Origin of the sequence: Clostridium luticellarii (assembly GCF_002995845.1) — a bacterium.
Classification (GTDB): Bacteria; Bacillota; Clostridia; order Clostridiales; family Clostridiaceae; genus Clostridium_B; species Clostridium_B luticellarii.
Map to the genome: position 1 here is coordinate 1 of NZ_PVXP01000021.1, position 50,517 is coordinate 50,517.

Sequence of the window (50,517 nt, forward strand, 5' to 3'; positions counted from 1 at the left end):
AAGAGATAAAAGAATGCAGGAAATATATAAATAATAACTGGGAAGGTATTGTTAACTATTATAACTATGACAAAGTTACAGGCTGCAGTGCAGAAGGTCATGTAAGCCATATCCTATCGGATAGACTGAGTAGCAGGCCGCTTGGATGGAGCATAAGAGGAGTAGATCAAATAGCACGACTTAGAGCTTATACTGCAAACGGAGGGAAAGTTTATAATCTTTTTAAAGAAACATCAGATAAAAAGAAAAGGGAAAAGTGTTTTTATTTATCCAAGAAGTCTACGGTATCTTCTATTAAAAATAGCTGTCTGGAAAAATTTAATAATATAGAAATATTGAATATTGGTAAAAAGACGCGTTTGGGTATTATCCTCAAGGCCCTTAGGGGAGCGTAGGTTAAAATGTGTTACAGGGAAAGTCTGTATTTTTTTAACCTACAGTAAATTGACACGATCCCCTTTGATAATATATTTGCATAATAAGTTATATATATATATAATGATTTTTGAAGTTTAAACCTGAGGCACATACCTTCTTTGTATGAGTTCAGAAGTTTTTTTGAATTTCAGGGTAAATTGATCCTGAAAAATGGATTAATGGATTATATGAAATAATTTTGGAGGGAAATAATTAGATGAGTAGTGAAAATCCGAAGGATGAGGTTTATGATGTAAATTCTCTAACTTCTCTGGAAAAATTGGAACCGGTTAGAATAAGGCCGGGAATGTATATAGGTTCCACCGGCAGCAGGGGCCTTCACCACTGCATATGGGAGATACTCGATAATTCTATAGATGAGATTTCAAATGGCTTTGGAAACAAAGCATCTGTAATATTGAATGAGGATGGAAGTGTGTCTGTAACAGACAATGGAAGGGGTATTCCTACAGAAATTCATCCTATAAAAAAAATAAATGGAGTGGAAATGGTGTTTACACAGCTTCATACAGGGGGAAAATTCAACAACCGGGTCTATAAGACTTCAGGAGGTCTCCATGGAGTAGGAGCGGCAGTAGTTAATGCACTGTCCAAATGGATGGAAGTGGAGATTAAGCGAAACGGGCATATATATGCCCAGAGATTTGAATATGCTTATGACAAGTTCTTGAAAAAGGATATGCCGGGAACTCCCGTAACTTCTCTTGAAGTAATAGGGGATACTGATGGAACTGGAACCAAAGTTACTTTTATGCCTGATGAAAAGGTATTTTCCACAGTGGATTTTAATCTGGATACAATAGAAGAAAGACTTAGAGAGCTGGCTTTTCAAAATAAAGGTATAACCTTAAAACTGGTGTGCAAATGGCCGGGAAGTGAAATGGAGAAAGAATATCACTCTGAAAGGGGACTTCTGGATTTTATAGAATATTTAAATGAAAGCAGAACTCCTCTTAACAAGGACCCCATACTATTTGAAGGTGAGAAGAAAATAGGAGAACTCAATATGAAAGGGGAAGTGTGTGTTCAATTTACTGATTCCACCTCCTATCATATAGCGAGCTATGTAAATAATATTCCGACTACGGAGTCGGGAACACATGAAAGCGGATTCAAAGCGGGAATGACCAGAGCATTTAAGGAATGGTCAAAAAAACTGAATTTGGCAAAGGAAAAAGATAAGGAATTTGAGGGAGACGATTTGAGGGAGGGAATGACCGCCATAGTAAAAATAAAAATAAGCAATCCTATATTTGAAGGTCAGACCAAGACCAAACTGGGAAATACAGAAGCTTATACCATGATGAATGATCTTTCCTACACTAAATTTTGTGAATGGATAGAAGATAATAGAGATATGGCTTCCATTATAATAAATAACGCCCTCAATGCTGCGTCCAGAAGGGAAAAAATAAAAAAGATAAATGAGGCAGAGAAAAAGAAGGTTGGAAGAGGAACTGCACCTCTTGCAGGTAAAATTGCAGTGTGTACTTTAAAAGATTCTTCCAAATGTGAATTTATAGTTGTGGAGGGAGATTCTGCAGGAGGTTCTGCAAAACAGGCCAGGGACAGGCGATTTCAGAGCATAATGCCTTCCAAGGGGAAAATAATGAATACTGAAAAGCAAAAACTTGAAAATGTACTTGGAAGTGAAGAACTAAAAATATTCAATACGGCCATCGGTACAGGAATACTTAAAAACTATGCTGAGAAGGATTTGAAATATGGCAAAATTATAATATTGAGTGATGCCGATGTAGATGGCTACCACATAAGGGCGTTGTGGATGACCTATATATATAGGTATATGAGACAGCTTATTTTAAATGGGCACCTTTACATAGCACTTCCCCCTCTTTACAAGGTGTATAAACAGAGAAGGGGAAAAGATGTGACAAAATATGCCTACAGTGACGGGCAGCTTTCAAAAGCAAAAAAGGAAGTGGGGGCAGGTGCCCTTGTCCAGAGGTATAAGGGACTTGGTGAAATGAACCCGGACCAGCTCTGGGAGACCACACTAAATCCTGAAACCAGAACTCTCCAGCAGATAACCATAGAGGATGCAGTAAAGGCGGAGAAAATGATATCACTGCTCATGGGAGATGTGGTGGCCCCGAGAAAAAATTATATGTATAAATACGCAGAATTTTAGACAATGTACAATTGAAGAAGGAGGGTTTTACTTGGCAACTAAATCAGTAATTCCAAAGGACAACAATATAATAAAAATTCCAATAGAAGAAGCCATGCCGGATAATTATCTTCCCTATGCAGTGGAAGTGGCGAAGGATAGGGCACTTCCCGATGTGAGGGATGGGCTAAAGCCCGTACATAGAAGAATAATATATGGAAGCTACATGCTGAAGGCATTTCCGGATAAACCCTATTATAAATCCGCCAGGATAGTAGGTGATATACTTGGAAAGTATCATCCCCACGGTGACACCTCTGTATATGATGCCATGGTTATACTGGCACAGAATTTCACCACCAGAATGCCACTTATAGACGGTCATGGAAACTGGGGCAGTCAGGATGGTGACAGCGCTGCCGCCATGCGTTACACAGAAGCCAGGCTTACGCCCATTTCCCTGGAAATGATGAAAGACATAGAAAAAAATGTGGTGAACATGGTAGACAATTATTCTGGTTCTGAAAAAGAACCGGAGGTTCTTCCCGCCAGGTATCCCAACCTGCTTGTAAACGGAGCCTTTGGAATAGCAGTGGGGCTTGCCACCAATATTCCTCCACACAATTTAAGAGAAGTGATTGGAGCTGTAGGAGCATATATTGACAATCCGGATATAACCACTGAACAGCTTATGAGCTATATCAAGGGACCTGACCTGCCCACCGGCGGAATACTGATAGGGAAGAAGTCCCTTCTTTCGGCCTATGAGACGGGTACAGGAAGGGTCAGTCTGAGAGCCAGGACTTCTATAGAAACACTGGACAATGGTAAACTGGCCATAGTTATAACGGAATTTCCATATAGAAGGAGCAAGGCCAAATTGCTTCAGACCATTTCTGAAATGACTGCGGACAAAAGACATTCCAGAGTACTTGAGCCCATATCGGATATAAGAGATGAGTCTGACAGAAGAGGCATAAGGGCCGTGATAGAATTTAAAAAGTCTGCAGATATGAAGCTGGTTAAAAAGGTTCTGAAATACCTGTTTAAAAAGACGGATCTGCAGTGCAATGTGTCCTTTAATATGGTAGCTCTGGCAGGTGGGAAACCTGAAACCATGTCCTTGAAGACCATATTGAAATACTATCTGGATTATCAAAAGGAAATTGTAAAAAAGAGGACCAAAACTGAACTGGATGAGGCAAATTCCAGATTTCATATTGTAGAGGGATTTATAAAAGCCATAGGTATAATGGATGAAATTATAAAAACCATCAGAAGTTCAAAATCAAAAAAGGATGCTGCCTCCAACCTTATGGATGAGTATGGTTTTACAGATTTACAGGCAAAAGCCATACTGGAGCTCATGCTCTATAGACTTACAGGGCTTGAAATAGAAGCTTTTGAAAAAGAACATAAAAAACTGTCGAAAATCATAAAAAGACTTACTAAAATATTGAATAGTGAATCAGAGATGTTAAAGCTGATAAAAAAAGAACTTGTGGAAATTGCCGAAAAATATGGAGATGATAGAAGAACCAGTGTTGTAGAAGAAGATGAAAAGGCCAGGATAGATGAAGAAGAACTTGTGGTTGAAGAAGAAATAGTTGTAACCATGTCCAATGAGTCCTTCATAAAAAGAGTCCCGGCAAAAAGCTTCAGCAGATATAATGGAAAGGTTGAAGACATAAAATATAGAGAGGGTGACTTTAATAAATATCTCATAGATGCCAATACCAGGGATACATTTATGTTTTTTACGGATAAGGGAAATGTGTACAATATAAAGGGCAAGGATATTCCGGAGTTTAAATGGAAAGAAAAAGGTGAAAGGCTTGACAGCTTGATAAAAAACCTTGATTTGACAAAAGAAAACATAATTTCAGTATACAATATAAGTGATTTTACATCAAAACAGGACTTTGTGTTTTTTACCAGTACCGGAGGAATAAAGAGGACAAAAATTGAATCCTTTATTACAAATTATACCAGGCTCATGGCCTTGAAGCTGAAAAAAGGGGAAGAGCTCATAGACGTTAAAACTATAGAGAGAGGTTCACAGATAGGATATGTAAGAGTCAAAACCCAAATAGGACTTGATTTTGGATTGAAAGTACCTGAAATAAATGCCGGGGACAGAAATATAGTCACTTCCAGGCTCTTCACGCTGCCGGAAGAGGATAAAATATCGAAAATAGTTTTGTCGGCTCCGGGTGAATACAAAAAGTTTTATGTAAATGTAAATAAAACTGGAATATTGAAGATATCAAATGCCGGAAGAGCATATAAAAATGTACTTACAAACACAAAATGCAGCGTACTTTTCTTTACTGACGACGGAAGAGTTTTCTCTATGCCTTCATTCATGCTTCAAAACATGGGTAAGTCCGGAATGAAAATTTCAAAGCTTATGGGAAATGTGGATGTGAACAGTATACTGAAAATAATTTCCATAGAAAATTTCAATTCAGGGTATATATACTTTTTTACCAGGCATGGAATGGTAAAGAAAACTCTTTTGAGCGAATTTGAAGGTATTGATCTGTGGAACAAGGCATATAAATTTAAAGACGGGAAAGATCTTCTCATAAATGTGGAATACTGTAAAATTCAAAATCCCCAGGTGCTCTTGATGAGTGACTGCGGTATGGCAATAAAATTCACGGGGAATTCCGTAGGTGCCATGGGAAGATTGGCTTCCGGAGTAATAGGGATAAATTTGAAAGAAGGTCAGGAAGTCATATATTCACGACTTATAGACAGCGAAGATAAGAAAAAATCCACCTTGAAACTTATTTCATCCGGGGGAAATGAAAAGAAAATTAAATTGTCGAATATATCTCTTCAAAACAGGGCAGGCAGAGGTAAAAATGTGATTTCGACAGCTTCGGATGATAAAATTGTGCAGGTCAGGTGAAATGTATAAAAATAAAGTTGTTAGATAATTTAGAAGTGTATTGTAATATTGCGATTATTGTATTATAATGTATACATATCAATAAAAGGCAGAGAAAAGAGAGCCGCTTTTAAAAAGTCAAAGTATTTGGCTTCTGTTAAGTAGGCTCTTTTTAAAAACTAGAATCAGGTTTTTTTGTGTAATCGGTTTCTAAATGCCTTTGAAATTACTGCTCTATATTATTATTTATTAAAGATGTTAATTTAAATTAACATAATTATTAAGTTAGGGGGAATAATAATATGTCACATGTATTAGCAGAATTTGTTGGAACTGCATTGCTTGTCTACTTAGGAGACAGCATATGCGCGAACTGTACTCTTAATAAGAGTAAAGGACAAAACGCAGGATGGATAGTAATAGCCGCAGGATGGGGTATTGCAGTAGGAGTTCCTGCATATTTGTTCTCAAATTTCAGTAATCAGTTCAATCCGGCACTTACCATAGGTCTTGCAGTTATAGGTAAGTTTCCGGCAGATCAGGTCTTGGGTTATATCATAGCTCAGATGCTGGGTGGTATAGTGGGAGGAGTTCTTGTATGGCTTACCTATTTACCACATTGGGCAATTACGGAGGATAAGGCAGCAAAACTGGGTATATTCTGTACAGCACCAGCTATAAGGAATTATCCGGCAAACTTCCTGACTGAGTTTTTGGCCACAGCTACTTTGGTATTTTCATTGGCTGCGATGGGCACAGTTAAAACCGCAGATGGTATGGGTGCTATTTTTGTTGTAAGTGCCATCATCTTCGTTCTGGGTTGTGCACTGGGTGGTCCTACTGGATATGCAATGAATCCGGCCAGGGATTTGTCACCGAGAATTGCACATGCCATACTTCCGATAGCAGGTAAAGGAGATTCAGACTGGGCATATGCTTGGGTTCCGGTTTTTGGGCCTATAGCAGGAGGAATAGCTGGAGCATTACTGTTTGCAGCACTGTTTTAACTGTTTAAATTGATTAAAAAGGAAGTCTTTATAAATGCTTAAATTCAAGGAAGAACTTATAGGGAATCCTATTATAGCAGCTGTGAGAAATGATGAGGATTTGAAATTGGCTGCCTTAAGCCGGGCTGTGATAGTTTTTGTGCTATATGGAGATATAATGAGTATCACGCAGATATGCAGCAGATTAAGAGACAACAACAAGCTGGCTTTTGTCCATGTGGATTTAATAGATGGATTAAAAGGTGATCTGGCAGGGATTAGGTACATAAAACAATTTGCAAAGCCTGACGGAATAATAAGCACCAAATCATCCAGCATCAAATATGGAAATCAGCTGGACCTAGTGACAATACAGAGAGTATTTATATTAGACTCGCTATCTCTTAAGACGGGAATAAAAAATATACATGAGAATAATCCAGATGCATTGGAGGTTTTACCTGGAATAGCAAGTAGAATAATAGGGGATTTCGAGAAAAAAATGAAAATACCTATTATAGCAGGAGGACTTATAAAAGAGAAGAAAGATGTAATGAATTGCCTGTCTACGGGAGCTATAGCTATATCTACCACCACCCGTAAGTTGTGGGATTTATAAAAAAGAAGATATTTTATGGAATTTCAGGGTTTGCAGGATTATTTCTGGCTTTAAGGTTTTAATCAGCGTAGCCTTGAAATTCCATAGTTTATATTGTGCAAAATTAGATTTACTAAAATTATGAAGGAGGATGTAAAATGGCAAAATATATTATGGCATTGGATCAAGGGACAACTAGTTCCAGATGCATACTGTTTAATAAACAGGGACTGCCAGTGAGTGTAGCTCAAAAAGAATTCAAGCAGATTTACCCTGAAAATGGATGGGTAGAACATGATCCCACAGAGATATGGGCAACTCAATTTGGAGTGGCAACAGAAGCTCTTCTGAGGGGAAATATAAGTGCCGAAGATATTGAAGCTATAGGTATAACCAACCAGAGAGAGACCACTATAGTATGGGATAAAAGGACAGGACTTCCAATTTATAATGCCATAGTATGGCAGTGCAGGAGAACTGCCGGTATATGTGATGAAATAAAAGCCAAAGGTCTGGACAAGATGATAAAGGAAAAGACCGGATTGATTTTAGATGCATATTTTTCAGGCACAAAGATCAAATGGATTTTGGACAATATACCTGGTGCGAGAAAAGAAGCGGAAAGAGGAAATCTGGCTTTTGGGAATGTGGATACCTGGCTTATATGGAATTTGACTAAAGGCAAGGTCCATGTAACTGATTACACCAATGCGTCCAGGACAATGCTTTTTAACATACATGAATTGAAATGGGATAAAGATCTTCTGGAAATGCTGGATATACCTGAATCAATGCTGCCGGAAGTAAAACCATCCAGTTTTGTTTATGGTGAGACTGACAAGAGTTTGTTTGGAGTGAACATCCCTATAGCAGGAGATGCGGGAGATCAGCAGTCTGCTTTATTTGGACAGACTTGTTTCCAGCCGGGAACTGCAAAGAATACTTATGGTACAGGATGTTTTCTTCTTATGAATACAGGAGAGAAGGCAGTGGAGTCCAAAAATGGTCTTCTGACCACTATAGCAATTGGAATAGACGGCAAGGTTGAATATGCCCTTGAAGGAAGTATATTTGTAGGCGGAGCAGCAGTACAGTGGATCAGGGATGAACTCAGAATGATAAAGAAATCTCCTGAATCAGAGAGATATTGTACAGCTGTTGAAGATACTGGAGGAGTGTATCTGGTACCTGCATTCGTGGGATTGGGAGCACCTTACTGGGATGCTTATGCCAGAGGAACCATGGTTGGAATTACCAGGGCAACTAAAAAGGAACATTTTATAAGGGCCGTAGTTGAGTCCCTTGCATATCAGACCTATGATGTGCTGAAAGCTATGGAGGAAGATTCGGAAATTGCTCTTAAGGCATTAAAAGTGGATGGTGGAGCTTGTGCCAATGATTTTCTTATGAAGTTTCAGTCTGACATATTGAATGTAAAAGTTGACAGGCCTCAGGTTATAGAAACCACTGCCCTGGGTGCAGCTTATCTGGCCGGCATTGCAGTGGGATATTGGAGCGGCAGAGAAGAAGTGGCTAAAAATTGGGCCATATCAAAAACTTTTGAACCGGACATGTCTGAAGAAAAGAGAACTGAGCTTTTAGATGGATGGCATGAAGCTGTGAAGAGATCCATGGGATGGGCAAAACGATCCTAAGTTCTATTTAATATAGCATTTGTGAAAATTCATCAAAGAACCTAAGGCGGGCTTTTTATCGTCTTAGGTTCTTTGAATTGGAACATTTAAAATTTTACAGATTTGCTATAAGAAGTATTAAATTGGATGGTTCTTAAAAAATTTTATGGTATAATTTATTAGAGGGGCGTAGACTGCCTGTCTCACGCAAAATGGAATGAAAAAAATTTATTGAAAAGTGAGGTGGAAGTCGAGCATCTACTCGACTGATATATTATGAAAAAAGCTATAGTATTACTTGCAAAAGGATTTGAAGAGGTAGAAGCGCTGACTTGTGTGGATGTGCTGAGAAGAGGGGGAGTACACTGTATAACCTGTTCCATAAATCTTGACAAGGATGTAATGGGATGCCATGAAATACATGTAAAAGCCAACAGCCTTTTAAAAACTACAGATGTAGATAAATATGATGCCATCATAATACCGGGAGGTATGCCTGGTGCTGCAAATCTCAGAGATGACAGTGCTGTTATAGATCTGGTGAAAAAGTTCAACAGTGAAAATAAAATAGTGGCGGCCATATGTGCCGGCCCAATAGTATTGAAAAGAGCAGAGATAATTGAGGGAAAAGAGGTAACCTGCTATCCTGGCTTTGAATCAGATTTGCAGCCTGTTAATTTCAGCAGGGAAATTGTAGTTCAGGATGGAAATATCATAACCAGCAGGGGTCCTGCTACAGCTATATACTTTGCATTTGAAATTTTACAGAATCTTGTGGATAAAGATGTAGTGGAAAATTTAAAGAAAGATATGCTTTTAAATCTGGTGAACTGCTAGATTGCATATCTAAATGAACGGTTTTTTAAGCTGAGTAATTACTTCCCTGAAAGAGAGGACAAAAATTGAGAAAATATGTGCTTGACAATGGAATGAAACTGTTATATGAATACAGACCGGGCAGAATAACTTCGATGTGTATTGGATTCAATGCGGGAGCTCTGGAAGAAGGTGCGGAATTTGATTTTGGAACCGCCCATGCCCTGGAGCATGTCATATGCAAAGGTACCAGACACAGAGATGAAAATGAGATAAATGCCGAATTTGACAGTATTTTCGGATTTGAAAATGCCATGACGAATTATCCATATACCATATATTATGGCACTTGTTTTTCATCAGATCTAAAAAGAGCAGTGGAGCTCTACAGTGATGTGATTCTAAATCCGGTTTTTCCGGGAGCTGGTTTCAGGGAAGAAATGAATATAATACTTCAAGAGCATAGAGACTGGGAGGATGACGCGTATCAGCACTGTGAAGACACTCTTTTCAGAAATTCCTTTAAAAATAGAAGAATTAAGGAGCTTATAATAGGAAATGAAAGCAGCCTGGAAGCAATTACCCTGGAGAAGATAAAAAAATTTTATAATACATTTTATTTCCCGCAAAACTGTACCCTGTGTTTTTGTTCTTCTCTGGATTTTGACTGTATAGTTTCAATTATTGATGAATATTTTGGAAACTGGATAAAGGATCCTGTAAAAAACTATACAGTAAAGGTGCCCTCTTATGAAAAAAACAAACCCGGAATATTTGTAGAAAAAATGCCGGGCATAACGGGTGCCAGAATTCAGTACATATTTGATATACATGCTTTAAACCTGCGGCAGTTTAAAGCCTTTACCTTATTCAACAGTTTTTTTGGACAGGGAACCAGCAGCATGATGTTTGACAGGATAAGGACTGAAAAGGGTATTGCCTATGATTTGGGCAGCAGTATACAGGATGAAAGAGGTGTAAAACTTTTTTCAATAAAGATGAGCACGTCTTCTCAAAATATAGACAAAGCCCTTCACATAACGGATAATATAATAGATGAATTAAAAAATTCTACCGGATATTTTACCGGGGAAAAAATAAAGAGCATAGGTACGGGGCTAGAGCTTAAAAAAGAGATCCGGAGAGAAAGATCTGTTGAATACTGTAAAGAAACTGTGGAATGGGAACTTATGCATGGGAGATTTAATGATCACTGCAATGCATATGAAGTGGAACAGCTGGACGAGATTGAAGAAGAGGATATAATCGAGGTAATAAACAAGGTTATGAAAGAGCCCTCCATACAGATTTTAAGGGCGCCTTGAAAATTGATCAAAATATAAATATCAAATATCAATTTTGGTTGATTTTCGGTGCGGTCGAAAATCTTCATTATCTGATATTTAATATTTGAACTTTAATATTTGAATTATGTAAATTGCGAACTGTGAATTGTCAATTGATAAAGGCTGGTGTTGTTTTTTTGAGTGCTAAGTGGATGCTGAGAAGATGCAGAAATAATATAGAAGCTATTTCTAAAAAGGCGGGAATAAGTGAAGTTGCAGCACAGATTCTCGCAAATCGGGGGATAACCAGTGCAGAGGATATAGATGATTTCATAAATCCATCAATACATAAACTGCTGGATCCCGGAATTATGAAAGACATGGAAAGAGGTACGGATATAATATGCGAGGCCATAAAGGAAAACAAAAATATGGCCATATATGGTGACTACGATGTGGATGGTGTAATAAGTACTTATATACTGTATTGTGGACTTTTGAGGTGCGGTGCCAGAGTAAAATATCATATTCCTGACAGGGTTGCGGAAGGATACGGTATAAATATTCACAGCCTGGAGCAGTTGAAAGATGAAGGCATTGAAGTTATAATAACCTGTGACAACGGCATTTCGGCCATAGATCAGATTGAGAGGGCAAAAGAACTTGGAATGACTGTAGTGGTTACGGATCACCATGATATACCTTTTGATGATTCAAAACAAGGTGAAAAAAAATTTCTGATACCTGATGCAGATGCGGTCATTGATCCAAAACAAAAAGAATGTCCATATCCGTTTAAACAGCTCTGTGGTGCAGGAGTGGCCTTTAAATTTGTTCAGATGCTTTATAGAAAATTCAATATAGGGGAAGAAGAAGCCTATGCATTCATAGAATATGCAGCTGTAGGCACCATATGCGATGTGGTGGATCTGCTGGGTGAAAACAGGATAATAGCCAGGAATGGACTTGAAATGATAAACCACACCGAAAATATTGGAATAAAAGCACTTATAAAAGAAACACTTCTGGAGGGAAAGGTTATAAATTCCTACCATGTAGGTTTTATTATAGGACCCTGTATAAATGCCACGGGGCGGTTGGACAGCGCTTCTGTTGCACTTGAGCTTTTACTCTGCAGGGACCCTGTAAGAGCGGAGAAACTTGCAAAAAAACTTCATGAACTGAACATACAAAGACAGCATATGACCATGGACGGTTTAAATGAAGTGATAGAAGAAGTGGAAAATTCATCTCTGAAAAATGACAGGGTACTTGTAGTGTATAAAGATGACATACATGAAAGTATAGCAGGTATTGTTGCAGGAAGACTCAAGGAAAAATACAATATTCCTTCCATAGTGATAACTAAAGGGACAGATAAGGCCAAGGGCTCGGGAAGATCCATAGAAGGCTATAATATGTTTGAGGAGCTTTTAAAATGCAGGGAACTGATGGACAAATTCGGAGGTCACCCTCTGGCGGCAGGTTTATCCATAGATGTTGAAAACATAGACAAATTGAGAAAAAAGTTAAATAAAAACTGCAGTCTAACTGATGAAGACATAATACCTAAAATCAGGATAGACAGGAGGCTTCCCCTGGAGCATATCTCTTTTAGCATGTTGAAGGAAATTGAAAAACTGCAGCCTTTTGGGAAGGGAAATTCCGCACCTGTTTTTGGTGAAAAAAATGTAAATGTATTTAAAGTGTATTTTTTAGGAAAGGATAAAAATGTACTGAAATTGTTCTGCCGGCTTAAAAATACCTTGAAGAAAATTGATGCAGTGGATTTTAAGGGGGGTAAAAAATTCAGAAAGTTGATACTGGAAAATTACGGTCCTCAGAGAGGAAACAAGATTTTCAGCAATGACTTTAACAGTATAAAAATGGATTTTGTGTTTTCACCTTCTGTCAATGAATTTAATGGAAACAAAAATATTCAAATTGTAGTGGAGGATTTCAGGCTGACTTCTTGATTTTGACTGGAAGTGAACGGGAAGGTTAAGCTTTTCACAATATTCTTATCGCCAAATATTATATTTTGTAAGAGGAGGAAATATACTTTGAAGAAAATAATTCTCACAGGTGGAGGTTCCGCCGGGCATGTTACGCCTAATCTGGCTTTGATTCCCAAACTAAGGGATCTGGGATATGAAATACAGTACATAGGAAGTGAAAATGGCATTGAGAGAAAAATAATAGAAGACGAAAAGATAAAATACCATGCCATTTCAAGTGGAAAATTGAGAAGGTATTTTGATATAAAAAATTTTACAGATCCTTTCAAGGTGATCAGGGGTATATTTCAGGCTGTACTTATAATCAGAAGGGAAAAACCAAACATAGTGTTTTCAAAGGGAGGATTTGTATCGGTACCTGTGGTCATTGCTGCTCATTTCAACAGAGTTCCGGTCATTATCCATGAATCGGACATGACACCGGGACTTGCAAATAAGATATCCCTGCCTTATTGTACCAGAATATGTGTTACATTTCCCGAATCATTGAAAAGTATGAAAGGACATAATGCAGTGCTTACGGGAACACCAATAAGACAGGAGCTTTTGGATGGAAGCAGGATAATTGGCAGGAGAATATGCGGATTTACCAATGAAAAGCCAATTCTTCTTGTAATAGGTGGAAGCCTTGGATCCAGATTTATAAATAACGTGGTGAGAAATTCTTTAAATGAGCTTTTAAAAGTATTTAACATAGTTCATATATGCGGAAGAGGAAATATGGACAAAGCTCTTGAGGTGAGGAAGGGGTATGTTCAGTTTGAATATCTGAATAAGGAACTCTCACATGTGATGAATGCAGCGGATATAGTGGTATCAAGGGCAGGTGCCAATGTCATATTCGAATTGCTTGCACTTAAAAAGCCTAATCTCCTGATTCCTCTTTCCAGGGCATCCAGCAGGGGTGATCAGATTTTAAATGCAGCTTCTTTTGAAAAAAGCGGCTACAGCATGGTACTGCAGGAGGAAAAAATGACGCAGAAGGTTTTTCTGGATAAAATTGAAGAGTTGTACAAGTCAAGGGAGAAATATATAAATAACATGATGGCAAGTCCTGCCCGTCATGGGACAACCAAGATTGTGCATTTAATAGAAAAGTACAGAAATTAGCAGATAACTCCTTTAGAATTTATTCTATATGAATTTCAATTCTACACTTTAATGTAAAGAAGTACTTTGTGAAAAAAATATTATTATTTTTATTTTTTTAGGAGGAAAAATGCTTTGTGTGTAGAAATATAGATTAAGGGATATAAAATATGTGGTGATAATTATATCAAATTGAAAGGTGGAGGTAGTATATGAAAAATATAGCTGTAATATATTGGAGCAATGGCGGGAATGTAGAGGTTTTGGCAGATAATATTGTAAAGGGAGCGGAAAGTGAAGGCGCAAAAGTAACCGTAAAACATGTGCAGGATGCAAAAGTTGAAGATGTAACTTCCGCAGATGCCGTGGCTTTCGGAAGTCCGTCTCTTGACAACAATAAGATAGAGCAGGATCACATGGCTCCATTTATTAAAGAATTCAAACTCCTGCCTATACAGGGGAAGAAAGCAGTATTATTTGGGTCCTATGGCTGGGATGAAGGAGCATTTTTGAAGGAATGGAAAAAGGTTGTAGAAGATTATGGATTCAATGTGGTGGGAGAATTGGCAGTTAAAGAAGCTCCTGATGATGAACAACTGCAAAAGGCCGGTGAATTAGGTAAATTACTTGCAAAATAAAATGAAATGCTTTGCATTCTATTTTCTCATTGTGAACTGCGAATTGTCAAATGGAACTGTATTTTAAAAAAATTTCATCTGTAGTATAGCTTTTGCCATACCCAATTATGTAAAAAATGGATAATAATAATTTTGAAAAATTTTTTTAAAAATAAGCTTTACATATTTAAAATTTTGCAGTTTTGTTGTATAGTAAAACTATAGATTAAATAAAAGCACAATTAAATATCTTGTGCTTTTTAATTAAATTTATTGCTTTTAGTGCATTGCTGTACTAATTATGGTATAATTACTGTATCAGTTTAAAAAATTAAAAAGCACAACTATTTATACTTAAAATTTATAATACTAATTATAATACTAAAAAGGAGAGGAATTTTTATGAGCAAAACGAAAACTATGGATGGGAATACTGCAGCAGCTTATATTTCCTATGCATTTACTGATGTAGCAGCTATTTATCCAATAACTCCATCATCTCCAATGGCAGAACACGTGGATGAATGGGTAGCTCAAGGTAAGAAGAATATTTTTGGACAACAAGTAAAAGTTATGGAAATGCAGTCAGAGGCAGGTGCGTCTGGTGCAGTACATGGTTCACTACAGGCAGGAGCCCTGACTACGACTTATACTGCATCACAAGGTTTACTTCTTATGATACCTAATATGTATAAGATTGCAGGAGAACTTTTACCGGGAGTGTTCCAGGTATCAGCCAGAGCAGTAGCAGCTAATTCACTTAATATATTTGGTGATCATCAGGATGTAATGGCAACAAGACAGACAGGTTTTGCACTGCTTGCAGAGAGCTCGGTACAGCAGGTTATGGATCTTGCTGCAGTAGCACATCTGTCAGCAATAAAAGGCAGAGTCCCATTTGTAAATTTCTTTGACGGATTTAGAACTTCCCATGAAATCCAAAAAATTGAATTGCTGGATTATGATGATCTGGCAAAATTGGTTGATGTGGATGCATTAAATGCTTTCAGAAGAAGAGCTTTGAATCCAGATCATCCGGTAACTCGTGGTACAGCACAGAATCCGGATATATATTTCCAGGAAAGAGAAGTATCAAATAAGTACTATGAGGCACTTCCTGAAATAGTTGAAAATTACATGGCAGAAATAAGCAAGCTTACTGGAAGAGAATATCACCTGTTCAACTATTATGGCGCAAAAGATGCAGAGAGAATTATAATAGCTATGGGTTCAGTCTGTGAAACTATAGAAGAAGTAATAGACTATTTGACTGCTAAAGGTGAAAAAGTTGGACTGCTTACAGTACACTTGTACAGGCCATTCTCAATAGAACATTTCTTTAAATATATACCAGAGACTGTTAAAAAAATTGCGGTTTTGGATAGAACAAAAGAGCCAGGCTCAATTGGTGAACCTCTCTACTTAGATGTTAAAAATGCATTCTATGGAAAGGAAAAACAGCCGGTTATAGTTGGAGGAAGATATGGACTTGGTTCAAAAGATGTGCTTCCATCACATATTCTTCCTGTATTTGAAAACTTAAAGGCAGATAATCCGAAGAATGGATTTACTATAAGCATAGTTGATGATGTTACAAATACATCCTTAAATGTAGGAGAAGATATAAACACGACTCCAGCAGGAACTACAGCTTGTAAGTTCTGGGGACTTGGATCCGATGGTACTGTAGGAGCAAACAAGAGTGCTATAAAGATCATAGGTGATCATACTGATATGTATGCCCAGGGATATTTTGCATATGACTCCAAAAAATCCGGAGGAATAACAGTTTCCCACCTGAGATTTGGTAAATCACCAATAAAATCACCATATCTTATAGATAAAGCTGATTTCATCGCAGTACACAATCAGTCCTATGTTCATAAATACAATGTACTTGAAGGACTTAAAAAAGGCGGCAGATTCCTGTTAAATACAATTTGGACTCCAGAAGAACTTGAGAAGGAATTGCCAGCTTCAATTAAGAAATATATAGCAGACAATGATATTGAATTCTATACATTGAATGCTGTTAAAATAGCTCAGGGAATAGGTCTTGGCGGAAGAATAAACATGATCTGTCAGGCTGCCTTCTTCAAAATTGCAAATATCATACCGGTAGAAGATGCAGTTAAATATTTGAAAGAAGCAGTTGTAACTTCTTATGGTAAAAAAGGACAAAAAGTTGTAGACATGAACAATGCAGCTATAGACGAAGGTGTTAAATCAGTAGTCAAAATAGATGTACCAGCTTCCTGGAAAAATGCATCGGAAGAAGCTGCTGCAACAAAAGAAGTTCCTGAATTCATTAAAAATATAGTTGAACCTATGAACAGACAGGATGGAGACAAACTTCCTGTAAGTACTTTTGTAGGAATGGAAGACGGTACATTCCCTGCAGGAACTGCAGCTTATGAAAAGAGAGGAATAGCTATATCTGTTCCTGAATGGCAAGTGGACAAGTGTATACAGTGTAACCAATGTTCATTTGTATGTCCACATGCAGCTATAAGACCTATACTCACTACTGAAGAAGAAGCTTCCAAAGCACCTAAGGGATTTGAGTTTAAAGATGCTACTGGAGCAAAAGGACTTAAATTTACCATAGCTGTTTCACCATATGACTGCCAGGGCTGTGGAAACTGTGCAGATGTATGTCCTGCAAAGGAAAAAGCTCTTGTTATGAAGCCGCTGGATACTCAATTGTATAAGGCAGATGCATGGGATTATGCTGTATCAGTATCTCATAAGGACAATCCAATGGATAAATTCAATGTAAAGGGAAGCCAGTTTGAGCAGCCATTACTTGAGTTCTCAGGAGCCTGTGCAGGATGCGGAGAAACTCCGTATGTTAAACTTGTAACTCAATTATTTGGTGACACAATGATGATAGCTAATGCTACAGGATGTTCATCAATTTGGGGAGCTTCTGCGCCAACAACTCCATATACAACCAATTACAGAGGACATGGTCCGTCCTGGGCTAACTCATTATTTGAGGACAATGCTGAATATGGACTTGGTATGGTATTAGGAGTAAAACAGACAAGAGAAAGAATTAAGGCAAGCATAGAAGCAGCACTGAAAGGTAGTTTAAGTGCAGAACTCAAAGCTGCTTTTGAAGATTGGATTGAAAATATTGACAATGGACAGGGTACAAGAGAAAGAGCTGATAAGATAATAGCTTTACTTGAGAATGAAAAAGGAAATAATCCTGTACTGAACGACATATATGAAAACAAAGATTTCTTGATCAAGAGATCCAACTGGGTAATAGGCGGAGATGGATGGGCTTATGATATAGGATACGGCGGATTAGACCATGTACTTGCATCTGGAGAAGATGTAAATGTACTTGTACTTGATACAGAAGTTTATTCAAATACAGGTGGACAGTCTTCAAAATCAACTCCTGCTGCAGCTGTAGCTAAATTTGCAGCAAGTGGTAAGAGAACAAAGAAGAAGGATCTTGGAATGATGGCCATGACCTACGGATATGTTTATGTAGCTCAGATTTCCATGGGTGCCAACAGGGCTCAGGCTCTTAAAGCAATAAAAGAAGCAGAAGCTTATAAAGGACCATCTCTTGTAATAGCTTATGCCCCATGTATCAATCATGGATTGAAAGCTGGCATGGGCAAGAGCCAGAGAGAAGCCAAAAAAGCTGTTGATTGCGGATACTGGTCACTTTACAGATATAATCCTGAATTGAAGGCACAGGGCAAGAATGGATTCAGCCTGGATTCAAAAGAACCTACTGAAGACTTCAGAACATTCCTGTTAGGTGAAGTTAGATATGCATCACTTGCTAAACAATTCCCTGATCAGGCGGAAGCACTGTTTGAAAAGACTAAAAAAGATGCATTTGAGAGACTCGAAGGATACAAGAAATTGGCAAATGCATAATATCAATAATTAAAAATACCGGACACTTTGTGTCCGGTATTTTTTAATGCAGATTTAATTTTTAACTTTTTACTAAAAAAGCTTTTATTATATTGTGATTAAGGGTAAAATTAGAACATAACAATAAAAAGGAGGTGAATATCCCGGTAGGAATATGACTAGAAAATTATAGCTGTACCAGGAAGAGAATTTTAACATTTGGTTATAATATTGATAGGATATCCACCTTAAGGGTTACACCGGGTATATATTATGAATGAAAAGAACTCAAACGGACAGGACTGTGGCTGCAGCAGTGAAGTGGAAAAATGCGGTTGTGGTGAAAATGTAGAAAGTAATGGTTGTGACTGTGGCTGCGATTGTGGAGATCAGGAAGCATTGATAGTTGATCTGGAAGATGAAAATGGAAACATAGTTCCATGTGAAGTAGTTGATGGATTTGAATTTAAGGAAAGTGAATATGCCATAGTTCAAAACCCTCAGAACCAATCCGTATATCTGTTTAAGGTAGAAGGTGACGGGGAAGAAAAGGAACTTGTCATTCCCGAAGAAGGGGAATTTGAGGAAGTTTCAGCTTATTATGAACAATTAGCCCAGGAACAGGGAGAATAAATACTGAATAGAAATATCAAAGTTCAAAGTTTAAATATCGATTTTGGTGGATTTTCGGCCTTAGCCGAAAATCTTCGTTAATTGATATTTGTTCTTTGAACTTTATACTTTAATTGTTAATTGTCTCCTGTCAACTGTCCATTGTTAATTGTCCATTGACTTCACTTCCAGTTCAGAACTTTGATATTGTATGGATTGTTCTTCCTATAATTTATAAGGCATGGATTTCCCACAATTTTAAATAAGGGCAGATCCGAAAGAGAATCGGAGAACATATAGGAATTTTTGAAATCCACTTCCATCCCGTCTTTTTTCAGGGATTCCAGAAGCCTTCTCACCTTTTCCTCACCTTTGCAGTTTTTACCTATAATTTTATTATAGTGTTTTCCATTTTCCACTGAAAATATAGTGCCTATCACTTTATCCACTTCTTCTATTTTATAGAGCTCTCTAAGGTAAAATTCTGCAGAAGCGGAAATCAGGTATATTTTATAACCTTCTTTTTTCAATTTTTTTATGGTATCCAGAGCATCTTTATAGAATATTTTGCACAGCCTTTTTTCGTAGAATTCTGCTGTAAGCAGCTTCATGTTTTCTTCACTTATGCCTTTTATAAAGGAAATAAAATTTTCTTTGGCTTTTTTTGCAGTAAATAGTCCCAGTACAAACAGAAAAGCTGAAAAAATGCTAAAAGGGGCATATAGTATTAATTTTGGATCTTTTTTTACCATGAATATGTAAAATTCCATTAGGGTTTCCCGTCTGGTCAGGGTAAAGTCCACATCGAATACAGCCAGTTTTGTCAAACAGATCACCTCATTTGGTCTTTAAGCTGTAGATTTTCTTCCTTTCTATGATATCATATGGGTGGCATGATTGGAAAGATAAAAGGTAGGAAATTATTCGGGATAATGATAAAATGTAGTAAAATATAAATCAAAAGAGGGAGTTTACAATGAGTGAATGTGTTAGCAAGTTTTTTTTATACGACGATAAAGTAAAAGAAAGAGAAAAATTTGACGATAATATACTTAGAGAGGGAAAATCACTGTATGAAGTAATACGTATAATAGATGGCAGACCTTTATTTTTAAAAGCCCATCTGGACAGACTAGACAATTCATTCAGGATAACAGATTTGAAACTCTGGCTTACGAGGGAAGAAATTACATTGAGTATAATTAAACTTATACAGGTGAATCAAATTCACGATGGAAATGTAAGACTTATATTCAATTTTGGTGAAAATAATAGATTTTTAGCGTATTTTGTAGAACATCATTACCCATCTCCTGAAGATTACCAGGAGGGAGTGCGTACTGACTTCTTTCATATTGAGAGGGAAAATCCAAATGCCAAAGTGGTGAATCGGGAATTTAGAGCACGGGTGGATAGAAAAATAGAGGACAGCGGCATATTTGAGGCGGTGCTCGTAAACAGGCTGGGAAACATAACTGAAGGAAGCAGGTCCAATATATTTATGATAAAAGATGAAAAGGTTATGACGGCACCTCTTGAAACAGTGCTGCCTGGAACTACCAGAAATATTATAATGCAGATTTGCACTGGATTGGGTTTGCAGGTACTGGAGCAGAATGTAAACTACAGGGACATAGATAAATTTGATGCCGTTTTCATATCTGGCACTTCTCCAAAAGTGCTGCCCGTAAAGGCAGTGGGAGATATTCAATTTGACTCTGCCAGCAATAGGATACTACTTAGGATAATGAATGCATATAACAGGGAAGTGAAAAATGACATAGAAAATTTTAAAACAGAAGAATATGTAAAATAGTAAAAAATTTTTACAGTTAAGCTTTTATTGTGGGGGAGATTATTATGAAAAAGATATACGAGGGAATTTCACTGGAGGAATGCCTTAAATCTGCAAGCCGCGAGATGAACACACCTGTGGATAAATTGGGATACAACATATTGAAGGAAAAAAAATCATTTTTCAAGAAGAAGAAAATAGTAGTGGAAATTTTTGAAAGTAATGTAAAAGAAGAAGTGACACCTTCTGAAAAAAAAGAAGTGGTGTCTTCCGGGGAGAAGGCCCAGAATTTTGGCATAGATAAAAATAACGGCGGCATCAAGGTGGTTCATGGCGAAATAATTGTAAAGAATCCTAAAGAAGACGGAAAACCTGCAATGATCTATAAGAGCAAGGGAATGACTATTTTAGTGGATGGAGTGGAAGTTGAAGATAGATGTGAGGTTTTTGAACATAGTGATATAAAGGTTAATTTTTATGAAAATGAACCAAAGAGGGAATTGAATATATATGTATCTGATGACAGGATGAGTGCCTATCTGGAAGTAAGATATACTCCTAAAAATAAATATGTGTTGAAAGATGAAGAAGAAAGTCAGAAATTAAGCTTTAAAGCTGAAATAAGTGAGAGAGTGTTTCCGCCTAAGTATACCGCAGAGGAAATCAAAGAAGAATTATCCAATAATAATGTGGTTTATGGTATAATAGAAGAAAATTTAGGGAAATCCGTAGAAAATAATAAAAAAGTGCTCATAGCAAGAGGAAAAGAACCCATGGATGGAAAAGATGATCTAATAGAGTCGAAATTTAAGACTTTTTCTGATCTAGAAGAGGATCAGCTGGGCAATGTGGATTTTAAAAGTATAGGATCTGTAAATGCAGTAAAAAAAGGGGATATAATTGCAGTAAGGCATGTGGGAACCAAAGGTGAAAAAGGCCTTGATGTAAACGGCAGGGTATTGAAATGCAAAAATGGAAAGCAGTTAAAGCTTAAAGCAGGAGTAGGCTGTATACTCAGAGATGCAGATACGGTGGAAGCAGCTATTGATGGAAAGCCCGGTGTAGATGGAAATACCTATTATGTACACCAGGTTCATGAGATAAATGGTGATGTGGATTTGAGCACTGGAAATGTGAGATTTATAGGAGATGTAGTAGTGCATGGAGATATAAAAGAGGGAATGAAAGTGGTATGCGGGAATGATCTCACCGTGGACAGAGAAGTGGAGAGGGCAAATTTAACTGCCGTTGGTAATATAATTATAGGCGGCAGTGTAGTTGCGTCAAAAATATGCGGCGGTGGAGAAAATGTAAAAAAGCTCAATGCAGTGGAGCATCTGAAAAAATTCAGTGAGAATCTGACTAAACTGACCGAAGTGGTGAAGGAGATAAAAACCTACAATTTACTTGGAGCAAATAAAAAAGACGGTGAAATAATAAAGATATTGCTGGAAAATAAATTTAAAATTCTTTTAAGATTGAGTATAAATGTGATTGCAGATTTAAATATGGACAGCGATAATAATGAAGAGGATGAAATAGTCCAATATATAAAGACGAAATTCATGGGAATAGGACCCATAAGTATAAAAAATTATTTAGAACTAAATGAACTCATATATAAAGTCGATAATAAAGTGGAGTACTTTGAAAAAACGCTTGAACTTCCTGTGAATGTAAGCATAGCTTATTGCCAGGATTCAGACATACAGAGCTCAGGCGGTGTGATGATTACAGGAAAGGGAGAATACATATCGGACATTAAAGCCAGTAATTCTATTAAGTTTATAATGGAGGGAAGTGTGGCGAGAGGAGGAACTTTGAAAGCCGGAGAAGAGATCAAATGCAAGGTGGTGGGAAGTACGGCGGGTGTGTCCACCAAGCTTCAGGTGGGAAGCGAAGGCAATATATGGGCTGATATAGCTTACCACAATACCATATTCAAGGTTGGAAACAGGGAAAGCGTACTGGATTCTCCAAGTAAAAATGTGCATGCTTATTTAAAAGACGGCCTCATAGTAGTAGATAAATTTGTATTGTAATTATAGATTATTTTAAATAATTAAGGAGGATTTTTAAATGGATGACAAGGAAATAAAAGTGTTGATATTCAGTATAGGTGAAGAATATTATGCTACGGATATTATGGAGATAGAGAGAATTTTAGGATATGAGGAGACTACCAAACTGCCTGATTCACCTGATTTTGTGGAAGGAGTCATAAATTATGAGGGTAATATACTTCCTATTATATCCCTTACTAAAAGATTTGGACTTGATTCCCAGCAGAAGAGTGATCAGGCTAAAATTATAGTTACAAAACAGGATGGAAATAAAATAGGGATAGTAGTTGATGTGGTATCTGAAGTAAGAGATATAAATTCCGATAATATAGAGGTACCTCCTGAAATAATATCTGGAATATCCAAGAGATATATCAAGGGACTTATAAAAATAGATGAAAAGATAATAATATTTTTGAATTTGGCAAAGATATTGACAGAAGAGGAGAAGGAACTCATATAATTTAAATTGAGAGGTTGCATACTTATGGAGATAAAAGAAATAAAGGTAGGAATAGCAGATATGAATACCGCCAGTTCTCCGGATAAAATTATAACTATAGGATTGGGTTCCTGTGTGGGAATAGCTCTTTATAACAGAAGGATAAACGCAGGTGGATTGGCACACATAATGCTGCCGGACAGTACTCAGTTCAGCAGTAAAAAAAATCCGATGAAATTTGCTGATTTAGCCGTTCCCATGTTGATAGAAAAATTGGAAAGATTAGGTATAAACAAAAGTGAGCTGAAGGCAAAGATAGCTGGAGGAGCGTCCATGTTTAATTTTTCAGATAAAAGTATGATTATGGACATAGGAAGAAGAAATGGTGATGCGGTGAAAAATATACTGCAGAAGTACTCCATTCCCATATTGGCGGAAGATCTGGGAGGTAATAAAGGGAGGACCATGATATTCGATACTTCCAATGGAGTAGTTAGAATAAAAACAGTGGGAATAGGTATGAAGGAAATTTAGAGATTAATGGAGTGATAGTGCTTTGTATAAAATTAGAGTTTTAGTGGTAGATGATTCTGCACTCATGAGGAAAATAATTTCGGACATGATAAATGATGACCCTTCTATGGAAGCTGTAGGTACAGCTAGAAATGGTGAAGATCTTTTAGACAAGCTTTCTGTAAAATTCAGGGGGAATATGCCTGATATGATTACACTGGATGTGGAAATGCCTAAAATGGACGGCATAACCGCCCTTAAAGAATTGAAAAAGAGAGGAATAGATATACCGGTAATAGTTTTAAGCAGTATTTCTAAAGAAGGTACAAAGCTTACCATGGAATGTCTTGAGGCAGGAGCATTTGATTTTTTGCCCAAACCTTCCGGCACCATATCTTTAGATATAAATAAAGTGAAAATGGAGTTGGTACAGAAAATAAAGGCAGCTTATGGAAGTATAAACAGGATAAAGAAAAGCTCAGGTACGGCAGATAGAGAGAAAAGCAGAGAAGAGACTGCCGCTTACGTCAGGCCTGTTTTGAAAAATACAGAAAGCATGAGAGTGGAGAGAAAAAAACATATAGATGCAGTGGTGATAGGGGCGTCTACAGGTGGACCAAAGGCACTGTATTCAGTTATAACAAAGTTTCCCGAGGATATTGGAGTGCCGGTATTTGTAGTGCAGCATATGCCTGTAGGATTTACCAGGGCTTTTGCAGAAAGGCTTGATTCCAATTCACATTTAAAGGTTCTGGAGGCGGGCAGTAGTATAGATGTGAAAAAAAATACTGTTTATGTAGCTCCTGCAGGATTTCATATGGAAGTCTGGAAGGATAAAAAGATACATTTAAATGAAGAACCTGCTATCTGGGGTGTAAGGCCTGCTGTGGATAAATTGTTTTTATCTGCCTCCCGGGTGTACGGGGAAAATATAGTAAGTGCAGTTTTGACCGGCATGGGAAGAGATGGGGCAAATGGAACCGTGGAGATAAAAAAAGGCGGTGGAATTACCATAGCTGAAGATGAATCCACCTGTACCATTTATGGTATGCCAAAAGCGGCTTATGCCACCGGCAAAGTGGATATAGTGCTGCCCATAGATAAAATAGCAGATGAAATATTGAAAATAATAAGACTGGGCAGGAGGTAGAACTATGGTTATGGATATGGATTATTTTGAAAAGTGGGTTCTCAGGGAATTCAATATAAATCTGTCTGCCTACAAGCCAAATCAGCTGCACCGGCGGATAAACAGCCTTATGTCCAGAGTTGGCGTAAAAAGCATAGAGGAATATATAGCACTTCTAAAAGCGGACGTCCTGCAGAGAAAAAAGTTTCTGGACTTTATAACCATAAACGTATCTGAATTCTTTAGAAATCCGGAAATATTTGCAGAGCTTAAAGCCAGGCTGCAGGAGGAACTTCTGTGCAGGAACAATTCTTTGAAAATATGGAGTGCGGCCTGCTCAATTGGAGCTGAGCCCTATTCGGTGGCCATATATCTAAATGAATTAAGTCCCCTGGGCAGACACAGGATAATCGCAACAGATATAGACAATACCATAATTGAAAGAGCAAGGAGAGGCGAATATGCTCTATCGGAAATAAAAAATGTAAAAAATGAATATTTAAATAAGTATTTTACACTAAAAGACGATAAATATATCATAACCGATAAAATCAAGAATATGGTCACTTTTAAAAAGCATGACCTTATCCTTGAAAGGTATGAAGATAATTTTGATTTGATAATATGTAGAAACGTGGTTATATATTTCAATCAGGATATAAAGGACAATATATACAAAAAATTCAGCAAATCTTTGAAAAAGGGAGGTTTGTTATTTGTAGGAGCCACTGAAAGCATATATAATTATAAAGATTATGATTTTGAAAAGGCATCTACCTTTATGTACAGAAAGCTATAAGGAGGGAAATAAATGGATACGTCGCAGTATATGGATATGTTTCTGGAGGAAGCAATGGACAATTTGCAGACGCTGAATGATTCGCTGCTTCAACTTGAACAGGAACCGGATAATATAGACAAGGTGAATGAAATCTTTAGAGTTGCACATACCATAAAGGGAATGGCGGCAACCATGGGTTTTAACGAAGTGGCAGAACTCACACATAAAATGGAGGATGTATTATCTGAATTTAGAGATGGAGAGCTTAAAGTCACCCAGGATGTAGTCACAGTTTTGTTCAAGTGCCTGGATACCCTTGAACACATGATAAAGAATATAGAAGATGGAGTAGATGAAAAAGTGCCTATTGAAGGCATTATACAGGAACTGGAAAAGATCTCGGGTAACCCTCAGCAAGTATCCGCCGGACAAAAAAATGCAGAAACCAAAGGCAGCAGTGAAAATACCACAGTGGAAGCTAAAGACAATAGTGAAGATAATGCAGTGAAAACCAGTGAGGCAGATGTCTCTTCTGTGGCATTGAATGAGTATGATATAAATGTGGTAAAGCAGGCAGGAGACAAGGGCTTTAAAGCTTATGAGATAAAAATTGATTTGAGTGAAAACACACTTTTGAAGTCCGCCAGAGCATTTCTAATATTCAAAAACCTGGAGGAAATAGGAGAGATAATAAAATCTATTCCCGGTGTAGAGGACATAGAAAATGAAGATTTTGAATTTGAGATACAGCTTGTATTATTGACCAAAGATGATGAGGATAAAGTTTATAATACTGTCAGCAATATATCTGAAGTTGAAAAAGTAGATGTAAAAGCTGTAGATATAAAATCCGTGAAGGAGAAGAAAATCCAGGAAAATACATCTAAAGAAGATGAAATAAAAGCCAGATCCAAAAGTCAGGCTGCAGCTAAAGACACTATAAAGCCCAAGCCTGCTGTCTCAGGAACCAGGAAAAAAGAAAATAAAAATGCTGCTAAAAAACAAAACCACAAGAAAGTTCACCAATCTGTAAGGGTGGATCTGGAAAGACTCGACAAGTTCATGAACATGGTATCTGAGCTGGTCATAAATAGGACAAGGCTTGAACAGATAAGCAGCAATTATAAACTGACTGAGCTCAATGAAACTTTAGAGCAGGTTGCAAGAACCACTTCCGATCTTCAGGATCTGGTGATGAAAATCAGGATGCTGCCGCTGGATACGGTATTTAACAGATTCCCCAGAATGATAAGGGATTTGTCTGTAGAGCTGGACAAGGAAATGAAACTTATTATTCAAGGGGCGGATACAGAACTTGACAGGACAGTAATAGATGAAATAGGAGAACCTCTGATTCACTTGATCAGAAATGCCGCAGATCACGGTGTGGAGCCTAAAGAAGAGAGAATTGCAAAAGGAAAGGATCCTGTAGGTAAAATAAAACTCATTGCATATCAGGAAGGAACCAAGGCAGTAATAAAAGTTGAGGACGATGGAAGCGGAATACCTGTGGACAAGGTAAAGGAAAAGGCAGAAAGCATTGGCATAAATACGGAAGGCATGTCGGACAATGATATAAAAAATCTCATATTCATGCAGGGATTCAGCACCAATAAAGAAGTTACCGATATCTCAGGAAGAGGAGTGGGCATGGATGTGGTGAAGACCAAAATATCCTCTCTGGGAGGCACTGTTGATCTCATAAGTGAAAAAGACAAGGGATCTTCCTTTATAATAAGGCTTCCTCTTACCCTTCAGATAATTCAGGTGCTGCTTGTAGGAGCAGGGAATGAGACCATGGCCATATCCCTTGGATATGTGGACAGAGTTATAGATTACAGCGATGATATGGTTAAAATTACAAATAATAGGGAAGTTATAATATATAATGGAAGTGTAATACCTCTTGTAAGGTTGTATGACAAACTTGGAATTGCGAAATCCGACAGCAGAAAAAAATACATTGTCATAGTCAAAGTAGGGGAGAAGACTGTAGGACTCATGGTGGATTCACTTTTGGGGCAGAGGGAAATTGTCATAAAGCCTCTTGGAAAAACACTGCAGAACCTGAAAGAATACATGGGAGCAACAATACTTGGCGATGGACTTGTAACGCTTATACTGGATGTTGCTTTCATAGTGTAGGGAGGAACATTATGGATTACAAAGAACTTACACCCATACAGCTGGATGCACTTAAGGAAGTGGGCAACATAGGTACAGGAAATGCAGCCACGGCCCTTTCACAGCTTTTAAATACAAAAGTTGACATGACAGTGCCTTCTATAAACATAGTGCCTTTTCAGGACATTTTTGACAGTATAGGAGGAGATGAGATAGTTGTAGGGGTAATAGTTAGAATACTGGGGGATGCACCCGGAAACATACTGTTTATATTTGAAAAAAATACTGCTCTTGATCTTGTGCATATGCTTCTGGGACAGAAAAAAGAATACATGGACGATATGGGAAATTCGGTTGTATGTGAAGTGGGAAACATAATAGCCAGTTCTTATATGAGTTCAATGGCAAAATTTACAGGATTATATGTTATACCTTCGGTACCTGCAGTTACCTGTGACATGCTGGGTGCGATACTTTCCACCACATTTATAGAATCAGGACAATTCGATGATTATGTCATTGATATAGAAACACTGCTTATGCAGGACAACACTGAGGTAAGCGGGCATTTTTACTATGTTCCTGTGCCCGGATCTCTTGAAAAAATTTTAAATGCCTTAGGAATAGGCAATATATAGTAGTATATAATTTGGAGGGAAAAAAATGGCTAAAATATTAATTGTGGATGACGCTGCTTTTATGAGAATGATGATAAAGGACATATTAGAAAAAAATGGCTTTGAAATAGTGGGAGAAGCAAACAATGGAATAAAGGCTGTGGAATTGTATAAGAAGGAAAGCCCTGATGTGGTGACTATGGACATAACGATGCCGGATATGGATGGTATTGAAGCTGTAAAGCAGATAAAGGCCATGGATCCGGCTGCCAAGGTGATAATGTGTTCTGCAATGGGACAGCAGACCATGGTCATGGATGCAATAAAGGCCGGGGCAAGGGATTTTATTGTAAAGCCATTTCAGCCTGACAGGGTGCTGGAGGCTATAAACAAGGTTGTAAACTCATAGATGAATTGTAGTGAAATGTAAAATTGCAGTTAAAATTTTATAACCAATATAAAGGTAATGTGATTTATAACGAAATAATTGTGTAGTATTAAATTTTAAATTAAAGATTGAATTTTTACTGGAATATATGGAAATCGTACTTTAATATGCCAAGCTTATAAGTACATAATTTTGTGTACCCGCTTGTGTACATGGAGGTGTAAACATGCAGGTTGTCGTATTTAAATTGAATAATGAGCAATTTGCTGTGGAAACAGCTAAAGTTCAAAGTATAAATGATGCCATGGAGATAACGAGAGTTCCCAAGGCACCGGCCTATATAAAAGGACTTATAAATTTAAGGGGAAATGTAATATCGCTTTTAGACATAAATCTTTTGATGGATATCCCAAAGAGTGATAAAGGCGGAAGCAGTATAATCATACTTGAAATGGAAGATGAATTAGTAGGCATAACCGTGGATCAGGTAGATGAAGTTTTGGATTTAGAGGAAAATATTATTGAAAAGGTAAATGATGAAAGAAAAAAAGCCTATATAGAGGGAATAATAAATCTTGAAGACAGAATAGTTACATTGATCGATATAGACAAACTTCTTTTAAATTAGAATTTTCACAAGAAATGAGGGGAGAGAATGGCAGAAGTATTATCACAAAATGAGATAGATGACCTTTTAGCTGCCTTGTCTGCGGGAGAGCTTACTCCTGATGAGCTGCCTAAGGAGGAAGAAAAACAAAAAGTAAAGCCCTATGATTTTAGAAGCCCCCAGAAATTTTCTAAAGATCATATAAGGACTTTGGAACTTATTCATGACAATTATGCCAGGATAATTTCAAATTATTTGACTGCTCAGGTGAGAAGCACCGTGAAGGTGAAACTGGAGTCGGTTCAGCAGATAACCTATGAGGAATTTATCCATTCTGTGCCAAACCCTACTGTATTGACTATATTCAAGATGCCGCCTTTAAGCGGCTCAATATTGTTTGAAATAAATCCTCAATTTGTATTTGAAATTATAGACCTGCTTTTAGGCGGAAGCGGAGTGGGAAAGTATAAGGCCAGAGAATTTACAGATATAGATAAAAATATTATAAAAGTGGTCAATTCAGGGCTCATATCGAATTTGAAACTGGCCTGGGAAGATGTAATGCCTGTGGAAACAGAGGTAGAGGGAATTGAGACAAATCCGGCTCTAAACCAGACCCTTGCACCCAATGATCCTGTGGCACTTATAACTTTTTCCGTGGAAATGGGGAAGAAAAGCACTTTCATAAACATATGCATTCCATATCTGTCCATAGAAAAAGTGCTGGACAAGCTGGTAGTGCAGTACTGGTTCCAGGACAGCAATGAGGAAATAGTAAATGAATCCAAGGAAAAGCTGAGAAAGAGACTCAATGTAGTGGAAGTCCAGCTTTCTGCCATACTTGGAACTGCCAGTCTTACGGTGAAAGAATTTCTGAATCTGAATATAGGGGATGTAGTTGCTTTGGATGAAAGCACCAAAAGTCCCGTAAAGATGACGGTAGAAAACAAGGTATATTGTTATGGAAAGCCTGGTGTAATGGGGAAAAGCATGGGCGTTGAGATACTAGATATTATAAGTAAGGATGTGGAAAATTATGAGTAACGGGAACGGGAATGGGTTTCTTTCGCAGGAAGAAATAGATGCACTTTTAAATGGTGGAGAAGATAAAAAAGAAAAAACGGATCCATCGTCAGAAATGAACTCCCAGGGTGCAGCTGAATTGTCAGATGTACAAAAAGATTTACTTGGGGAGATAGGAAATATATCCATGGGATCTGCGTCCACAGCACTTTCTACAATAATAAACCAGCAGGTGAATATAACTACTCCCGTAGTTACTGTAACTACGTTGAAAAAATTGAAGGATGAATTTGAAGTTCCCAATATTGCCCTGGAGGTTCAGTATACCAGAGGTATAGTGGGAGAAAATCTTCTTGTGATGAAGGTGATGGACGCAGCTGTTATAGCAGATCTTATGATGGGAGGAAGCGGCCAGCTGAAAGAAGAAAAATCCGAACTCAGTGAAATAGAAGTAAGTGCGGTGTCGGAAGCCATGAACCAGATGATAGGTTCTGCAGCTACATCCATGGCCACCATGTTTATGAGGGAAGTAAATATATCCCCTCCCAAGTCAAAAATATGGACGGATCTTACAGAGCCTCTGTCCGAAGGAATAAGTGACGAGGAACCTGTGGTTAAAGTGTCATTTTCACTTAAAATAGGCAAACTGGTGGACAGTCATATAATGCAGCTCTTTCCTATGGAAACTGCAAAGAAGATAGTCTCCATAATGATGGGTCAGGAAAATGCTGAGGAAGAGGCTGCCGCCGCTGAATCTTCATCTAAAAGCAGTGAGGAAAAAAAGGATGCTCCGGCTCCACAGTCAGAAACACAATCTCCGGCTGCACAACCGGAAACACAACCTTCAGCTGCAGCTTCTGATGCGGCTTCACAGCAGAATAATTCCCGGGAAGGCAGTATAAATGAAAAACCTATAGAAACGAGTTCAGCAGGTGCGGTGAACAAAAAAGTACCGGTGAAAGAGGCGGCCTTTCAGCCCCTTGGCAAATCAAAGGCCACGGAGATCGTGCCTAAAAACATAGATCTGATATTGGATGTGCCCCTTGAAATATCAGTGGTGCTTGGAAGGACGAGAAAGAACATAAAGGATATACTGAACCTGGGAACAGGCTCCCTGGTGGAGCTGGATAAACTGGCGGAGGAACCTGTGGAGATACTGGTCAATGGAAAGAAGATAGCTTACGGTGAAGTTGTAGTAGTGGATGAAAATTTTGGAGTCAGGATAACGGGTATTGTGAGCAATGAGGAGAGGATCCAATCCTTGAGATAGATTTTTTTATAGTTGAGAGTTGAGAGTTGAGAGTTGATAGTTTTGGTTGCTTTTCGGGCTGGGCTGAAAAGCTTCATTTACTGTTAACTCTTAAATAATATACTTTTGATTTTGTTTTAATTGATAATATAATCAGATTTATAATATGCGATAAAGTAGCTATTTTAAGGGACTTTGAGCCGAAAATAACTCTTTATCTTTTGCTTAAAGTATAAACCTTAAATATGTATACCCGATAATATTAATAACAGTAAGGAACATTTGGATATGTTGATTTAAGGAGTGTGTTTATATGAAGATTAATGGGATCATTTCGAACCAGGCATTTAATATTTACGGAATAAACAAAAAGGAACATGGGACAATTAAAAACATGGATAAAAAGGATTCCATTGAAATTTCTTCTGCAGGAAAAAGCTTGAGCTCTTATTCTCCTGAGAACAAATTCATAAATTCTGAGGAAAAAGTAGAAAGTATAAGAAAGGCTGTAGAAAACGGAACCTATAATGTAGATAAAAAATTGGTGGCATCCAGAATTTTAGATGCCATGAAGGGAAAAATACTATAGTTTTCCCCATAGTTCTATGGAGGTGAGATATGCAGTGTCACTGCAGTTGATGGATATAATGGAAAACGAGTATTCAGTTTTAAAGGAGCTTCTTAAGGCCCTGGAGGATCAAAACCAGTACCTTTTAAAAAGAAAAGTATTTAAACTGGACAAAATAGTGAAAGTACTGGAGGAAAAAAGCAGGACCGTGGCTTTCTGGGAAGTGGAAAGAAGAAAAATTACAGATAAAAGGCCCATGAGGGAAGTTGTAGCAGAATCCAAAGATGAAAATATGAAAAAAACCTATGAAAATATAGTGGAATTACTCGGGAAAGTGCAGCTGCAAAAGGATACAAATGAGGCCCTTATAAAGCAGTGGCTTGTATTTACCAACCAGATGCTGAGGGCACTCAATCCGACAAGAAGGACAGTTACCTACAATGCGTTGGGAAAGAGCAGATAGTTAAAATCAATAGTTGAGAGTTTAGAATTGAAAGTTGAGAGTTAATGAAGAAATTTTTTAACTGTATTAAAAATTTCCGCCATTACTATATACTGTACACTCTCAACTCTCAACTGAAAAAAAGGAGTTGATTAAATGCCGGGACTATTTTCAATATTCAATACAGCAAAGAGCGGGCTTTTTTCACAGCAGACGGCGATAAATGTAACATCACACAATATAGCAAATGCAAGTACGGACGGGTATTCCAGGCAAAGGGCTGATCTTGTCACCACCTCGCCCTACACCATGCCAAGCATGGACAATTCAGCCGGTGCAGGACAGCTGGGAACAGGAGTGACCGTAGCTTCCATAGATAGAATAAGGGATATTTTTCTGGATTACCAGGTAAGGGTGCAGATGGGAGTAAGCGGCCAGTATACAGCTAAGGACAAATATCTGACTCAGGTGGAAAATGCCCTGAACGAGCCCACGGATACCGGAATTTCCTCCCTTGTACAGCAGTTTTTCAGTTCATGGCAGGATCTGTCGAGTTCCACGGAAAATGCAAGTACCGTTGCACAGCAGGCTTATCAGCTGACTAACAGTATAAACAGTACTTATTCACAGCTTACAAGCATCAAGAACAATACAAACACCGAGATAAAAGACCTGGTGGTGGACATAAACGGCATGCTGTCCCAGATATCAAAATTGAACCAGCAGATAAAGGATGTCAAGATATCCGGACAGAACCCCAACGATCTCATGGACAGCAGGGATCTGCTCCTGGATCAGCTGAGCAGTGAGTTTGGTATAACCATAAACCAGAGATCTCTGGACGGCATTGATGTCACCACGTCAAATGACGGCGCCATTAAGGAAGATAACGGTACAGCACCGCTTGGAACTGACGGCAGCCCGCTCAATATAGTCCAGTCCGATAATCCGGACAGTTATGACGTTGCCGGTTTTTCTTATATAACCAGCATAACCCCTGCAGAAGGCAATACAACCGGAGACGGTGATTATACCGTTGTTTATTACAGGAAAGGGGATACCCTTACAGATGACAATAAAGTCACCCTTACGGTTACTATGACAGCAGATGAGGCGAAGCAGCTGGATGAGAGCAGAGTGCTCTGGGCTGATAAAGATGGGATGGCTTATAGCGTTAAAAATGATGGCAGCGGTGAAATTACCAATAGTGATGGAACGGGAGATTTAACAGATGGATCAACTGTTAATTTCGCTCAACTGGCACTTTTCAAGCCGCCTACGGGTGAGCTGAAGGGCTATATGGCTGTACAGCAGAATGTGGATGATTACCAGGATACACTGAATAAATTTGCAAAGGCACTGGCCCTTTCCGTAAATGCCATAATAAGTCAGAGCAGCAGCTGGGTTGCAGACGGAGACAATGCTGATTCCCATGAAGGAGGCATAAACAATTTCTTTGTAAATGCAGATCCCGGGACTTCAGGTTCCTATACTGCAGAAGACGAAAACAGCATAAATGCGGAGAACATAACGGTAAATGTGGCAATATTGAATGATCCTTCAAAAATAAAAACTGCCACCAAATACGATTCAAAGGGAAATTCCCTCAATGACAGCACCGATGGAAACAGGGCCGCAGCAATAGCACAGCTGGCAAACAGTCTTATGAATATACAAAGTGTGACTTCAACTTCAACTAGAGATGAATTGGTTGAAGACATATTTTCCACAAATGACAAGTTGAACAATGTGTATTCTGTGGGAAGCGTGACGGGAGGTTCCACTATTGACAACTACTTTGATGATCTGGTGAACAAGGTTGGAATGCATGAGCAGGAGGCAAAAAATCAGGTGAGCAATGAAGCCACCCAGCTTGCCAACTATACTCAGTCAAGGGAATCTGTATCAGGGGTTTCCATGGATGAGGAGATGACAAATCTCATACAATTCCAGCACTGCTACCAGGCAAATGCAAAGATGATATCGACAATTGATGAACTTCTGGATGTAGTGGTGAATGGACTTAAAAAATAAATTCAATAGTTGAGAGTGAAGAGTTGAGAGTGGATAGTTGATGAAGAAATTTTTTAATAAAATTAAAAAATTTTCACCACCACTATTAACTATACACTATATACTTTGCACTATGTACTTTACACTTAATAAAAGGTGGTGTTATTTTTGAGAGTAACAAATAAATTATTGTCAAATAATTTTCTGACGGATATGCAGAGAAATCTTGCAAATTTGAGTAAAATTCAGACTCAGATGTCTTCCATGAAGAATTTTTCAAAGCCTTCGGATGATCCAATAAATGTGCAGAGGGCAATGCAGCTTCAGACTTCTATAGATTACAATGCCCAGTATGCCGTGAATATAAAAGCCGCCCAGGGATGGATGCAGACTACGGACACAGCTCTTGTCCAGCTCAACACGGTGCTTACAAATATAAGAAACAATCTGGAAAAGGGAGGCAATGCAGCTTATACCCAGGATGAAAGGGATAAGGTTAATGATGAAGTAAATCAGCAGGTATCACAGATTGCACAGCTTTTAAACACTAATTTCAAGGGAGAGTATGTATTCGGAGGTACTGCAGGTCTTTCAAAACCCGTAAGCACTTCAACTTATGATATAACCCGGAGTACAGATACCTATAAGGGCTGTGTCAGAATAGATTATTCAGATAAAGATGGGAATACGGTAGATTATCTCCCTGATGTGATTTCAGATGGATTTGATATAAATAATTGGACATCACAATCTGTTTCTGCTCTAAAAACCAAGGGCACAGTAAGCTTTACTATTGAAGGGACAACATATAATTTGGATTTGTCTGGTTTGCCTGATACACCAAAAGCAAATGATGTAATCGACAAATTAAATAGTGATGCAACTCTTAAAGGTAAAATTAACATAGTTAAGGTTGATGATAATACTGTAAAATTCACAGCAGTGAATAATAGTGATGTTGTAGAAACTAATTTAACAGAAGGCAAAACTGTGACTTTTAATGGTGAATCTTTTACTATAGATCCTATGGATTCAAGCGTGGATGATGTGGTGAAGGATTTGAATACTCAGATACAGAGTTCCACTTCAACATTGAGAGACAAAATAAATGTAGTCAAGACCAATGATGGAAATATAAAATTTCTGGCTGTAGACAGCAATGATGACATAAATCTATCTACTGATATAACCGATATGAATATACCTACTGGAGGACAGCAGCTTTCCAGCATGGATCTGGAAAACATAGGAGCTTCCAAGAATATAGAGGTATCCCAGGGAGTTGTGCTGGATTACAACACCACGGCGGTGGATGTGATGAAATACGGTTCGGGGGAAAATGATGATATAAGACTTTTGATGGACAGGATAGAACATCATATGGCGGGACAGGTTGAGAAAACAGATGCCAGCGGAAATGTCCTGAAGGATTCAGATGGAAATATAATTTATGAGGATAATCAGACAGAAGCTAAAGAAAAGCTTACGAATCAGGATCTTATAGATATAGATGCAGCTTCGAAGCAGGTGCTCAAGGTGGATTCCCAGATAGGTGCCAAGGAAAAGAGAATGGATGGATTGTCGGATCAAAACTCTTCTGCTAAAGTGGATATGACTGACATACTTTCAAAAACAGAGGATATAGACATATCGGAAAAAACCATAGAATATTCTACCATGATAACAATCTATCAGGCATGTCTCCAGACCGGAGCCAGTATAATGCAGCCTACGCTTATGGATTATATCAGTTAAAAGTTAATAGTTAATAGTTAAAAGTTCAGGAAGAAATTTTTTAATAAAATTAAAAAATTTCCACCATTACTATATACTGTACACTATACACTCTTAACTAAATAAAGGATGATAATATGGAATTAAAGACAAAGTATCACGGTGTAAGACATTATGATGAAAAAGACATAATAACCTTTAAAAAGGGTATTCCAGGGCTGGAGAATTTAAAGAAATACATCATATTTCCTGCAGAAGAAAATGAGATGTTTTATATACTCCAGTCCATAGAGGATTTAGCCATAGGACTTATTCTCGTTTCACCGTTTAATGTATTGAGGGATTATGAATTCAAATTGGATGAGAACAAGGGGAAAGACCTGGGCATAAGCAGTCATGAGGATATATTAATCATGAATACAGTGACTCTCAGTTCAAAAATAGAAAGTATAACCGCAAATCTGAAAGCCCCGCTGGTTATAAATATAAATAAAAAAATTGGGGAACAAATAATACTGGATAACTCGGATTATCCCATAAAATACCCACTTTTTGAGGAGGGAGCTTGATTGCTGGTTATAAGCAGAAAAAAAGGAGAATCCTTTTTAATTGGTGACGATATAGAAGTAACTGTTTCAAGGATTGAAGACGGTACGGTGAAACTTTCCATAGCCGCTCCGAAAAATATTACTATACTTAGAAAAGAACTTTATGATGAAGTGAAGAAGGAAAATAAAAATGCAGCAGCTTCAGATATGAATCTGCTTAAAAAATTAAAAAAATAAATTCAGGTGCAAAATAAATAAAGAGGTGTTTAGCATGGAAGTTACAGGTATGGGTCAAGGAGGACAGATGCCTTTGGAATTAAGCACAGGTACATCAGGGACGACTGCCGGAGTTTCCGGAAATAAAGCCGGTATAGAAACTGAGGGCCCGGAGTTTTTGAAGGGCCAGGCAGCAGTACAGAAGACCGGTCAGAAAAATGTAACTGTAAAAAGTGCAAAAGATGCGGCAGATGAGGCGAATAAATTAATGGCTGAATCCCGGACTCATCTAAAGTTTGAAATCTACGGTAAATTCAATGATATCGTAGTTCAGGTGCTTGACGATAATACAAACGAGGTAATAAAAGAAGTGCCTCCAAAGAAGATAATAGACATGGTGGAGAAATTTTGTGAGCTGTCGGGATTTTTTATGGATGAAAAAGCTTAGTTCAATGCACAAATCGCAATGCACGATTCATAATTAATGAAGAAATTTTTTAATTATATTAAAAAATTTCATACAAAATTGTGAACTGTGAATTATAAATTGTGAATTGAAAAAGGGGGTGTTGTTATGGAATTCAAGTTAAACAAGATAGACCCTGAAGTGAGGCGCAGAGTAAAGGAAACTACCAGTGCCGATAAAGTCCATAATAAGAGAAAGATATTTATAGACAGCAATAACAAGGACAAGGGAAAAAAAGAGCAGGGAAATTTTGAAAGAGAGCTCAGCAAATATAAAGAGGGAAAAAGCAGAAAGAAAATAGTAGTACAGGCTACCAGGGTGAAAGAAGTAAAAGTCGATGCCTTTAGAGAGGAAAAAAATTCAACTTCAAAAGTGGACAACATGGGAAGTATTATAGATGTTAAAAAATGAATAGTTTTAAGAGTTAATAGTTAAGAGTTAATAGTGAATAGTCAATGAAGAAATTTTTTAACGGAGTTAAAAAATTTCCATTTATACTATATACTTTTCACTCTGCACTATTAATTAAAGAAGGAGGGAATTAGCATGTATACTGCTAATGCTTACAATACCTATAAAACCAACAGTGTGAATTTTGCTTCCAAGGACCAGCTGCTTCTGATGCTGGTGGACGGAGGAGTCAAATTTGCAAAGATAGGAAGACAGGCAATACTTGATAAAGATGCTAAGAAAGCACACGAGAATATAATAAAAGCTGAAAATATATTCTATGAGCTTATGGCAACGCTGGATGTTTCAAAAGCGGGAAACTGGGGACAGTCCCTCATGGCCGTGTATGACTTCATAGTGAGAAGACTTACGGATGCCAATATAAAAAAAGATGCGGCAATAATGGATGAGGTAATTCCAATCATAGAAAATGTAAAGGACACATGGGAGCAGGCTTACAAGGTTTCAAAGAAAGTGAAGAGTGAATAGTTAAGAGTATATAGTGATGGAAGATTTTCGTCAGCGGCCGAAAATCCTCAATAACTTTACACTATCAATTCTCAACTCTTAACTCAATAAAGGAGGTATGAAAATGGCAGACAGTACAAGCAGCAGCATGCCTGTGGGTGCAACAGGTGCAGGCGGCGGAAACGTGCTGAGAATTACAGGACTGAATACAGGTCTTGACATAGATGCAATGGTAAAGAAGATGCTGACGGCAGATCAGACAAAAGTAGATCAGGCAAAGCAGCAGCAGCAGCTCATACAGTGGAGACAGGAAGCCTATCAGAGCATAATAAAGGATGTAAAAGATTTACAAAGCACCTACTTTGATTTAACAAAAAGCACAAGTTATCTACTGTCTTCAAATGCATACAACAATATGGTGGCAGCGAGTTCTGATGCTACTACAGTAAGTGCAAAGGCAGGGACCAATGCGACAGCTGGAAATTATAAGATATCAGTGAGTCAGATTGCAGAAAATGCAGGTATAAGCAGTCTCAATTCTATAGGCAGTCAAGTTAAGCTGAACACTGTAGAGGGTTGGAGCGGAAAAACAATAACTTTTAATGACGGAACTGCTATTTTGGATTTGTCAGGGTTTACAGGAACGACAGGGGCTGAATTAACTTCATATATTAACAACCAGATAAGTCAAAATTCAGATTTGAACGGAAAGTTGTCCACTTCATATGTAAAAGATCAAAATGGCAGTGAGTATATAAAATTTACACCTTTATCTGATACTGAGATTAAAATAATAGATGACGGCGGTATAAGTGATTTAAATAATTTGGTTGGCAAGGGTATAGTATCAACTTCCGCAGATACAAAACTCACTTCACTTGGATCAGGACTTGATGGAAAAATTGTAATGAATTTAAAGTATAATGGAAAGGAAGTATCTGTTTCTTTAGATAATAGTTCTACAGGCAAAAACGGATCTGCTACAGTGAATGATCTGATTACAGCTGTTAAAAATGCCACGGGAGGAGCTGTAACAGGCAGTTTTGATGATATGACAGGCAAGTTTACCTTGCAGACTGCGTCTACGGGAAGTACGTCAAGTCTGCAGATCGAAACGGATATGTCAAATCCTACGGAAGACAATCCATCACAGGGAACAACTACGGCTGAGTTATTGAGTGTTCTTGGGCTGGATACATCAATGAAAAATGGAAGTGATGCTGTTGTTACAATTACAGAACCAGGTTCAAGCTCCGGTACGACTTTAACCCAATCTTCCAATAACTTTACTGTAAATGGTGTTACCTACAGTATAACAGGGACAATTGCAGCAGATAGTCCTGTAAATATATCGGTAACTCAGGATACATCAAAAGCACATGATCTCATTACAAACTTTATCGACAAGTACAATAATCTAATTGGAGAAATACAGGACAAGCTCAGTGAGAAAAAAGATTATGACTATTCGCCTCTTACAGATGCGCAGAAAGAGGAAATGAGTGATACAGATATAACCAACTGGGAGAACAAGGCCAAGGAAGGCATACTCAGAAATGATGATAATCTCCAGCAGCTTCTGGATAATCTCACTAGTGCATTTACAACTCCTGTAACTGACAGCAGCGGCAAAAGCATATCTTCTTTATATTTTGGAAGTTTAGGTTCCAGTTCTATAGGAATTGACATTTCAGACGATTATACACAGGGATCCAAGCTTGTTATTGATGAAGACAAGCTTACGGATGCACTTACAAACCATGCACAAGATGTAATAAAATTGTTTACCACTTCATCTGACAGTACAGTTGCTTCAGATAAGTTCAATCAGTCGGGAATATTTCAAAGGATAGACAGTATTATAGACGACAATGTTGGCGTAATAGGGAGCACATATAACAGCGGCGTACTTACAAAGTATGCCAATCTACAGGATGATTACAGTGTAACCGGCGGAAGTGGAACAGGTACTCTGCCGGATCAGATATATCAGCAGCAGCTTCTTATAAATACATTGACTGACAGGATGAGCAACGACCAGACAAAATACTACAACCAGTTTACACAGCTGGAAGTGGCCATGGAACAGCTCAATGCACAGCAGTCTACACTTTCACTGTACCTGGGATAAATGTTAGTTGAGAGTTGAAAGTGAAGAGTTGAGAGTGAAATTTTTTAATAAAGTTAAAAAATTTCTACTAAATTACTATATACTATTAACGCTCCACTTTTAACTAAATAAAAGAGGTGTGATATGAAAAGGACTGTTGAAGAGATATTGACGGATTATAAGAGATGTACGGAAGATATTGTAGAAATACTTAAAAAAGATGATTTCGATGCTCTCCAGGATAAAATAAAAATAAGGCAGTGTATTTTAAATGAACTCATTTCTGATAATCACATAAAAGTTGAGTCCAAAAAAGTTTATAAGGAGCTAAATATAAGTGAAATTGAAAATGAAGCAGGCAGGCTCATGAAAGAAAAAGCTTTATTTATAAAAGGAAAACTCAATAACATATCCAGAAACAAAACTGCCAGCAGTGCCTATGGCAATGTTGGAAGCGGGGCAAAAATATTCAGTAAAAAAATTTAAAAGACTATAAAGGCCTGTAAGGGGAAGCCGATAATTGAACTAGAACGATAGAAAAAGTTAAAAGTTTATGAGAATAGTTGAAAGTTGAGAGTTAAGAATTGAAAGTGAATGAAGAAATTTTTTAACAGAGTTAAAAAATTTCCACCAATACTATATATTATTGACTCCACACTATAAACTAAAGAAAAAAAAAATTCAACTGATTAAGGATGAATTGGTTTGTTGATAATGCTAATAAATCAATACATCTGGGAGGTTGAAGAGTTGAAGGAAAGTCTGGTTTACAACAAAGCTTTTAAATTTTCTGTAAGCATAGTTGAATTATATAAGTATCTGTCACAGGAAAAAAGGGAGTATGTTCTTTCAAAACAGCTGTTAAGATCAGGAACCAGTATTGGAGCGAATGTTAAAGAAGCTGTACAGGCATCAAGTAAGAGAGATTTTTTAATGAAAATGAATATAGCCTTAAAGGAAGCTTCAGAAACTGACTACTGGTTGGAACTTCTAAAAGCAACTGGATATATAAATGTAAAAGCATCAGAATCAATCGTAAATGACTGTAAAGAATTAAATAAAATGCTTGCATCTATAGTGAAGACAACTAAAGAGAAACTTAGGTAATATTAGTTGAAAATTGAGAGTGGAGAGTTTACTACATGAATTACTTTCAACTTTCAATTCTCCACTCTCCACTAAAAGAATCTGTTAGTAAACTCCAATTAGGTTATAGTTGATAAATTAGTTATAGCTTAAAAAGAGGTAACTATAAATAAGGTGGACAAGGACGTCCAGTACAAAAAATCAAGGAGGAATAAAAATGATAATAAATCACAATCTTATGGCAAACAATGCACTGAGAAATATGGGTATAAATTCAAACAGTGCAGCTAAGGCAATGGAAAAACTTTCTTCAGGTCTCAGAATAAACAGGGCAGGAGATGACGCAGCAGGTCTTGCAATCTCCGAAAAGATGAGAGGCCAGATAAATGGATTAAACCAGGCTTCCAGCAATTCACAGGATGCTATATCCATGATACAGACAGCTGAAGGTGCATTAAATGAAACCCACAGCATACTTCAGAGAATGAGAACACTTGCCACCCAGGCAGCTAATGATACAAATGTTGAAGTCGACAGAGGAGAAATACAGAAGGAAATAAACCAGCTTTCATCTGAAATCAACAGGATAGGTAATACTACTGAATTCAACACCCAGGCTCTTTTGAAGGGTGATGGAACTCAGAATCTGGATAAGACAGGTGTAGTTACAGATGTAGTTTTTGGTGGTGGTGCCACTAATAATACTCAAGCAACTCAGTTGGTAACAATAGCAGCAGCAGCTACGGCTGGTTCTTCATTAACAGTTACGTTGAATGGTGAACAAATTAATTTAACTTATGCAGCTAATGCAACTGCAGCAAATGATGGTAAAATTGTAGATGGAACTAATACTGGAAATGCAGCACAAATATATATAGATTCTACATCGGCTGCAGCAGCAGACGATGCTGATGCTATAGCGAGTGCTTTAAATGCAGTAATTCAGCAGAATTCCACATTGAAGGGTGGATATACAGCAACAGCTACATCAGGTGTTGTAACAATTAAAGCAACAGCAGGTGGACAGTTTGCCGGTGCAGCAGGGAATATAGCAGCATCGACGGCATCATCAACAACATTTGTATCAGCAGCAGCAGCAGCAAGTGTCGGTACTACCACTTATACTGCAGCAACAGCTGATGAAACTTTAGTTTTAGCTGATACAGCAGCAGTAGCTAATCTTGTCGGAAAAGGTATGATGATAGGAGATCATGAAATAGAATTCTATGATGCCAGCAAGGGAGCATATACTGGAAATGCAATTGGTGTTGACATATCAGGAGCAGGTAATGGAACTGATGTTGCAGGTAAAATAGTTGCTCAGCTTGGAACTAAATTTGATGATGTTACTATTACTAATGCTGATAATGTACTTACATTTACATCTAAACTTCAGGGAGAAGCAGGAAATACAGCTAAAATTTCCGATGGTGGAATTCAGCAGGAATTCAAAGCTACTTTCCAGGTAGGAGCTAATCAGGGACAACAGCTCAATATTGATATAAATGATATGAGATCTATTGCACTTGATATTACAGGAAAAGCAGGTTCGAGCGATGCAGCAAGTGGAGCAGCATATACTTCAACTAATACAGTTACCAATGGAACAGATGCTATAACAAGGGAAGCTTCTCTTGATGTATCAACTGCAACTAATGCAACTAATGCAATAAAGACTATAAATAATGCTATAGAGAAAGTTTCATCTGAAAGGTCAAAGCTTGGTGCTTTCCAGAACAGATTGGAACATACAATAAACAACCTGGGAGTTTCATCAGAAAACTTGACTTCAGCTGAATCCAGAATAAGAGACGTTGATATGGCAGCAGAGATGTCCGAGTACTCAAAGAACAATATTCTTTCCCAGGCTGCACAGGCAATGCTGGCTCAGGCAAATACTCAACCACAGCAGGTTTTACAGCTGCTTAGGTAATAGTGGCCTGGCCCCAATACAAAAATTGGAAATGTGAATTTTGGTTAAGTATTTACAGGGTCTCTTGAAGAGTGATCTTCAAGCATATTGGGTGAATTGCTGGAACTTCCTTAAGCTGTTTCTCTAAAGCAAAGTCTGAAAGGACAGGTGTTATAGATTGAAAAGCAAACAGATTGGATAATCAGCAGCCAAGCTCCTGTGCCGAAAGGCTGGAGAAGGTTCAACGACTAGGACGAACGGGCTAAACATTTTTATAGTTGAGAGTTGAAAGTGAAAAGTTAAGAGTAAAGGAAGATTTTCGGCGGCAGCCGAAAATCCATCAAATTTAATTTTTGACTGAAGTTAAAGTGTATGCTTATGAGGTCTGTAGGGAAGAGGCTTCCCGAAGTGCCCAACCCCGGCAATTAGTTGAAAGTTGAAGGTGGATAGTTAAGAGTGAATGAGGAAATTCAGCGAACTGAATTTCAACTATAACTGTTAATTATTAATTCATGACTTTTAACTGGAAAAACGGGTGAAGATATAGTCTGGCAGTGATTGAAAGGTCATTGGTGAAACGCAAGCAAATCAACAGCCTCAGCAGGTTCTTCAGTTATTGAGATAAGCAGAGAGCCAAATTTAATGGTAATTAAATTTGTGCGAATCGCTTACTCCACCGACATTAGGAGGCGGAGTTTCCTTTAGAGGAAGAACTTGAAGTAAGAATAAAGAGTTTTAATAATTAATTGAATAGAATGTAATAACATAAAGAGAGGACTAATCGGTGTGATTGGTTCTCCCTTTTTAATATTAGATAACTTAGTTATAGAATCTAATCTAAAATTACCTTCATTATAACAGGGGATGATAAAATGGATAATGAGTCCATTTCGGAAAAGAAGTCTAAAATTCCGGATGACTTTTTTTATATTGTTAAAGTGAATATGGATATTAGCGGGTGCAAATTAAATTTTAAAATATCAGATAGAGATCTATTACAATTAATTTCTTGTGACGATTGTATGGTAAAAAGCATTTGTTTTGACTATAAAGGCGGTAGGAAAAGTGTACTGGAGTGTATAATATCAACTAAAGATTTATTAAAAACATATGCTTTTATTACTTATGAATTAAAATTATTAATTATTAAGACACTTTTATTGATAAAAAATGTTAAAGATTTATCGATAGATGATAATATAAGTTGTGCTATTGAAAATGAAAAAGAAGCTGTTGAAAGAGATATCCCTATTATTCCATATAGTGAGAAGTACCTTGAATTAGTGGTAGAACCTGCTAATATCAAAGAAAATGAATTTACATATATTATGAAAAGCTTTATTAAAAATTATTATAGATTTGATGATTCTTTGTTCTGGATGTATGTTTCTTATTCAGTAATAGGCAAAAGTAATGTAAAAAATAAATTTGATTTTATATCTCAATACAGTATTTTGTGGACTGCATTTAATGCATTTTATTCTAAAATATATCCTGATAAAAGAGACAGGGAAGCGGTAGAAGCAATTGCTAAAGAGGAATATGTGAAAGAATATTTTTCTTGTATACTTAAGTCACCCGATAAATGTAAGCTTTTGAAAGAATTCTGTGGTGAAACAGTAGTTCTTAGAAAAGATAATAATGTTTCAAAAAAGTTGGAAGAAAGTATGGAGAAAATGGATTATGACGGAATTGCACTTAATGCAGTGCTATGTTTATACGCAATTAGGAATGCGGTGGTTCATGGATATGCGAAAAAAGAGTCGAAATTGTGCAGAGATGCTTTTGAAATTTTAAATCCATTGATAAAGTTAAGTATAATTAATAAAGTTAAATAGGAATATTGATCTCCCAAATGATTTTAGTTTGGGAGAATTGTTTTGTCTAAAGGAAGAACATAAGTTAAGTTACTAGATATATTCATTAAAGTACGATTGAGATATTTCGATAACTATAATATTAAATAGAAAATATTTAAAGTATTATGTTGTCATATTGCTTTTCAGAAGTTAATAAAATAGCTTTTATTTTAATAGATATTTTTATTTGGGATAGATTGAAAAGGGAGGCTGATTTATGAGGATAAGCGGCTGTGTTATGGTTAAAAATGAAGAAAAAAATATAAAGAGATGTATTGACAGCTTTAAGAATATAGTCCATGAAATAATAGTAGTGGATACTGGTTCTACAGACAGGACGGTGGAAATAGCAGAAGAATGCGGGGCAAAAGTGTATTATTATAAGTGGAATGACGATTTTGCTTCGGCCAGAAATGTGGCCCTTGATAATGCAAGTGGAGATTGGATTATATATATGGATGCGGATGAATATTTTTATAATGCCACTGCTAAAAATATTCCTTTACTTTTAAAACGCGTGAGAACTGATGTGGATAGCTTGCTCTGTGAGCTTGTGAACATAGATAATTCCGACAAAAAGGAAAAAAGTACGGCACATGTCATAAGAATATTCAGGCATAAGCCCAGGATAAGATTTAATTATAAAATCCATGAAGTAGTCATGAATAACGGTAAAAAAATGAGATGTGCCAATGTATCCAGAGATTCTTTGCTTATCTACCATACAGGTTATTCTTCGGAGATAGTTTTGAATAAATTTAAAAGAAATTTGGCCATATTGAAGGAAGAGGAGAAAAGTCCCAACTGCAGGGATATGACATATTTTTATCTTGGAGACTGCTATTTTCCACTTAAAGAGTATGAAAAAGCAATAGAATATATGAAAAAATACATAAGTACAGGACATGTAAATATGGGGTCGAATATGAAACCCTACAGTGTTGTAATACAGTCTATGATTCGGCTTGGCTGTAAATATGAAGACATAATGCAGGAAATAGATACAGCTGTTGAAAAGTTTCCCGGGCACCCCCTCCTTTACAACCATAAGGCGGATGTTGAATACTTCAATAATAAATTTGACAGTGCACTTAAATTATATCATAAAACCCTGAAACTTCAGGATGTCTATGATGATGTTGAAACTAATTTTGTAGAAGGGAATTTATTTGATATCTATTATAAGATGGGATATATATATGAGTGTAAAAATGAATGTGACAATGCACTGGAATACTATTTAAAGTCTTTAAAGGGAAAAAAAGATTATATACCACCCTTTGAGAGATTGATGAGGATAATAAGAAGTGAAAATGCTGAAGATATAATATTCTTGCTGAAGTCAGTATATGACGACAATGAGGAATCTGATGTGGCGTTTCTGGTACGTGAATTGATGAAATTGAAGGTTGGGAAGGTACTTATGTATTACACCAATATTTGGCTTAAAAAATTTCATAAAGAGGACAGCAGTATAGTATTCACTTTTCTGTGCAATAAAAATTATGAAGAAGCTTATAAATATTTTTCCAAACTTTATTTTGAGGATTGGAGTTATGTTTATGCACTGTTTTCTGTAATATCATCTGTAATGTCAAAAAATAATAAAAATATAGATGAGATAATTGATTTTGTGAAGCCTTCTTTTAGAAGGTTCATGATGTGTTATACAGGAAGAAAAGATGTTGGATTTATACCTGATGATAAACATGATTATTTGAGGATATTGACGGAGTTTTTATTACTTGATCTTAAAGAAGAAGCACATAAGATATTGGACATGAGGGGTAAATTTGATATTGATGCATATGATTCCATAGGAAATATTTTAATGGATTGCAGGAATTATAAATATGCAGCGGAAATATATAAAGAATGTCTTGATTATGGTGATATTTATGATGAGGGGTATATATGCAATAAAATAGGAATAGCTTATTTTAGATTATATGATTATGAGAATGCCTTTATATATATAGAAAAAGCTATTGCATCTGGATATGAAAATAATTTGAATTTTGAATATTTAAGGTGGATATATGAGAAAAGTAATAATGATTTAATGAAAGTAAAAATTAAAAAAATCACAGAGAAGAATATTTTGTTAAATAGTACTTTAGGAGGTGATTTATAATGAAATATTACAGTGTATTATTTATAGATGAATTTAAAAAAGAAAAATTTTTCTCAAAAATTAAACTCAATATATTTAAAAATCTTATGATCGAAAATAAGATAAATTCTATAGTAGATACAATAGAAAATATGGATAATAATAAAAATAGATATGATTTGGTAGTGGCTGATTCAGTAGTAAAGGAAAATAATAAGTATAATAATTTCATAGAGGAAATGAAAAACCTAGATATATCTTTTGTGGAAATTGAAACACATATGTTGATTATGGCTGGAAAAGTATTTAAACATAATATTAATTTTAGAAAGAAGGAACCTTTAGGAGAAAAAAATTATTGCTTAATTAATTATAAAGATTTACAAGACTTGGATTTAAAAGAGCAAGGCTGGATTAATGAACAACTGGAAATATTCATACAAATACTTCTTAATAAAGATAGTAAAATAATTTTATTTTCATTGGATAAATCTGAAAAAGAATGTAAAAAATTTATAGAAAAATTTCAAAGTAATAATATAAATACTGTAAAATTAGATAGTATCTATGATATAGTTGAATTAGTTTCAAATAGCAAAATAATTGTTGATTTTGATACAAAAATTTGTCAGCTGGCATTTGGTCTGGGAATACCTTTTTTATCTGTAGAATTGAAAAAAAATATATCAGAAATTAAGTCAATTTTAAATGAAAAAGGTTTATTTCTTGATGATATTAATGCTGGAAATATGGTTAAAAAAGTTGAATTTATTTTGGAACATTATGATTTATTGGTTGAAAAACTGGATAATGTTAAAGAAAAGTATTTTGTGCAAAACAATAAACTTTTGCTTGAAACTTTCAATAAAATTGAGCCTAAGAAAAAGAAGACTGCTGAGGTTAAAAATTTTATTAATAAAGAGGAAAAGTTTATAGGTACTGTAGGATGTAAAAAACTACATTTGGGGTGCGGGAGAAATATACTCAAGGATTGGATAAATTTAGATCTCATGAAACTTCCAGGTGTAGATGTAGTTGCGGATTTAGATAACTGTGATAATATTAGGCTTCCTTTTGATGATAATTGTTTTGAAGAATTTTATGCAAGTCATTTAATTGAACATATAAAAAACACATTGCCTATGATGGAGGAATTACATAGGGTGGCAAAACCTAATGCCAAGGCTATTTTTAGATGCCCTTATGGTTCTAGTGATGAAGCTTTTGAAGATCCTACCCACGTTAGACAATATTTTATCAATTCGTTTAGATATTTTGGACAGCCATTTTACTGGAGAGCTGACTATGGATATAGAGGGGATTGGAGAGTAGAAAAGATTATTCTGAGAGTCGACAAAAATAGATATAAAAATATTAAATCTGATGAAATTTTACAAGAGGTAAATAGATATAGAAATGTTGTGAAAGAAATGATTGTTGAATTGAAAGCTATAAAACCGATAAGACAAACTAATAAAAACTTGCAAGAAAAAGTAAATATTGAATTTCAGTTGCAGTAAATAATATTATTTTGTCTAAGAAGGGGGAAATGTCAGCAATGGTATATAGTGATATATTTAGGAAAATTCAAAATAAATATATAGATTATCCAGATGAGATAACTATAGAAACTACAGGTAAATGTAATGCTAAATGTAAATTCTGTCCTCATTATGAATTAGACAGACGGTTTATTGATATGGAAGATTCTTTATTTTTTAAAATAATAGGAGACTTGAAAGAAATACCTATTAATCATAAGTTTAATATATCTCCATTTAAGGTTAATGAACCTTTAATGGATAATAAATTTTTTGAAAAAATAGGGGTCATAAATACAGAACTTCCTAATGCAAATATAAGGTTTTTTTCAAATTTTAATATGGCTACTTTTAATGACATAGAGAGATTAAGTAAAATAAAAAATTTAGATACATTATGGATTTCGTTAAATGAAATAGAAGCTGATAGATATAAAGAAGTTATGGGATTAGAATTAGATAAAACTCTGGATAATATTAAAAATCTTTTAGAATTTAATAAGAAATATAAAATAATAGATAAGGTATCTATTAGCCGAGTTGCTGATGATACTTCAAAAGATATAGAATTCAAAAATAAGTTTGATAGAATTTTTGGAAAATATTCTAGCGAATATGATATTAAATTTATAAAAAGAGCAGAATGGATTGACTTTTTGGGTAAGCAGCATGAAGTGCCGGGAAATGAGCCATGTTTAAGGTGGTTTGAGGTAAACATAACTTGCACAGGAAAGGTAGCTTTATGCTGTATGGATGGCAAAGGAGAATATTGTATTGGAGATGTAAATGAGCAGAGTGTGCTTGAGATATATAATAGAAAGGAATATAGGGAATTAAGAGAAAACATATATCCAAGAAAATTTATTGCTCCATGTAATAGATGCTCGTTATAATATATAAGCTCTATCATTATTAGCTTAACATTTATGCGAATTCTAGGCAATTATATTTTATAGTAAATTTTAACTAGGGAGTACAAATTATGAAATTAGAAAAAGCTGATAAAAATAATTTTTTTAGTGATACATTTTATTCTACTATAGATTTTTATGGTAAACTTACAAATGAATCTAATGCTACTGATATAAGAAATTTAACTGCCAATAAAAAAGATTTAAGCGATATTTTCTTAAAATTTATAAATAAAGATTTTAATTTTATAAAAGACATATCCCAAATGCTACAATTAAATATTTTAGACAGACGAAGATACATATGTATTATTCTAAGAAGTGTGGTAGAACAAGTTATTTT

44 protein-coding genes are annotated in these 50,517 nt (G+C 36.5%); 43 read left to right on the forward strand and 1 reads right to left on the reverse strand.

The features are described 5' to 3' along the window. The 13 genes from CLLU_RS08755 to CLLU_RS08815 form a co-directional block, all read left to right on the forward strand. Positions 1–395, forward strand: a 395-nt coding sequence (locus CLLU_RS08755; RefSeq protein WP_207655975.1) for a UPF0236 family transposase-like protein, incomplete at its 5' end; no start/stop codon positions are given. A 239-nt stretch (positions 396–634) separates the two neighbouring features. Further along, positions 635–2,590, forward strand: coding sequence for a DNA gyrase/topoisomerase IV subunit B (locus tag CLLU_RS08760; RefSeq protein WP_106009369.1), 1,956 nt, complete (start codon positions 635–637; stop codon positions 2,588–2,590). A gap of 31 nt (positions 2,591–2,621) precedes the next feature. Then, positions 2,622–5,486 (forward strand): DNA topoisomerase IV subunit A, encoded by a 2,865-nt coding sequence (locus CLLU_RS08765; RefSeq protein WP_106009370.1) that lies wholly within the window; start codon positions 2,622–2,624, stop codon positions 5,484–5,486. Between the two features lie 281 nt (positions 5,487–5,767). Continuing rightward, positions 5,768–6,472 (forward strand): MIP/aquaporin family protein, encoded by a 705-nt coding sequence (locus CLLU_RS08770; protein WP_106009371.1) that lies wholly within the window; start codon positions 5,768–5,770, stop codon positions 6,470–6,472. 34 nt (positions 6,473–6,506) lie between these two features. Further along, complete coding sequence (locus CLLU_RS08775) at positions 6,507–7,070, forward strand: glycerol-3-phosphate responsive antiterminator (protein WP_106009372.1); 564 nt, start codon at positions 6,507–6,509, stop codon at positions 7,068–7,070. Between the two features lie 137 nt (positions 7,071–7,207). Further along, entirely contained in the window at positions 7,208–8,704 is a 1,497-nt protein-coding gene (gene glpK, locus CLLU_RS08780) for a glycerol kinase GlpK (protein WP_106009373.1), read from the forward strand. Between the two features lie 255 nt (positions 8,705–8,959). Further along, complete coding sequence (locus CLLU_RS08785) at positions 8,960–9,520, forward strand: DJ-1 family glyoxalase III (protein ID WP_106009374.1); 561 nt, start codon at positions 8,960–8,962, stop codon at positions 9,518–9,520. A 65-nt stretch (positions 9,521–9,585) separates the two neighbouring features. Further along, positions 9,586–10,824 carry a M16 family metallopeptidase gene (locus CLLU_RS08790; RefSeq protein ID WP_106009375.1) on the forward strand — a complete coding sequence of 413 codons (1,239 nt, stop codon included), beginning with the start codon at positions 9,586–9,588 and terminating at the stop codon, positions 10,822–10,824. Between the two features lie 158 nt (positions 10,825–10,982). Next, positions 10,983–12,761, forward strand: a complete 1,779-nt coding sequence (gene recJ, locus CLLU_RS08795) for a single-stranded-DNA-specific exonuclease RecJ (protein WP_106009376.1) — start codon at positions 10,983–10,985, stop codon at positions 12,759–12,761. A gap of 87 nt (positions 12,762–12,848) precedes the next feature. Then, on the forward strand, positions 12,849–13,913 hold the full coding sequence (locus CLLU_RS08800) for an undecaprenyldiphospho-muramoylpentapeptide beta-N-acetylglucosaminyltransferase (protein WP_106009377.1): 1,065 nt from the start codon (positions 12,849–12,851) through the stop codon (positions 13,911–13,913). 191 nt (positions 13,914–14,104) lie between these two features. Continuing rightward, on the forward strand, positions 14,105–14,530 hold the full coding sequence (locus CLLU_RS08805; RefSeq protein ID WP_106009378.1) for a flavodoxin: 426 nt from the start codon (positions 14,105–14,107) through the stop codon (positions 14,528–14,530). A gap of 381 nt (positions 14,531–14,911) precedes the next feature. After that, a complete protein-coding gene (gene nifJ, locus CLLU_RS08810) occupies positions 14,912–18,415 on the forward strand; it encodes a pyruvate:ferredoxin (flavodoxin) oxidoreductase (protein WP_106009379.1) in 3,504 nt (1,167 codons plus the stop codon). A gap of 252 nt (positions 18,416–18,667) precedes the next feature. Next, complete coding sequence (locus CLLU_RS08815) at positions 18,668–19,027, forward strand: DUF1292 domain-containing protein (protein ID WP_106009380.1); 360 nt, start codon at positions 18,668–18,670, stop codon at positions 19,025–19,027. A gap of 161 nt (positions 19,028–19,188) precedes the next feature. Here CLLU_RS08815 and CLLU_RS08820 read toward each other — a convergent pair whose 3' ends face one another. Then, positions 19,189–19,833, reverse strand: a complete 645-nt coding sequence (locus tag CLLU_RS08820) for an HAD-IB family hydrolase (protein ID WP_106009381.1) — start codon at positions 19,831–19,833, stop codon at positions 19,189–19,191. Between the two features lie 149 nt (positions 19,834–19,982). On the opposite strand from CLLU_RS08820, the gene CLLU_RS08825 reads away from it, so the two are divergent. The 30 genes from CLLU_RS08825 to CLLU_RS08970 all read left to right on the forward strand — a co-directional run. Continuing rightward, complete coding sequence (locus tag CLLU_RS08825) at positions 19,983–20,822, forward strand: aminotransferase class IV (RefSeq protein ID WP_106009382.1); 840 nt, start codon at positions 19,983–19,985, stop codon at positions 20,820–20,822. A 44-nt stretch (positions 20,823–20,866) separates the two neighbouring features. Further along, positions 20,867–22,843: a DUF342 domain-containing protein gene (locus tag CLLU_RS08830; RefSeq protein ID WP_106009383.1), complete on the forward strand. Its 1,977-nt coding sequence runs from the start codon at positions 20,867–20,869 to the stop codon at positions 22,841–22,843. 37 nt (positions 22,844–22,880) lie between these two features. Continuing rightward, entirely contained in the window at positions 22,881–23,327 is a 447-nt protein-coding gene (locus CLLU_RS08835; RefSeq protein WP_106009384.1) for a chemotaxis protein CheW, read from the forward strand. Positions 23,328–23,351: 24 nt separating this feature from the next. Beyond that, the gene (locus CLLU_RS08840) at positions 23,352–23,840 is read left to right on the forward strand and encodes a chemotaxis protein CheD (protein WP_106009385.1); all 489 of its coding nucleotides are present in this window, start codon (positions 23,352–23,354) and stop codon (positions 23,838–23,840) included. 22 nt (positions 23,841–23,862) lie between these two features. After that, positions 23,863–24,969 (forward strand): protein-glutamate methylesterase/protein-glutamine glutaminase, encoded by a 1,107-nt coding sequence (locus tag CLLU_RS08845; RefSeq protein WP_106009386.1) that lies wholly within the window; start codon positions 23,863–23,865, stop codon positions 24,967–24,969. 10 nt (positions 24,970–24,979) lie between these two features. Next, a complete protein-coding gene (locus CLLU_RS08850; RefSeq protein ID WP_106009409.1) occupies positions 24,980–25,747 on the forward strand; it encodes a CheR family methyltransferase in 768 nt (255 codons plus the stop codon). 12 nt (positions 25,748–25,759) lie between these two features. Then, entirely contained in the window at positions 25,760–27,874 is a 2,115-nt protein-coding gene (locus CLLU_RS08855; protein ID WP_106009387.1) for a chemotaxis protein CheA, read from the forward strand. Between the two features lie 11 nt (positions 27,875–27,885). Further along, a complete protein-coding gene (locus CLLU_RS08860) occupies positions 27,886–28,491 on the forward strand; it encodes a chemotaxis protein CheC (RefSeq protein WP_106009388.1) in 606 nt (201 codons plus the stop codon). A gap of 25 nt (positions 28,492–28,516) precedes the next feature. Next, positions 28,517–28,879, forward strand: coding sequence for a response regulator (locus CLLU_RS08865; RefSeq protein WP_106009389.1), 363 nt, complete (start codon positions 28,517–28,519; stop codon positions 28,877–28,879). A gap of 205 nt (positions 28,880–29,084) precedes the next feature. Beyond that, positions 29,085–29,486, forward strand: a complete 402-nt coding sequence (locus CLLU_RS08870; RefSeq protein ID WP_106009390.1) for a chemotaxis protein CheW — start codon at positions 29,085–29,087, stop codon at positions 29,484–29,486. Positions 29,487–29,513: 27 nt separating this feature from the next. Next, entirely contained in the window at positions 29,514–30,509 is a 996-nt protein-coding gene (fliM, locus tag CLLU_RS08875) for a flagellar motor switch protein FliM (protein ID WP_106009391.1), read from the forward strand. Further along, positions 30,502–31,758, forward strand: a complete 1,257-nt coding sequence (gene fliY, locus CLLU_RS08880; protein ID WP_106009392.1) for a flagellar motor switch phosphatase FliY — start codon at positions 30,502–30,504, stop codon at positions 31,756–31,758. The genes fliM and fliY overlap by 8 nt, the downstream gene beginning before the upstream one ends. Before the next feature lie 292 nt (positions 31,759–32,050). Next, positions 32,051–32,326, forward strand: coding sequence for a flagellar biosynthesis anti-sigma factor FlgM (flgM, locus tag CLLU_RS08885; RefSeq protein ID WP_106009393.1), 276 nt, complete (start codon positions 32,051–32,053; stop codon positions 32,324–32,326). A 34-nt stretch (positions 32,327–32,360) separates the two neighbouring features. Beyond that, entirely contained in the window at positions 32,361–32,768 is a 408-nt protein-coding gene (locus CLLU_RS08890; protein WP_106009394.1) for a flagellar protein FlgN, read from the forward strand. 135 nt (positions 32,769–32,903) lie between these two features. Continuing rightward, positions 32,904–34,781, forward strand: a complete 1,878-nt coding sequence (flgK, locus tag CLLU_RS08895) for a flagellar hook-associated protein FlgK (protein WP_106009395.1) — start codon at positions 32,904–32,906, stop codon at positions 34,779–34,781. Between the two features lie 138 nt (positions 34,782–34,919). After that, positions 34,920–36,515: a flagellin N-terminal helical domain-containing protein gene (locus CLLU_RS08900; protein WP_420866704.1), complete on the forward strand. Its 1,596-nt coding sequence runs from the start codon at positions 34,920–34,922 to the stop codon at positions 36,513–36,515. Positions 36,516–36,631: 116 nt separating this feature from the next. Beyond that, positions 36,632–37,063, forward strand: a complete 432-nt coding sequence (gene fliW, locus CLLU_RS08905; protein WP_106009397.1) for a flagellar assembly protein FliW — start codon at positions 36,632–36,634, stop codon at positions 37,061–37,063. Continuing rightward, complete coding sequence (csrA, locus tag CLLU_RS08910) at positions 37,064–37,279, forward strand: carbon storage regulator CsrA (protein ID WP_106009398.1); 216 nt, start codon at positions 37,064–37,066, stop codon at positions 37,277–37,279. A 34-nt stretch (positions 37,280–37,313) separates the two neighbouring features. Next, positions 37,314–37,706: a flagellar protein FlaG gene (locus CLLU_RS08915; protein ID WP_106009399.1), complete on the forward strand. Its 393-nt coding sequence runs from the start codon at positions 37,314–37,316 to the stop codon at positions 37,704–37,706. Positions 37,707–37,832: 126 nt separating this feature from the next. After that, positions 37,833–38,135: a hypothetical protein gene (locus CLLU_RS08920; RefSeq protein ID WP_106009400.1), complete on the forward strand. Its 303-nt coding sequence runs from the start codon at positions 37,833–37,835 to the stop codon at positions 38,133–38,135. 135 nt (positions 38,136–38,270) lie between these two features. Beyond that, entirely contained in the window at positions 38,271–38,663 is a 393-nt protein-coding gene (gene fliS / locus CLLU_RS08925; RefSeq protein WP_106009401.1) for a flagellar export chaperone FliS, read from the forward strand. 103 nt (positions 38,664–38,766) lie between these two features. After that, on the forward strand, positions 38,767–40,773 hold the full coding sequence (gene fliD, locus CLLU_RS08930; protein ID WP_106009402.1) for a flagellar filament capping protein FliD: 2,007 nt from the start codon (positions 38,767–38,769) through the stop codon (positions 40,771–40,773). Between the two features lie 123 nt (positions 40,774–40,896). After that, a complete protein-coding gene (gene fliT, locus CLLU_RS08935) occupies positions 40,897–41,238 on the forward strand; it encodes a flagellar protein FliT (protein WP_106009403.1) in 342 nt (113 codons plus the stop codon). A gap of 264 nt (positions 41,239–41,502) precedes the next feature. Beyond that, positions 41,503–41,859, forward strand: coding sequence for a four helix bundle protein (locus tag CLLU_RS08940; RefSeq protein ID WP_106009404.1), 357 nt, complete (start codon positions 41,503–41,505; stop codon positions 41,857–41,859). A gap of 196 nt (positions 41,860–42,055) precedes the next feature. After that, a complete protein-coding gene (locus CLLU_RS08945; RefSeq protein ID WP_106009405.1) occupies positions 42,056–43,771 on the forward strand; it encodes a flagellin N-terminal helical domain-containing protein in 1,716 nt (571 codons plus the stop codon). 851 nt (positions 43,772–44,622) lie between these two features. Beyond that, positions 44,623–45,588: a hypothetical protein gene (locus CLLU_RS08950; RefSeq protein WP_106009406.1), complete on the forward strand. Its 966-nt coding sequence runs from the start codon at positions 44,623–44,625 to the stop codon at positions 45,586–45,588. Between the two features lie 238 nt (positions 45,589–45,826). Beyond that, positions 45,827–47,743, forward strand: coding sequence for a glycosyltransferase family 2 protein (locus CLLU_RS08955; protein WP_106009407.1), 1,917 nt, complete (start codon positions 45,827–45,829; stop codon positions 47,741–47,743). Beyond that, positions 47,743–49,242: a class I SAM-dependent methyltransferase gene (locus CLLU_RS19125; protein WP_242977528.1), complete on the forward strand. Its 1,500-nt coding sequence runs from the start codon at positions 47,743–47,745 to the stop codon at positions 49,240–49,242. Before CLLU_RS08955 ends, CLLU_RS19125 begins: the two co-directional genes overlap by 1 nt. Before the next feature lie 38 nt (positions 49,243–49,280). After that, positions 49,281–50,156, forward strand: coding sequence for a radical SAM/SPASM domain-containing protein (locus CLLU_RS08965; RefSeq protein ID WP_158255913.1), 876 nt, complete (start codon positions 49,281–49,283; stop codon positions 50,154–50,156). Positions 50,157–50,245: 89 nt separating this feature from the next. Further along, positions 50,246–50,517, forward strand: a 272-nt coding sequence (locus CLLU_RS08970; protein ID WP_146127598.1) for a hypothetical protein, incomplete at its 3' end; no start/stop codon positions are given.

What these genes read in the sequence shown, in the direction of transcription:
- CLLU_RS08760 (WP_106009369.1), top strand. Translation starts at nt 635, where the DNA reads ATGAGTAGTGAAAATCCGAAGGATGAGGTTTATGATGTAAATTCTCTA.
- CLLU_RS08770 (WP_106009371.1), top strand. Translation starts at nt 5,768, where the DNA reads ATGTCACATGTATTAGCAGAATTTGTTGGAACTGCATTGCTTGTCTAC.
- CLLU_RS08775 (WP_106009372.1), top strand. Translation starts at nt 6,507, where the DNA reads ATGCTTAAATTCAAGGAAGAACTTATAGGGAATCCTATTATAGCAGCT.
- glpK (WP_106009373.1), top strand. Translation starts at nt 7,208, where the DNA reads ATGGCAAAATATATTATGGCATTGGATCAAGGGACAACTAGTTCCAGA.
- CLLU_RS08785 (WP_106009374.1), top strand. Translation starts at nt 8,960, where the DNA reads ATGAAAAAAGCTATAGTATTACTTGCAAAAGGATTTGAAGAGGTAGAA.
- CLLU_RS08805 (WP_106009378.1), top strand. Translation starts at nt 14,105, where the DNA reads ATGAAAAATATAGCTGTAATATATTGGAGCAATGGCGGGAATGTAGAG.
- nifJ (WP_106009379.1), top strand. Translation starts at nt 14,912, where the DNA reads ATGAGCAAAACGAAAACTATGGATGGGAATACTGCAGCAGCTTATATT.
- CLLU_RS08815 (WP_106009380.1), top strand. Translation starts at nt 18,668, where the DNA reads ATGAATGAAAAGAACTCAAACGGACAGGACTGTGGCTGCAGCAGTGAA.
- CLLU_RS08825 (WP_106009382.1), top strand. Translation starts at nt 19,983, where the DNA reads ATGAGTGAATGTGTTAGCAAGTTTTTTTTATACGACGATAAAGTAAAA.
- CLLU_RS08830 (WP_106009383.1), top strand. Translation starts at nt 20,867, where the DNA reads ATGAAAAAGATATACGAGGGAATTTCACTGGAGGAATGCCTTAAATCT.
- CLLU_RS08835 (WP_106009384.1), top strand. Translation starts at nt 22,881, where the DNA reads ATGGATGACAAGGAAATAAAAGTGTTGATATTCAGTATAGGTGAAGAA.
- CLLU_RS08840 (WP_106009385.1), top strand. Translation starts at nt 23,352, where the DNA reads ATGGAGATAAAAGAAATAAAGGTAGGAATAGCAGATATGAATACCGCC.
- CLLU_RS08850 (WP_106009409.1), top strand. Translation starts at nt 24,980, where the DNA reads ATGGATATGGATTATTTTGAAAAGTGGGTTCTCAGGGAATTCAATATA.
- CLLU_RS08855 (WP_106009387.1), top strand. Translation starts at nt 25,760, where the DNA reads ATGGATACGTCGCAGTATATGGATATGTTTCTGGAGGAAGCAATGGAC.
- CLLU_RS08860 (WP_106009388.1), top strand. Translation starts at nt 27,886, where the DNA reads ATGGATTACAAAGAACTTACACCCATACAGCTGGATGCACTTAAGGAA.
- CLLU_RS08865 (WP_106009389.1), top strand. Translation starts at nt 28,517, where the DNA reads ATGGCTAAAATATTAATTGTGGATGACGCTGCTTTTATGAGAATGATG.
- CLLU_RS08870 (WP_106009390.1), top strand. Translation starts at nt 29,085, where the DNA reads ATGCAGGTTGTCGTATTTAAATTGAATAATGAGCAATTTGCTGTGGAA.
- fliM (WP_106009391.1), top strand. Translation starts at nt 29,514, where the DNA reads ATGGCAGAAGTATTATCACAAAATGAGATAGATGACCTTTTAGCTGCC.
- fliY (WP_106009392.1), top strand. Translation starts at nt 30,502, where the DNA reads ATGAGTAACGGGAACGGGAATGGGTTTCTTTCGCAGGAAGAAATAGAT.
- flgM (WP_106009393.1), top strand. Translation starts at nt 32,051, where the DNA reads ATGAAGATTAATGGGATCATTTCGAACCAGGCATTTAATATTTACGGA.
- flgK (WP_106009395.1), top strand. Translation starts at nt 32,904, where the DNA reads ATGCCGGGACTATTTTCAATATTCAATACAGCAAAGAGCGGGCTTTTT.
- fliW (WP_106009397.1), top strand. Translation starts at nt 36,632, where the DNA reads ATGGAATTAAAGACAAAGTATCACGGTGTAAGACATTATGATGAAAAA.
- CLLU_RS08915 (WP_106009399.1), top strand. Translation starts at nt 37,314, where the DNA reads ATGGAAGTTACAGGTATGGGTCAAGGAGGACAGATGCCTTTGGAATTA.
- CLLU_RS08920 (WP_106009400.1), top strand. Translation starts at nt 37,833, where the DNA reads ATGGAATTCAAGTTAAACAAGATAGACCCTGAAGTGAGGCGCAGAGTA.
- fliS (WP_106009401.1), top strand. Translation starts at nt 38,271, where the DNA reads ATGTATACTGCTAATGCTTACAATACCTATAAAACCAACAGTGTGAAT.
- fliD (WP_106009402.1), top strand. Translation starts at nt 38,767, where the DNA reads ATGGCAGACAGTACAAGCAGCAGCATGCCTGTGGGTGCAACAGGTGCA.
- fliT (WP_106009403.1), top strand. Translation starts at nt 40,897, where the DNA reads ATGAAAAGGACTGTTGAAGAGATATTGACGGATTATAAGAGATGTACG.
- CLLU_RS08945 (WP_106009405.1), top strand. Translation starts at nt 42,056, where the DNA reads ATGATAATAAATCACAATCTTATGGCAAACAATGCACTGAGAAATATG.
- CLLU_RS08950 (WP_106009406.1), top strand. Translation starts at nt 44,623, where the DNA reads ATGGATAATGAGTCCATTTCGGAAAAGAAGTCTAAAATTCCGGATGAC.
- CLLU_RS08955 (WP_106009407.1), top strand. Translation starts at nt 45,827, where the DNA reads ATGAGGATAAGCGGCTGTGTTATGGTTAAAAATGAAGAAAAAAATATA.
- CLLU_RS19125 (WP_242977528.1), top strand. Translation starts at nt 47,743, where the DNA reads ATGAAATATTACAGTGTATTATTTATAGATGAATTTAAAAAAGAAAAA.
- CLLU_RS08965 (WP_158255913.1), top strand. Translation starts at nt 49,281, where the DNA reads ATGGTATATAGTGATATATTTAGGAAAATTCAAAATAAATATATAGAT.